This window comes from Corynebacterium sp. 122RC1, from assembly GCF_024580955.1.
In the GTDB taxonomy this organism is placed as follows: Bacteria; Actinomycetota; Actinomycetes; order Mycobacteriales; family Mycobacteriaceae; genus Corynebacterium; species Corynebacterium kozikiae.
This window is the reverse complement of sequence record NZ_JANIKD010000016.1, coordinates 1-56,267: the sequence shown is the minus strand read 5'-3', so window position 1 is coordinate 56,267 and position 56,267 is coordinate 1. Positions and strand designations below refer to the sequence as shown.

Annotated in this window: 51 protein-coding genes, 5 tRNA genes and 1 other RNA gene; 29 read left to right on the top strand and 28 right to left on the bottom strand. The window is 61.2% G+C overall.

Translation table 11 applies throughout. The features are described 5' to 3' along the window. On the top strand, positions 1-210 hold a 210-nt coding region (locus NQ050_RS08590), incomplete at its 5' end, for an LPXTG cell wall anchor domain-containing protein (protein ID WP_257038888.1). Between the two features lie 187 nt (positions 211-397). On the opposite strand, the gene hisC is transcribed toward NQ050_RS08590, so the two are convergent. Then, the gene (hisC, locus tag NQ050_RS08585; protein ID WP_257038887.1) at positions 398-1,456 is read right to left on the bottom strand and encodes a histidinol-phosphate transaminase; all 1,059 of its coding nucleotides are present in this window, start codon (positions 1,454-1,456) and stop codon (positions 398-400) included. 78 nt (positions 1,457-1,534) lie between these two features. On the opposite strand from hisC, the gene NQ050_RS08580 reads away from it, so the two are divergent. The 7 genes from NQ050_RS08580 to NQ050_RS08555 all read left to right on the top strand — a co-directional run bounded on the left by NQ050_RS08580 (position 1,535) and on the right by NQ050_RS08555 (position 6,202). Continuing rightward, positions 1,535-1,623, top strand: a tRNA-Ser gene (locus NQ050_RS08580). A gap of 45 nt (positions 1,624-1,668) precedes the next feature. After that, positions 1,669-1,744 (top strand) — tRNA-Arg (locus tag NQ050_RS08575). 268 nt (positions 1,745-2,012) lie between these two features. Further along, entirely contained in the window at positions 2,013-3,998 is a 1,986-nt protein-coding gene (locus NQ050_RS08570; RefSeq protein WP_257038886.1) for a hypothetical protein, read from the top strand. Between the two features lie 438 nt (positions 3,999-4,436). Then, positions 4,437-4,512 (top strand) — tRNA-Arg (locus NQ050_RS08565). A gap of 344 nt (positions 4,513-4,856) precedes the next feature. Continuing rightward, entirely contained in the window at positions 4,857-5,231 is a 375-nt protein-coding gene (locus NQ050_RS11265) for an EndoU domain-containing protein (protein ID WP_368734689.1), read from the top strand. After that, the gene (locus NQ050_RS08560; protein ID WP_257038884.1) at positions 5,221-5,472 is read left to right on the top strand and encodes a hypothetical protein; all 252 of its coding nucleotides are present in this window, start codon (positions 5,221-5,223) and stop codon (positions 5,470-5,472) included. Before NQ050_RS11265 ends, NQ050_RS08560 begins: the two co-directional genes overlap by 11 nt. Positions 5,473-5,842: 370 nt before the next feature. Further along, the gene (locus tag NQ050_RS08555; RefSeq protein ID WP_257038883.1) at positions 5,843-6,202 is read left to right on the top strand and encodes an LPXTG cell wall anchor domain-containing protein; all 360 of its coding nucleotides are present in this window, start codon (positions 5,843-5,845) and stop codon (positions 6,200-6,202) included. A 204-nt stretch (positions 6,203-6,406) separates the two neighbouring features. Here NQ050_RS08555 and pdxT read toward each other — a convergent pair whose 3' ends face one another. Both pdxT and pdxS read right to left on the bottom strand, forming a co-directional pair. After that, on the bottom strand, positions 6,407-6,988 hold the full coding sequence (gene pdxT / locus NQ050_RS08550; RefSeq protein ID WP_257038882.1) for a pyridoxal 5'-phosphate synthase glutaminase subunit PdxT: 582 nt from the start codon (positions 6,986-6,988) through the stop codon (positions 6,407-6,409). Then, a complete protein-coding gene (gene pdxS / locus NQ050_RS08545) occupies positions 6,988-7,890 on the bottom strand; it encodes a pyridoxal 5'-phosphate synthase lyase subunit PdxS (RefSeq protein WP_257038881.1) in 903 nt (300 codons plus the stop codon). Before pdxS ends, pdxT begins: the two co-directional genes overlap by 1 nt. Before the next feature lie 81 nt (positions 7,891-7,971). On the opposite strand from pdxS, the gene NQ050_RS08540 reads away from it, so the two are divergent. Beyond that, positions 7,972-9,429, top strand: a complete 1,458-nt coding sequence (locus NQ050_RS08540; RefSeq protein ID WP_257038880.1) for a PLP-dependent aminotransferase family protein — start codon at positions 7,972-7,974, stop codon at positions 9,427-9,429. Here the strand turns inward: NQ050_RS08540 and NQ050_RS08535 are convergent. Further along, positions 9,426-10,466: a prephenate dehydrogenase gene (locus tag NQ050_RS08535; RefSeq protein ID WP_257038878.1), complete on the bottom strand. Its 1,041-nt coding sequence runs from the start codon at positions 10,464-10,466 to the stop codon at positions 9,426-9,428. The two genes, NQ050_RS08540 and NQ050_RS08535, sit on opposite strands and share 4 nt — an antisense overlap. 39 nt (positions 10,467-10,505) lie before the next feature. On the opposite strand from NQ050_RS08535, the gene NQ050_RS08530 reads away from it, so the two are divergent. The 5 genes from NQ050_RS08530 to tgt all read left to right on the top strand — a co-directional run bounded on the left by NQ050_RS08530 (position 10,506) and on the right by tgt (position 15,664). After that, positions 10,506-10,955: a tRNA adenosine deaminase-associated protein gene (locus tag NQ050_RS08530; protein WP_257038877.1), complete on the top strand. Its 450-nt coding sequence runs from the start codon at positions 10,506-10,508 to the stop codon at positions 10,953-10,955. Between the two features lie 8 nt (positions 10,956-10,963). Continuing rightward, a complete protein-coding gene (locus NQ050_RS08525) occupies positions 10,964-11,467 on the top strand; it encodes a nucleoside deaminase (RefSeq protein WP_257038876.1) in 504 nt (167 codons plus the stop codon). 22 nt (positions 11,468-11,489) lie between these two features. Continuing rightward, a tRNA-Ser gene (locus NQ050_RS08520) sits at positions 11,490-11,577 on the top strand. Positions 11,578-11,999: 422 nt separating this feature from the next. Continuing rightward, a complete protein-coding gene (locus NQ050_RS08515; protein ID WP_257038875.1) occupies positions 12,000-14,393 on the top strand; it encodes an MMPL family transporter in 2,394 nt (797 codons plus the stop codon). Then, the gene (gene tgt, locus NQ050_RS08510; protein WP_257038874.1) at positions 14,390-15,664 is read left to right on the top strand and encodes a tRNA guanosine(34) transglycosylase Tgt; all 1,275 of its coding nucleotides are present in this window, start codon (positions 14,390-14,392) and stop codon (positions 15,662-15,664) included. The genes NQ050_RS08515 and tgt overlap by 4 nt, the downstream gene beginning before the upstream one ends. A gap of 277 nt (positions 15,665-15,941) precedes the next feature. On the opposite strand, the gene NQ050_RS08505 is transcribed toward tgt, so the two are convergent. Beyond that, positions 15,942-16,625, bottom strand: a complete 684-nt coding sequence (locus NQ050_RS08505; RefSeq protein ID WP_257038873.1) for a queuosine precursor transporter — start codon at positions 16,623-16,625, stop codon at positions 15,942-15,944. 55 nt (positions 16,626-16,680) lie between these two features. On the opposite strand from NQ050_RS08505, the gene gluQRS reads away from it, so the two are divergent. Beyond that, entirely contained in the window at positions 16,681-17,595 is a 915-nt protein-coding gene (gluQRS, locus tag NQ050_RS08500) for a tRNA glutamyl-Q(34) synthetase GluQRS (protein WP_373456451.1), read from the top strand. Between the two features lie 60 nt (positions 17,596-17,655). Here gluQRS and NQ050_RS08495 read toward each other — a convergent pair whose 3' ends face one another. The 4 genes from NQ050_RS08495 to NQ050_RS08480 form a co-directional block, all read right to left on the bottom strand. Beyond that, a complete protein-coding gene (locus NQ050_RS08495) occupies positions 17,656-19,377 on the bottom strand; it encodes a carbohydrate-binding domain-containing protein (protein WP_257038871.1) in 1,722 nt (573 codons plus the stop codon). A gap of 43 nt (positions 19,378-19,420) precedes the next feature. Further along, positions 19,421-20,200, bottom strand: a complete 780-nt coding sequence (locus tag NQ050_RS08490) for a polyphosphate polymerase domain-containing protein (protein WP_257038870.1) — start codon at positions 20,198-20,200, stop codon at positions 19,421-19,423. Continuing rightward, positions 20,193-20,771, bottom strand: coding sequence for a DUF4956 domain-containing protein (locus NQ050_RS08485; RefSeq protein ID WP_257038869.1), 579 nt, complete (start codon positions 20,769-20,771; stop codon positions 20,193-20,195). Before NQ050_RS08485 ends, NQ050_RS08490 begins: the two co-directional genes overlap by 8 nt. 638 nt (positions 20,772-21,409) lie before the next feature. Further along, positions 21,410-21,495 (bottom strand) — tRNA-Ser (locus NQ050_RS08480). Positions 21,496-21,628: 133 nt separating this feature from the next. On the opposite strand from NQ050_RS08480, the gene ffs reads away from it, so the two are divergent. The 5 genes from ffs to NQ050_RS08455 all read left to right on the top strand — a co-directional run bounded on the left by ffs (position 21,629) and on the right by NQ050_RS08455 (position 26,352). After that, an RNA gene (gene ffs / locus NQ050_RS08475) (signal recognition particle sRNA small type) lies at positions 21,629-21,725 on the top strand. 166 nt (positions 21,726-21,891) lie between these two features. After that, positions 21,892-23,139, top strand: a complete 1,248-nt coding sequence (locus NQ050_RS08470) for an aminotransferase class I/II-fold pyridoxal phosphate-dependent enzyme (protein WP_257038868.1) — start codon at positions 21,892-21,894, stop codon at positions 23,137-23,139. 10 nt (positions 23,140-23,149) lie between these two features. Next, on the top strand, positions 23,150-23,695 hold the full coding sequence (locus NQ050_RS08465; RefSeq protein WP_257038867.1) for a suppressor of fused domain protein: 546 nt from the start codon (positions 23,150-23,152) through the stop codon (positions 23,693-23,695). Positions 23,696-23,716: 21 nt separating this feature from the next. Then, entirely contained in the window at positions 23,717-25,987 is a 2,271-nt protein-coding gene (locus tag NQ050_RS08460; RefSeq protein WP_257038866.1) for a DNA polymerase III subunit gamma and tau, read from the top strand. 53 nt (positions 25,988-26,040) lie between these two features. Further along, positions 26,041-26,352: a YbaB/EbfC family nucleoid-associated protein gene (locus tag NQ050_RS08455; protein WP_257038865.1), complete on the top strand. Its 312-nt coding sequence runs from the start codon at positions 26,041-26,043 to the stop codon at positions 26,350-26,352. A 210-nt stretch (positions 26,353-26,562) separates the two neighbouring features. Here the strand turns inward: NQ050_RS08455 and NQ050_RS08450 are convergent, their stop codons facing one another. Together NQ050_RS08450 and NQ050_RS08445 are read right to left on the bottom strand one after the other, a co-directional pair. Next, on the bottom strand, positions 26,563-26,913 hold the full coding sequence (locus tag NQ050_RS08450; RefSeq protein ID WP_257038864.1) for a transcriptional regulator: 351 nt from the start codon (positions 26,911-26,913) through the stop codon (positions 26,563-26,565). After that, a complete protein-coding gene (locus NQ050_RS08445; RefSeq protein ID WP_257038863.1) occupies positions 26,910-27,296 on the bottom strand; it encodes a hypothetical protein in 387 nt (128 codons plus the stop codon). Before NQ050_RS08445 ends, NQ050_RS08450 begins: the two co-directional genes overlap by 4 nt. Positions 27,297-27,443: 147 nt before the next feature. On the opposite strand from NQ050_RS08445, the gene NQ050_RS08440 reads away from it, so the two are divergent. Continuing rightward, positions 27,444-28,100, top strand: coding sequence for a recombination mediator RecR (locus tag NQ050_RS08440; RefSeq protein ID WP_257038862.1), 657 nt, complete (start codon positions 27,444-27,446; stop codon positions 28,098-28,100). A gap of 32 nt (positions 28,101-28,132) precedes the next feature. Here the strand turns inward: NQ050_RS08440 and NQ050_RS08435 are convergent, their stop codons facing one another. The 4 genes from NQ050_RS08435 to leuA are packed head-to-tail and all read right to left on the bottom strand — an operon-like array spanning position 28,133 to position 33,218. Continuing rightward, on the bottom strand, positions 28,133-28,879 hold the full coding sequence (locus tag NQ050_RS08435; RefSeq protein ID WP_257038860.1) for a type 1 glutamine amidotransferase: 747 nt from the start codon (positions 28,877-28,879) through the stop codon (positions 28,133-28,135). Position 28,880: 1 nt separating this feature from the next. Continuing rightward, positions 28,881-30,203 carry a MurT ligase domain-containing protein gene (locus NQ050_RS08430; RefSeq protein ID WP_257038859.1) on the bottom strand — a complete coding sequence of 441 codons (1,323 nt, stop codon included), beginning with the start codon at positions 30,201-30,203 and terminating at the stop codon, positions 28,881-28,883. 28 nt (positions 30,204-30,231) lie between these two features. After that, complete coding sequence (locus tag NQ050_RS08425; protein WP_257038889.1) at positions 30,232-31,482, bottom strand: DNA polymerase III subunit epsilon; 1,251 nt, start codon at positions 31,480-31,482, stop codon at positions 30,232-30,234. Next, entirely contained in the window at positions 31,401-33,218 is a 1,818-nt protein-coding gene (gene leuA / locus NQ050_RS08420) for a 2-isopropylmalate synthase (protein WP_257038858.1), read from the bottom strand. The genes NQ050_RS08425 and leuA overlap by 82 nt, the downstream gene beginning before the upstream one ends. A 345-nt stretch (positions 33,219-33,563) precedes the next feature. Between leuA and NQ050_RS08415 the strand changes: the two genes are divergently transcribed. Next, complete coding sequence (locus NQ050_RS08415) at positions 33,564-34,805, top strand: hypothetical protein (RefSeq protein ID WP_257038857.1); 1,242 nt, start codon at positions 33,564-33,566, stop codon at positions 34,803-34,805. A gap of 51 nt (positions 34,806-34,856) precedes the next feature. Here the strand turns inward: NQ050_RS08415 and NQ050_RS08410 are convergent, their stop codons facing one another. From NQ050_RS08410 to NQ050_RS08385, 6 genes are all read right to left on the bottom strand, one after another. Then, the gene (locus NQ050_RS08410; protein ID WP_257038856.1) at positions 34,857-35,699 is read right to left on the bottom strand and encodes a DMT family transporter; all 843 of its coding nucleotides are present in this window, start codon (positions 35,697-35,699) and stop codon (positions 34,857-34,859) included. Between the two features lie 74 nt (positions 35,700-35,773). Then, positions 35,774-36,700 (bottom strand): nucleotidyl transferase AbiEii/AbiGii toxin family protein, encoded by a 927-nt coding sequence (locus NQ050_RS08405; protein ID WP_257038855.1) that lies wholly within the window; start codon positions 36,698-36,700, stop codon positions 35,774-35,776. Next, positions 36,654-37,625 carry a type IV toxin-antitoxin system AbiEi family antitoxin domain-containing protein gene (locus tag NQ050_RS08400; RefSeq protein ID WP_257038854.1) on the bottom strand — a complete coding sequence of 324 codons (972 nt, stop codon included), beginning with the start codon at positions 37,623-37,625 and terminating at the stop codon, positions 36,654-36,656. The genes NQ050_RS08405 and NQ050_RS08400 overlap by 47 nt, the downstream gene beginning before the upstream one ends. 418 nt (positions 37,626-38,043) lie before the next feature. Next, complete coding sequence (locus NQ050_RS08395; RefSeq protein WP_257038853.1) at positions 38,044-39,642, bottom strand: PTS ascorbate transporter subunit IIC; 1,599 nt, start codon at positions 39,640-39,642, stop codon at positions 38,044-38,046. Between the two features lie 58 nt (positions 39,643-39,700). After that, a complete protein-coding gene (locus NQ050_RS08390) occupies positions 39,701-40,519 on the bottom strand; it encodes a PTS sugar transporter subunit IIA (RefSeq protein ID WP_257038852.1) in 819 nt (272 codons plus the stop codon). A gap of 307 nt (positions 40,520-40,826) precedes the next feature. Then, positions 40,827-41,021 (bottom strand): hypothetical protein, encoded by a 195-nt coding sequence (locus NQ050_RS08385; protein ID WP_257038851.1) that lies wholly within the window; start codon positions 41,019-41,021, stop codon positions 40,827-40,829. Between NQ050_RS08385 and NQ050_RS08380 the strand changes: the two genes are divergently transcribed. From NQ050_RS08380 to NQ050_RS08370, 3 genes are all read left to right on the top strand, one after another. Continuing rightward, positions 41,020-41,157 (top strand): hypothetical protein, encoded by a 138-nt coding sequence (locus NQ050_RS08380; RefSeq protein WP_257038850.1) that lies wholly within the window; start codon positions 41,020-41,022, stop codon positions 41,155-41,157. The genes NQ050_RS08385 and NQ050_RS08380 overlap by 2 nt on opposite strands. 263 nt (positions 41,158-41,420) lie before the next feature. Continuing rightward, positions 41,421-42,686, top strand: coding sequence for an aspartate kinase (locus NQ050_RS08375; RefSeq protein WP_257038849.1), 1,266 nt, complete (start codon positions 41,421-41,423; stop codon positions 42,684-42,686). A 46-nt stretch (positions 42,687-42,732) separates the two neighbouring features. Next, complete coding sequence (locus NQ050_RS08370; RefSeq protein ID WP_257038848.1) at positions 42,733-43,764, top strand: aspartate-semialdehyde dehydrogenase; 1,032 nt, start codon at positions 42,733-42,735, stop codon at positions 43,762-43,764. 33 nt (positions 43,765-43,797) lie between these two features. Here the strand turns inward: NQ050_RS08370 and NQ050_RS08365 are convergent, their stop codons facing one another. Further along, a complete protein-coding gene (locus tag NQ050_RS08365) occupies positions 43,798-44,376 on the bottom strand; it encodes an RNA polymerase sigma factor (protein WP_257038847.1) in 579 nt (192 codons plus the stop codon). A gap of 151 nt (positions 44,377-44,527) precedes the next feature. Here NQ050_RS08365 and NQ050_RS08360 point away from each other — a divergent pair, with 151 nt between their 5' ends. Next, the gene (locus tag NQ050_RS08360; protein WP_257038846.1) at positions 44,528-46,063 is read left to right on the top strand and encodes a catalase; all 1,536 of its coding nucleotides are present in this window, start codon (positions 44,528-44,530) and stop codon (positions 46,061-46,063) included. A 176-nt stretch (positions 46,064-46,239) separates the two neighbouring features. Further along, on the top strand, positions 46,240-48,066 hold the full coding sequence (locus NQ050_RS08355) for a pyruvate kinase (RefSeq protein ID WP_257038845.1): 1,827 nt from the start codon (positions 46,240-46,242) through the stop codon (positions 48,064-48,066). Here NQ050_RS08355 and NQ050_RS08350 read toward each other — a convergent pair. The 6 genes from NQ050_RS08350 to NQ050_RS08325 are packed head-to-tail and all read right to left on the bottom strand — an operon-like array spanning position 48,063 to position 53,967. Next, positions 48,063-48,377, bottom strand: coding sequence for a Na+/H+ antiporter subunit G (locus tag NQ050_RS08350; protein WP_257038844.1), 315 nt, complete (start codon positions 48,375-48,377; stop codon positions 48,063-48,065). The genes NQ050_RS08355 and NQ050_RS08350 overlap by 4 nt on opposite strands. Continuing rightward, the gene (locus NQ050_RS08345) at positions 48,378-48,644 is read right to left on the bottom strand and encodes a cation:proton antiporter (RefSeq protein ID WP_257038843.1); all 267 of its coding nucleotides are present in this window, start codon (positions 48,642-48,644) and stop codon (positions 48,378-48,380) included. Continuing rightward, positions 48,645-49,052, bottom strand: coding sequence for a Na+/H+ antiporter subunit E (locus NQ050_RS08340; protein WP_257038842.1), 408 nt, complete (start codon positions 49,050-49,052; stop codon positions 48,645-48,647). Positions 49,053-49,055: 3 nt separating this feature from the next. Next, positions 49,056-50,573, bottom strand: coding sequence for a monovalent cation/H+ antiporter subunit D family protein (locus tag NQ050_RS08335; protein ID WP_257038841.1), 1,518 nt, complete (start codon positions 50,571-50,573; stop codon positions 49,056-49,058). Next, positions 50,573-50,986, bottom strand: coding sequence for a cation:proton antiporter subunit C (locus NQ050_RS08330; protein WP_257038840.1), 414 nt, complete (start codon positions 50,984-50,986; stop codon positions 50,573-50,575). The genes NQ050_RS08335 and NQ050_RS08330 overlap by 1 nt, the downstream gene beginning before the upstream one ends. Continuing rightward, a complete protein-coding gene (locus tag NQ050_RS08325) occupies positions 50,983-53,967 on the bottom strand; it encodes a DUF4040 family protein (protein ID WP_257038839.1) in 2,985 nt (994 codons plus the stop codon). Before NQ050_RS08325 ends, NQ050_RS08330 begins: the two co-directional genes overlap by 4 nt. Before the next feature lie 157 nt (positions 53,968-54,124). Between NQ050_RS08325 and NQ050_RS08320 the strand changes: the two genes are divergently transcribed. After that, positions 54,125-55,507 carry a hypothetical protein gene (locus NQ050_RS08320; RefSeq protein ID WP_257038837.1) on the top strand — a complete coding sequence of 461 codons (1,383 nt, stop codon included), beginning with the start codon at positions 54,125-54,127 and terminating at the stop codon, positions 55,505-55,507. Between the two features lie 90 nt (positions 55,508-55,597). Next, a complete protein-coding gene (locus tag NQ050_RS08315; RefSeq protein ID WP_257038836.1) occupies positions 55,598-56,230 on the top strand; it encodes an MBL fold metallo-hydrolase in 633 nt (210 codons plus the stop codon). Positions 56,231-56,267: the final 37 nt, after the last annotated feature.

Below are 56,267 nucleotides of genomic sequence, written 5' to 3'. Positions count from 1 at the left end.
ACCCCAACCCCAACCCCAACTCCGGCACCTAATCAGCCAGGCAAGGCAGTAAGCACGGCACCTAGCCAAGCAGCTGGCCCAGCAAAGGGAGTCTCCAGGACCCTCGCCAACACAGGCGTTCAGGTGACGGGCATCCTCGGAGCATCCGCTCTGCTGCTCGCTGCAGGCGCAGCCCTTGTGGTTCAGCGCAATCGCAAGCAAAATGGCTAACCCAACTAGGGTGAGTCAATAGCTCGCAATGGGCCCCTCGAGTGTGATCTCGAGGGGCCCATTTGCGTCAGGGGGAAGAAGTATGAGTAGGCCGGGAGGCAGAACGAAAATCCCGCTGCACCACACCAAGACAGACGGATGAACAGCGGCAAAGGGGCACAAAGCCCAAAAGAAACTTGCCTACCCCCTACGCCCCAACAACCTCCTGCCACGCAGCGATAAGCTGATCCGATTCTTCAGAAGTTGTCACGGTAATTCGTACCCCCTCGGGGAATGCCCGCACCAACACGCTGTGCGCCGCCAGGGCTTCAGCCAGTGCAAACGGCTCCAACCCACCAATTGCCTCGCAATCCGCGGGCACCCACACAAAGTTCGCCTGAGACTCCCCGCTGATCCCCTCCAGCCCGAGCGCTGCGGTTACCCGAACACGTTCCTGCGCCACTTCGTCGGTGCGTTCCATGAGGGCATCGGCCTGGGCGAGCGACTCCACCGCCGCCACCTGCGCCACCGCATTTACACCAAACGGCAGCGCCACTTTGTTGAGCGCGTCAATTACATCGGCCTGCCCAAAGGCGTAGCCCACCCGCAGCCCGGCCAGCCCATACGCCTTGGAGAAGGTCCGCAGGCCCACCAGGTTGGGGTAGCGGCTGATCAGCTCGGTGGTCAGCGGCGTGTCCTCGGTGCGCACGTATTCGGTGTAGGCCTCATCCAGTGCCACAATGACGTTCGCGGGCACGCGGTCCATGAAATCCAGAAATGCCTGTTCAGGGACCACGGTGCCGGTGGGGTTGTTGGGGTTGCACACAAAAATGAGGCGCGTGCGATCAGTGATCGCCTCCGCCATGGCATCGAGGTCATTGAAACCGTCCTCGGTCAGCGGCACCGGCCGCGGGGTAGCGCCCGTGACCTGGGTAAAGATCGGGTAGGCCTCAAAGCTGCGCCAGGGGAACACCACTTCGTCGCCAGGCCCCGCAGTGATTTGCACGAGCTGCTGGCACAACGCCGACGACCCGCACCCCACCGCCACCTGATCCATCCCAACCTGAAGCTGCTCGGCCAGGGCTTCGCGCAGGTCAAGTGCCCCCATGTCTGGGTACCTATTCACTGCCGACGCCGCCAAGACCATAGCCTCCCGCACGCTGGGCAGCGGCCCCTGCGTGACCTCGTTGGAGGAGAGCTTGAGGGCGTCAGGAAGGCGCTTACCGGGAACATAGGATGGGATGGAGGCGAGATCTTCACGGAACATGCAGCTCATCATAGCCGGTTTGGTGCTCTGCGCCTTGATGGGTAGTATTGAGCGAGATCTTTTCTTCAAAGGATCGCTGGAGACGTGCCAGAGCGGCCGAATGGGGCTCCCTGCTAAGGAGTTGACTTGTTTACGCAGGTCCGGAGGTTCAAATCCTCTCGTCTCCGCTCCTCCCACTTGTTGGGAGCGTTTCACCGGGCCTGGTGGAACTTGCGCCCGTAGCTCAACGGATAGAGCATCTGACTACGGATCAGAAGGTTGGGGGTTCGAATCCCTCCGGGCGCACCAACAAAAAATCCCTCGTGAAGATGTTGAACTGGCATCTTTGCTTGGGATTATTGTGTATTTCGTTAAGTCTGCGTTTCGCGTTGCATGCTCGAAAACAAATTGGCTAGATTTAACAGGAAACGAGGTTGGATAATTCCAACCTCGTTGGGTAGGATTCGCGGGTACTTTTAGTCTTTCATTACCTGCGTTTACTAAGGAAAGTATTTTCGCAGGTAACTGGGGATTTCGGGCTTAGGAAAGGGCCGAAGAGAATATGTCGAATAAGCGAGTGAAGCGTGTTTTTGGCGCTTTAGGCGCGGCAGCCGTTGCGGCCACAGGTGTCACTGTGGTCAATTTTGCGCAAGCACCTCTTGCAATGGCCGCTGAAGGGGCTGGCCAGCCGGGCGTTTTGCAGGACAAGACTGTCATTTTCTGGGAGGGCTTTGAAAACCGCACCGACCAAAATGCGCCGCTATCTCTCACCAATTACACCGGTGGTGCAGGTCAAAGTAATCAGGGCCTGAATAATGATGGCCAGAAGTACACCGCCGAAGGTGCATGGGCCCGGACGGATTTCTGCAACGGTCTGGTATTGGACTCCGATGATCCATGGGTAACTGACCCTGCTTTGTGCCCTAACGGCGCGCCAGGTAATGCTACCTACGAAAACTTCTACACCAACCTGAAAAAGGTTGTTGGCTCAGTTGGCCCATTCACCGAATCGCCAAGCGCAGTTGGCGCCTACACCTCGGGCACTCAGAACACCCGAACCACCGCCTACGGTGCGGCGATGTTGAATGCCACTGTCACCCCACAGGTTACCGCTGTGGTTAAGGATCGCTTCCTGACCTACGGCGTTGATGTGGCAAACATGAACTGCTACCGCGCAGACAGGAAGCACACCCATCCTGCGCTGGTGTTCACCTACCAGAATTTCGATGACTCGGGTAACGCTGAGTCTGAGAAGCTGCTCGTTGACCAAGTTGTGGTGAATAACGACATCGCGACCGTGGTGGACAACGCGGTCTCGTTTGAAGGCCCCTCCTACGATGGCGCTCAGGATCTCGTGTTGCCTGTTGGATATGAATTCGCGCCAGATAACAAGCACAACGATGGCCTGTGGATCTCCCAGGTATTCAACATGACCACCGAGCCAACAACTGGCGTGGAGGGCGTGGACTGGATCCGCAAGACCTCCACCACCACCAACGCTGATGGGTCTACCGTTGAGTACTTCACCAAGATTGCATCCCATGTGATCAATCCTTGTTCGGCCCCAGCTTCCGTGAGCACGACCATGCCTGATGCGGGCGGTACGAACGTAGACGTGTTCGCGGGTACCTACCTGGCAAGTGGTTCCTTCTTGACCAGCGGCAACAACGTGAAATACACCCTCCGTAACCTGAACCCAAGTGGTTCCGGTAACGACGGTGCCTTCGACAACGTTCGCATTTACGACGTCACCCCACAGCTCGACGTTCACTACGGCACGTGGAATGAGACGGATGCGAGTACTCACGAGGGCGTTGATCCGGCGGACCGTGATACGCTCCTGTACCCCGAAAAAACGACTATCACCTACACCATCACCAACACCGATGAGAACTCCTCCAAGTACGGTTGGCAGTTCGATAACGTGTTGCCAACCGGTCTGAAGTTTGCCGGTGACCCGAAGTTCGTGTGTAACGATGTAACTCAGACGACCACGAACAACACCGCCAAGATCACGATCAGCGAAGACAACACCGGGATTTCTGTCCGAGAAGGTTTTATGCCTGAAGGTGGCACGAGCTGCACGATCGAGATTCCTGTTGAGTCCACGGAATCTCCAACCGACAACCCCACCACTGGTGTGACGGACGCGAACGGCAACGTTCAGGAAGCTGAAACCCGTGCGAACCACCGCACGTACACCACCATGTCTGCGTCCTTCACTAACGTGCGCGGCCTGGATATGCCAAACCCCACCACGGTGAGCTTCTACACCGAAGCCACCACCACGGAGGCACCAACTCCGACTGCAGAACCTTCACAAATTGTGATCCCGCTGCCAGTGCCAATCGGTACTCAGCCACCTGCAACGAACACCCCACAGCAAGCCGTACAACCAACTGCAGCGAACACTTCACAGCAGCCGGCAAAGTCACAAGCTGCTCGGGAGAGGGGTGTGCTGGCTAACACTGGTGTAAGCGTGATGGGCATCGCGATCACAGGCATCCTCATCGTGACGGCTGCTGGCCTGTTGGTTATCAAGCGTCGTTGCCTCAATGACTAGTAATAAGCCTAGGAGTAATTCCATCTCCTCGCTTTAAAGTGATTTGCTACTGAGCTAGTGAAATGGCAAGTCCGTTCTCAAGGGTCTGCCCCAAAGACTGGGGTAGGCCCTTGAGCATTTTGTGGCATAAACGCGCAAGGCCCTTGCTGCAAGGACTGATGTTGAGGAGAGGGAACTTTCAGCACCGCCGATCAAGAAGGCTCTCGCACAGCTTTGACGTTGGTGGCTGAGATGGTGGCGTCGGTTCCCGTATCCTTGCGCTCGCTTGCCGACGCTCTGATAACCGCATTGCCCCGAGGACAACGTACCAGTGTCTTGGCTGCCAAATGCCAACTCGTGCTCAAGTTCAGTGAAACGCAAATTTTTTAGCTCTGGCCAGCAGATTTGTACTTTCCACTTGGGTTGGAGTAATGTTCTTTCTCGTTGCAAAGCCAACTTGCGCCCGTAGCTCAACGGATAGAGCATCTGACTACGGATCAGAAGGTTGGGGGTTCGAATCCCTCCGGGCGCACCAAACAAAACCCCAGCTAGAAAGCCATGAGTGGCGGACCGGCTTGGGGTTTTTTGTGTTTGACCTGTCGGAAAAGTAGTCCCATGTTTGCCGAGGTGGCTCAAGGTGGGTACGAACGTGAAACGAACAAACTGCGAACGGATTGCGAACGAATTAAACCAGTGGAACGGAGAAGGAACAAAAGAAAGAAGCGAATTGACTGACCAATCACCTTCAACCGCGCGCGCCGCCAGCAGGCTGGACAAAACATTGAGTGGCCACGCCTTTCGTACTGTCGCATCCCCCGCTACGAGGGGAACGGCATCTCGACAGTGTTTCCGGGGGAGAAAGTCCCGCCGCTGGGCAAGATGCCGGGGCATGTGCTGCATGAGTGGCGTGACTTGCGCGAAGGTGACCGTAAGCGGTTGTCCGATGGAGTAAGCGTCCGAGGGTGGCCGCATGACGAGAGTCTGGCGGACGGACATCGGTGGGACTCCAAACGCGAGGGTGCATCCAAGTTTCCGAAGGACTGGACAGACCAGAAGATTGTCGACGCGGTTCGTAGTGCCTTGGAGAATCCGGAATTCTATTCGGCCAAACCAGTCAAGAGGATTGTTTGGAAGGAAATCGACGGGGTATTCGTGCAGGCGAGGTACAACGTGCGGCCAGACGGTAAGCTGAGCTTTGATACAGCGTTCCCCGAGCACACTATTCCGAAGGAGGCGAAAAGAGTTGCAGGATGACGTAAATGTATACAAGAGTTTGGACCTCATGCTGCCGGCGCAAGTGCCGCGAGAACTCTCGGAATCTGCGCTAAGAGCGGGAGAACCCGAGTCTGCTATTTCCGGCCTTTTGGATGAGGCCTTTGGAGTAGGAGCTCTAACGCAAGAGGTCATTGACTTCGTCGAGAGCGTTTACTCCGACGGTCCGGTCATTGAGATGCTGGAAGCGCTGAAACAGCTCCAGCGAGATAGCGCCGCCTAGCCGGTAGGTTCGCGCCGGGTTCGAGTCCCGGTCGGCGCACAGTAGAACCCCAGCTCAGAGTATGTTTGAGCTGGGGTTTTCTTTACCGTGGGTCCGGGGCGGGGGCTTTAGGGAAATCAGGTCTGACATAGGGATTCATTCACCAATTTCAGTTGGCTTATGCTGCTCCACTCTGGATTCGAGGCGGCCTCTGCGCGGCAGCGGCTTCTTTAGATCGTTGTCCGGGGCTACCACTAATGAATATTCAAGTCACGATACTAATAAACGGCAAAGGGTTCGAAGTTTAAGAGGCGTGAGCCCTTAGATGGTGACCTACGAAGTCAAAAGGATGTGCTCGGTGTGCCCACCCCAAGAAGTGGGCTGCAAATCTGTGAAGATTTGTAATCTTGAGATTGATAAGGTTACGAGCTCGAAGGATTCTGCAAACAACACGCCTTCTACCCCTGGTGATGGTGGTTCCTCTAACTGTGGCGGTTCGTGGTTGCCGTGGATTATCGGTGGTGCGATCATCGGTGGTTTGGCTAATGGTTCCTCGAATGGTTCCAGCAATGGTTCTGCTGGTGCAAACCAGAGCAACCAGGGTGAGCAGGGTCAGCAGCCTGCTAAGGGTGTGCGTGGTGCGTTGGCGAACACCGGTGTGTCCGGTGTGGTAGCTGCTCTTGCCGCTGCACTGCTTGCTTCTGCTGCAGGTGCACTGCTGCTGGTGACCCGCCGCCGCAAGGAAAGCTAAACCCCCACAAAGGGAAAGTGACTTCACCCGCCCAATCCAACCAACCGCTGTTGAGTTGAATTGGGCGGGTGGCAAAAGCCACGGCCCTTCGTTGTGGGTAGCTTCGATTAGGGCCGTGAGTCCTGCCCGCTCCGGCTGGGCGGGACAGTAACACCGAGTGATGTTGTGATTTGGGGACAAGCCACAACATTGCTCGGTGTTTTTCTATCCCCTAACCCCCACAAACTCCTCCAACCACCACTGGTGCACACGCACATCAGGGGTGGATTCTGGGTGAAAACTCAACCCCAACAGGTTGCCGGAGCGCACGCCAACGATGGTGGCGTCGGGAAGCGTGGCAACCACAGCAACCTCACCGCCGATCCCGAGCACCTTCGGGGCGCGGATAAACACGGCGGGGAAGTCTTTCACCGGCCCCACATCTAGGGAGGTTTCAAAGGAGTCCTGCTGGTTGCCAAAGCTGTTGCGTGCCACGGTGATGTCCAGCGCGCCCAGCGTTTGCTGCCCGGGTGCCAGGCCGTGAACCTCCTTGGCCAGGTAGATCAGCCCGGCGCAGGTGCCCATCACGGGCAAGCCGGCGGCGATGGCGTTCATGAGGGGGTTGGCAAGGCCAAATGTTCGGGCCAGGCGGTCCATTACGGAGGATTCGCCGCCGGGGATCACCACGCCGTCCAGCCCTTCGAGCTCATGAGGGCGGCGCACTCGCACCACGTCCGCATCAAGGCGTTCCAGCATCGCCTGGTGTTCTTCCACGCCGCCCTGGAGGGCCAGGATGCCGATGCGCATTACCAGCCTCGTTCGGCCAGGCGGTGGGGTGCGGGGACGTCGGCAACATTGATGCCCACCATGGCCTCGCCGAGGTTGCGGGAGAGGCGGGCCAGGGCGGTGGGGTCGTCGAACAAGGTGGTTGCCTCCACGATGGCCTTCGCGCGGGCGGCGGGGTTGCCGGACTTGAAAATGCCGGAGCCCACGAACACGCCCTCGGCGCCCATTTGGCGGACCAGGGCGGCGTCGGCGGGAGTGGCCACACCGCCGGCAACGAACGTCACCACGGGCAGCTTGCCGGTTGCCGCCACCTCCGCAACCAGGTCATACGGAGCCTGCAGCTCCTTGGCTGCCACATAGAGTTCGTCCTTGTCCAAGGTGCGAAGGTGATTGATCTCGCCGCGGATGGTACGCAGGTGCCGCACCGCCTCGGAGACGTCGCCAGTGCCGGCCTCACCCTTGGAACGAATCATCGCCGCACCCTCAGTGATGCGCCGCAGTGCTTCGCCCAGGTTGGTGGCGCCGCACACGAACGGCACCTTGAAATCCCACTTGTTGATGTGGTGCGTGTAATCGGCGGGGGAGAGCACCTCGGACTCATCAATGAAATCCACCCCCAGCGCTTCCAGGATCTGCGCCTCCACAAAGTGCCCAATGCGGGCCTTCGCCATCACCGGGATGTCCACAGCGTTCACGATCCCCTCAATGAGGTCTGGGTCAGACATCCGGGCAACGCCGCCCTGGGCACGGATGTCTGCGGGCACGCGCTCCAGCGCCATGACTGCCGACGCCCCCGCGTCCTCCGCAATCCGTGCCTGCTCCGGCGTGACCACATCCATGATCACGCCGCCCTTGAGCATGTCCGCCAAGCCGCGCTTCACTTTGGTTGTTGCAATGTTGGTTTCAGTGTTGGTTTCAGTCATGGGGGATATTCTGCGGCCCCAAAATGGTCTATCACAATATCCAAATAGAGCGTGTTGTATTGGTCCACTATGCTGGTTGGGGTGCGTTCAGAAACAGTGGTTCAGCTCCCAGATCTTCCCACGTTTTCTTCGGGCCCATTGCCGGTGCAGATCGCGGAATGGCTGCGCGGGCACATTGCTTGTGCAAACCTCCGCCCGGGCGATCACCTGCCCTCCACCCGCAGCCTGGCCCGCACGCTGGGGGTGTCCCGCGGGACGGTAGTAGCGGCGTATGAGCAGCTCGCCGCAGAAGGCTACGTGGAGGGTGCACAAGGCGCGGGCACCCGGATCAATCCCGCGCTCGCGCAGGTGCACCCTTTACCTGCGCCCAAGCCGAAGGCCAAGCCAGCCACCCCTTCTGTGACCGTGCTGCGCCCTGGAGCCCCGGATGCTGCGGCGCTGGCAACGTCGTCCTGGCGCGCCGCATGGCGCCAAGCCGTGGCAGCCCCCTTGCAGGAACTGGAACCCCTGGGAAGTTGGGAGCTTCGAGTCCAGATTGCTGAGCACCTGCGGCATATGCGCGGCGTTGCTGCAGACCCCAGCCACATTCTGATCAGCGCAGGCGCACGTGAAGGCCTGGGCATGGTGCTGCGCGCCCTCGATGTGGAAACGGTGGCAGTGGAGCAACCGGGATTCCCAGGGCTGCGCCGCGTGTTTGGGCACCACGGTTGCAAGCTAGTAGACGCCCCCATGGACGCCCACGGCATCCTGCCCGCGCAAGTGCCCCAGGCCGAGGCGCTGCTGGTTACCCCAAGCCACCAGTATCCATACGGCGGAGCGCTCGGTGCGCAGCGGCGCCACGAGCTGGTCCAATGGGCGCGCAGCAATGATGCCTGGCTGATTGAGGATGACCACGACTCCGAACTGCGCTACACCGGCCAGCCCCTGCCCGCACTCCACGCCTTGGACCCTACCCGCACTATCCTGCTGGGCACCTTCTCCGCGCTGCTCACCCCCGCGCTCGCGGTGGGCTATGTGGTGCTGCCGGCGGCATTGGTGGACAAGGTGACGCAGACACGCCGCGAGCTGGGCTCCCCGGTGGGTGCGATCCCGCAGCTCGCGCTGGCGGCCTACCTGGAAAGCGGGGCGCTGCGCAGGCACACGCAATCCAGGAGGCGCGTGTACCGGCGGCGCCGGGACATGGTGCAGGCCGCGCTCGGGGACCTTAGCGGTGACGGCGGTGGTGTTGGCGCCGTTGGTGGCGTGGAGCTCATGCCCATCAGTGGCGGCCTGCACGCCGTATTGCTGTGCGAGCGGCCCAGCGCAGAGGTAGTGGAGGCGTGCGCGCAGGGCGGGTACGGCGTGGTGCCGCTGGAGGGGTACTGGGGTGGCTCGGGAGAAGGCGTTGCCGCGGGCCGTGCGGGGCACGAGGGCCGTGACGGCCGTGAGGGCCGAGAGGGCCAGCTCAACGGCGTGGTGTTTGGCTTTGGAAGCTGCAGCGACGCCGTACTGGCAGACGCCCTCGAGGTAATCCGCGGGGCGCTGCTGGGGAGCCGCTAGAACACGTCCACGCGGGCCCCAAGGTTTTCTGCCTGGATGAGCTGGCTGATCCAGCCGGGATTGGTGGGGTCAGGATGGACGCGGAACACGGGCCTGCTGGAAACAGCGCCGCCTACCGCGCGGGCCTCGTAGCGAACGCGGGAGCGATAACCAGCGTCAGCCAGTTCTTGCAGGTTGGGTGGGGTTTCCACTAAGTGTGCGCGGGCGTCGGTGAGCAGTGAGAGCGCTTCGTCGAGGGCGTCCACCAGGGCGTCGCGGTTGGTTTCGCACATGGCGCGCACCAGGGAAGGGGCGGTGCCGGCCACGCGGGTGCCATCGCGGAAACTACCCGCAGCCAGGGAGAGAGCCAGGGCACCGCCGTTGTCGCCAACAATCGCCAGCGCCTCAGCCAGCAGGTGCGGCAGGTGGGAAATGCGAGCTACGGCGGCGTCGTGGTGCGTCACCCGGCTTGGGATCACTTCAGCGCCCACGAGGTTCGCCATGTTCGCCACGTCAATCCAAAGCTGCACCCATTCAGCCCTGATTTCCGCGCTGGGAGCCTGCGTTGCTGGGGTGCTGGCGGCGTCGTACATGCTCGCTGCGTAGTCAAACGTGACCACCCACGCTGCGCCTTTGAAGAGGTCAATTTGTGAGGCGGTCCAGCCGGAGTCGGCGGTGCCGGCCATGGGATGCCCACCCACGTAACGCTCCTGCATGCCGTGCGCACAGATGAGCTCGTAGACTTGGGCTTTCACACTCACCACGTCCGTGATGCCGCAGCTCGGCGCGTGCTCGGCGATGGCGGTGAGGAGGGAGTCGATGGCGGGCATGGGGGTGGCCAGCACAATCAAGGCGCCCTCGCGTTCGGCGCGCTGCAGCGTCTCGGTGAGGTCCGCGGAGACATCAAAGCCTTCCTTCTCTGCGGCGCGCACGCCAGAAGGGGAGCGGTTGTAGCCAAACGCAGGCACCGCTTCCGCGTGGAGGGCGCGCAAGAGGGAGCCGCCAATCAGGCCGAGGCCCAGGATGCATACGGGGCGGGAAATTTGATGGATACTCACCCTGACAAGCATGGCACAAGCGCAGTAGTGTTGAGCGGTATGAAGCAAGATTTCGCAGTAACAGTGGCACGGGTTGAAGGCGCATGGCAGGTGCGCCCCTTTGAAGACGACTTCACGAACGTGCGCACCTCCGTGAACGCGGTGCGGAACCTACGCTCCGAAGGTGCAGCATTCGCCCTGCTCTGCGTAGACAACGACTATTTTGTGATCGTGCGGCCCACACCTACCCGCGTCCAATTCTTGCTTTCCGACGCCACCGCCGCGGCCGAAGACGACTTTGCCGCCGATATCCTCGACGAGCTGGACGTAGACATCCCAGACGCCGATGAAGAGCCATACGCCGAAGGTGACTTTGACATCCTCGCCGACCTTGGCGTGAGTGAACAAGTGATGCAAGTGATCACCGACGAAATCGACTGGTGGGCATCCGAACAGCTCCTACGCATCGCGGAAGAGCTGGGCTTTGAAGACGAGCTCGCTGACCTCTAGTGAGTCCTGTGCTGCCCACTCCGGCTGGCCAAGCCCAAGCCGAAACCTGGATGCGGGAGGCCATCGCGCACGCGCGCACCACACCCCCTGCCGACGTCCCCTGCGCCGCCCTCATCTACGGCCCCGAAGGAAACGTACTGGCGCGGGCTACCAACCGCAGGGAAACCGACCATGACCCCACCGCCCACGCCGAGGTCCTTGCGATCCGGCAGGCCGTGCGGGCGTTGGGCGCAGGTTGGCGCCTTGAGGACTGCACGCTAGTAGTCACTTTGGAGCCCTGCACGATGTGCGCGGGCGCCCTTGTTGGCGCCCGCGTAGGCGCACTCGTATTCGGCGCCTTTGAACCCAAAACGGGTGCCGTGGGATCCGTGTTCGACGTCATCCGCGACCCCATGGCCCTCCATCACATGAACGTCCGAGGCGGCGTGCTGGAACACGAATGCGCCCAACTCCTCAGGGACTTCTTCGCCGAAGTGCGTGGCGGTGCTGGTGGTGATTTGCCGCCTTTGTAGGCACTCCGTTAGGCTGATCGGCGGTGGCGTGTCCGAGCGGCCGAAGGTGCTCGCCTCGAAAGCGAGTGTTGGGTAACCCCCAACCGCGGGTTCAAATCCCGCCGCCACCGCGTTTATTTTCAAACCCCAGGGCACCGTGAACAAAACGGTGCCCTGGGGCTTCCTCGTACGGGGTTCGGCTGGGGTTTGGCTGGCGGGATATGATTCTTTGGCAGTTCTGGGCTAAAAGTCGATGGCTTAAAGTCGATAGCCCGTGGCGTTGGTCGATAGGGCGGCGATTTTCGGGGAAATTTGGGTGGTATCGACCTTAAGGTATCGACCTACGCGCCCTATCGACCAACGCGCCAACCCCCGCAACCCCCACCCGGCCCCGCCAACCCCAGCAAAATGCCATTTTCCCTAGCCGTAGTAGGCTGGCTACTTGGAACAACGCGCGCCACTTGGGACCCGCCCGGTAACACAACACACAGCCGGTGCACACCGGCGCGCGAATTGATTGTGAATAAGTGTGAATAAGGGAGCCTAGGGAGTAGTGGCTGATTTTCTTTACCGCCTTGGAAGGTGGTCGTTTCGCGCGAAGTGGTTGGTGATTACTGCGTGGGCGGTGTTGCTGGCGGCTGTGGGCGGCTCGGCACTCGCGTTCCAGCAGGGGTATAACGACGTCTTTGAGATCAACGACACCCCCGGCGCCCGCGCGTTTGAGCTGTATGCGGAAAACTTCCCGGATGCGGATAACCCCATGACCGCTGCCGGCGTGACGGTGGTGTTTGCCGCCCCGGAGGGGCAGCGCCTGGACGACCCACAGAATGAGCAGGCCGTGCAGGACGTGGTGGATAGCCTCGAGGCGAACGTAGACGGCCTTGTGCCTGGTCAGCGCTTCGGTAATCCGCTTACGCTTAGCCCACAGCTTGAGCAGATGGTGGTGGAGCAGAGCACTGCGTCCGGCCTACCGGAGGAGTTGGCCCTGGCGGATGCCGCGAACCTCAGCTTGGTTAGTGCAGATGGCCGGATCGCCTACACCGCATTTGACCTGGACGTCGCGCTTCCTGCGGACGTCACCCAGGAACAGCGCGATGCCATTACCGCCGCCATGGATGTGGGCCGCGCCGAGGGCCTGCAGGTGGAGGCCGGTGGGGCGGGTTTTGGTGACCCGATTGTGATTGAGTCCACCTCGGAAATCATCGGCATTGGCGTGGCAGCCGTGATCCTGGTGGTCACGTTCGGTTCCTTTGTTGCCGCAGGCCTGCCGCTGATCACCGCGATTGTGGGCGTGGGCCTGGGGTCGCTGCTGGTTACGTTGATGACGGCGTGGGTTTCCCTGAACAACGTCACCCCGGTGTTGGCAGTGATGTTGGGTTTGGCGGTAGGCATCGACTATGCCCTGTTCATCCTCTTCCGCTTCCGCCGCGAGCGCCACGATAAACCCCTTGAGGAAGCCGCCGGCATTGCCACTGGTACGGCTGGCTCCGCGGTGGTGTTCGCTGGCCTCACGGTGATCATTGCGCTGGTGGCGCTCGGGTTGGCGCAGATTCCATTCCTCACCTACATGGGTATCGCCGCCGCCGTCACGGTGGCGCTGGCCGTGATGGTGTCTCTCACCCTGGTCCCGGCTCTGCTCGGTGTGCTGGGTGAGCGCACGTTTGCACTGCGTATCCGCAAGGGTCGCACCCCCTCAACTGATCCAACGAACCCCACCAAAACCATGGGCCGGGCTTGGGCGAACTTTGTGCAGAAGCATCCGGGTGCGGTCCTCACTGCCTGCGTGATTGGCCTGGGAGCGCTTTCTTTGCCAATCGCCCAGCTCCAGCTCTCCTTGCCCTCCGATACTCAGGCTGACCGCGGGACCACCCAGCGAGCGTCGGCAGAGCTTTTGGCGGAAGGCTTCGGCCCCGGTATTAACTCACCGTTCCTGGTGATTGTGGATGGGCATGAAGCGCGTGCCGACGCCCCCGCGTTGGAGCCGTTGGTGCGCGCCCAGCGGGAGGGCGCTGAGGCAGCGGGGCAGGAGTTTGATCCACAGGTTGCCGCAGCGCAGAGCACGTTTTCTTATGTCGTGCAGAAATTCTCCACGGTGCAGGGTGTGAAGCATGTGCAGATCGTGGGCCAAAGTGAGGATGGGCTGGCGGCGCAGCTTCTGCTCACCCCGGAAAGCGCGCCGGAGGACCCGGCAACCAATGAGCTCATCTCCGCATTGCGCCTGCAAGAGCCGCAAATCCAGGAGGCCACCGGCGCGGAAACTGGCATCACGGGTTTGGTGCCGGTGCAGCAAGACATCACCAACCGCCTCGCGGAAGTGATGCCGCAATATCTGGGGATCGTGGTGGGCTTGGCGGTGTTGCTGCTCATGATCGTGTTCCGCAGCTTCTGGGTGCCGATTGTGGCGGGTGCCGGATTCCTGCTGTCCGTGGGTGCCGCCTTTGGCGTGACCGTGGCGTTCTGGCAGGAGGGCCTGTGGGGGCTGGTGCCAACGCCTGGGCCGATCATCGCGTTCATGCCGATCTTCCTTATTGGCGTGTGCTTTGGTTTGGCAATGGATTATCAAGTGTTCTTGGTTTCTGCCATGCGTGAGCACTTCTCCAGCAATGATGGGGACGCTATCCGCCCAGGCACGCTGCTGAACGCCACTGAGGAGTCTGTGGTGGAGGGCTTCGCCAAGTCGGCGCGGGTAGTCACCGCCGCTGCACTCATCATGATTGCGGTGTTCGTTGCGTTCATTGGCCAGCCAATCCCGTTCATCAAAATCTTCGGCTTTGCACTGGGCGCGGGCGTGCTCTTTGACGCCTTTGTGATCCGCATGGCCTTTGTGCCAGCCGCGATGTTCCTCATGGGGCACCGCACCTGGCATATGCCAAAGTGGCTGGATAAGATCCTGCCGCACCTTGACGTTGAAGGCCACAAGCTACAAAAGGAGCACAGCCGCGCATGACCAATCAAGATACTTCCTTTACGCTCGGAACTGAGCTTCACGCAGACGGGCAGCCGGGGTCCGGGCGCCACGGCCGCACCGGGATCATCCACACCCCTCATGGAGACATCCACACCCCTGCGTTTATCCCGGTTGCCACCAAGGCCACGGTGAAAACGCTCACCCCAGAGCAGGTGCGCCAAACCGGCGCGCAGGCCATCCTCTCCAACGCGTACCACCTGTACTTGCAGCCGGGCCCAGACATTGTGGATGAGGCCGGCGGCGTTGCCGCATTTGAGCACTGGGACGGCCCAACCTACACCGATTCCGGCGGCTTCCAGGTGATGAGCCTCGGCGTGGGCTTCAAAAAGGTGCTGGCAATGGACACCAAGGGCTTGGATCAAAGCGACATCGTGGCGCAGCGATCCAAGCGCATGGCAGTGGTGGATGAGGATGGCGTGGATTTCCGCAGCGTCATTGACGGCTCCAAGCACCGCTTCACCCCAGAGGTAAGCATGCAGATCCAACACCAACTTGGCGCAGACATCATGTTCGCCTTCGACGAACTCACCACCCTCGTAGACACCCGCTCCTACCAGGAAAGTTCCGTAGAACGCACCCACCGTTGGGCGCGGCGCTGCCTCATCGAACATGACCGCCTCACCCGCGAACGCACCGGCAAACCCCTCCAATCCCTCTGGGGCGTGGTGCAGGGCGCGCAGTACGAGGACCTCCGCAGGCAAGCCGTGCGTGGACTGCTGGAGCTAGATAAGGAAGCTACCGACGCAGGCAGGCGTGGCTTCGGGGGGTTCGGCATCGGCGGCGCCCTGGAAAAGGAGAACCTGGGAACCATTGTGGGTTGGGTCTGCGATGAGCTGCCCAAGGACAAGCCCCGCCACCTGCTGGGCATTTCCGAGCCGGATGACCTTTTTGTTGCCGTGGAGGCCGGGGCAGACACTTTTGATTGTGTGGCCCCAACCCGCCTTGGCCGCCGCGGAGGCGTGTACACCCTGGATGGCCGCATGAACCTCACCGCCGCCCGTTTCAAGCGCGACTTCCGCGGTGTAGACGAGGAATTTGGCGGCTACGTTTCTGAAAACTACTCCCGCGCCTACATCCACCACCTGCTCAAAGCCAAGGAGTTCCTCGCCGGTACGCTGTGCACCATGCACAACCTGCAGTTCATGATCACCCTGGTGGACAACATCCGGGAAAGCATCAACGGCGGCTACTACGAGGACTACAAGCGCGAGTTCATGGGGCGCTACTATGCCTCCAAGCGAGGCAGCTAGCTCTGGTGAAATTCGCGCACATAAGCGCCAAAACCTGGGGCAGTGAAACTGAGCTTGCCCCAGTGCTCTATCCCGGTGGGAGGTCCTATACGAACCTATACATTGCCCAATGTATAGGAAAGTATCGGATGGCCACCTGGGAAAATGGTGAAAATGGCCAAAAAATCAGACCTATACATTGCCCAATGTATAGGAATGTATAGGTCGGTAACAGTACCCCTGAACCCCCATGGAGCCATGCCTTTGGGCGTGCGGGAGGGGAGCGTCGGAACGCGCTTTACAGCACTTGCCCTTCCTGCCTCGCTTCAAGGTAGGGCTCGCGGCGCTTCACCCACCCGATCACCTGGTAGGTCACTGGCATGACGAGCACCTCGATGAGGGTTTTCCACACGAAGCCCACCACAACGTAATTCACCAGGTCGCTGGCGGTGGCGATGCCGATCACGGGGGCGGCGATGAGGCAGAACACCAGGGTGTCACCGAACTCGCCCACGATTGTGGAGCCGATCAGCCGCCGCCACAGGCCACGTTCACCGCTGCGCTGTTTCATACGGGTGAGCACCCAAGCGTTGAGGAGCTGGCCCAGCGCATAGCCCGCCAGCGAGGCCACCACGATCTGCGGCACCAGGCCTAACGTTGCGGCAAAGGCCTCCTGCCCTTCGTAGAAGTCTGCGGCGGGCAGCCAAATAGCTACATAAAATGCCGCGACCGCCAGTAGCGTCACCCCGAAACCTGTCCAGATGGCGCGCCGGGCTGCGCGGAAGCCAAAGCATTCGCTGAGGACGTCGCCTAGCACATAGGCGGCGGGGAAGAGGAAGAAGGCGCCGTCGGTGACCAGCGGCCCAATTGTCACGCCTTTGGTGGCGGTGATGTTGGAGATGAGGAAAATGCTCACAAACAGCGTGACCAGCACGGGGTACACACTGTGTTGGACGGGGATGTAGCGGGGTTGTTGAGTCACCCGTACATAGTGGCACACCAGTTGGCCTGAAGGAGACTGTGCACTTCGGGTTACACTGGCCCACATGACTGGAGCAGGTAGATACGCGCCCTCACCCAGCGGCGACCTCCACTTTGGCAACCTCCGCACCGCCGTCCTGGCGTGGCTGTGGGCCCGCAGCACCGGCCGCGCATTCCTCATGCGCGTGGAGGACGTGGACACACAGCGCAGCTCCATGGACTCCGCCGAACGCCAACTAGAAGACCTTGCCACCCTCGGCCTGGACTGGGACAGCGTCTCCTACCAGCATGAACGCCACGAGCTGTACCAGGGGGCGCTGGCCAGACTGCCGCACTATGAATGCTTCTGCTCCCGCAAAGACATCCAGGAAGCCTCCCGCGCGCCGCACGCCATCCCCGGCTCTTACCCCGGCACATGCAGGGAGCTTTCCGACGTCGCCAAGGCCCGCAAGCGCGCCGAGCTCGCAGCGCAAGGCAGGGTCCCAGCTCTTCGGCTCCGCGCCGAAGTGACCGAATGGACAGTGCACGATGAATTGGTGGGGGAGTACCGCGGCGAGGTAGATGACATGATCCTGCGCCGAGGAGGCCACACCCCCGACTGGGCCTACAACCTGGCCGTTGTGGTGGACGATTCCGCCCAGGGCATCGACCAAATAGTCCGCGGCGACGACCTCCTCCCCTCCACCCCGCGCCAGGCGTACCTCCTCCACCTCCTGGGCCAACCCACGCCCACCTACGCCCATGTGCCCCTGGTGCTCAACGAGCAGGGAAAACGCCTGGCTAAGCGCGATGGTGCGGTGACCCTGCGTGAAATGCTCTCCCCTCATGAACAAACCAGCGTTGGTGTTGCTGCTGTGGTGCGGCTGATGTGTGAAAGCCTCGACATGCCGCAGGTGGACACGGTGCCTGAAATGCTGGAGCATTTTTCACCTGCGGACCTGCCGCGCGAGCCATATGTGTGGCGCGCATAAACAAAACCCGCCTCGCGTGTGATGCGGGGCGGGCAGGCGGGGCGGGCGGAAACGCGACAATTAGGCGTTGCTGTTGGTATTGGTTGGTGGGACCACACCCATTTCTGCATTTGGGCGCATACCACCCATGCCGCGGCCATCCATTCCTGTACCCGTTCCGGCAGCAGCCTGGCCGGCGGTAACGTTGGTGCCATTCACGGAGTAGGATTCGCCGGTGGTGATTTCAGGTGAGGAGTACTGCACCATTTGGAAGTTCTTGATTGCCTCAACTTCCGCCAGTACCGCGCCGGCACTATCAGTGATGGTGATTGTGTCACCGGCGCTTCCCTGCACGCCAGCGGAAAGCCATCCTTGCCCACCGGTGTTGGGGTTCACGGCCATACCTGCGGAGCCAATGGTGATGAGCTCACCACCGGTAATGGAGTAGGTTCCGTTCACATCTATGCTGCCATTGCCGGAATTTTCAGGGCCGTGCACCACGGTGGTGCCGCCAGTGATGGTGAGGTCACCGTTCGAATCCAGGCCGTCGCCACCGGCATTGATAGTCACCTCGCCGCCAGAGATCGTGACCTGCTCACCGGAGGACTGATCCATGCCGCCCATGCCGCCCATGCTGCTAGGGGAGTTCGTGTTTGCGGTCGCGCTGGCTGCGTCGGTAGTGCCAGATGCGAGTGCCTCGGCGGAGGTGTAGCCGGAGCCATTGATGGCGTCGTCGGTGGAGGCGAGGTTGATGGTGCCTGCACTGATGGTGATGAGGCCGCCTTCCAGCGCTTCGTTGGATTTGGTGACGTCAACGTTGGCGCCGTCGAGCACGGCGGCAACCTCCGCGTGGATGCCGTCATCATCGCTGGCTAGGGTGAATGTGCCACCACTGAGGCGCAACGCACCGTTAGAATGAAGGGCGTCATCGGTGGAGGTGACTTCCACGGTGCCGCCGGAGGTGAGCAGATAGGTGCCGGCCTTGATGCCTTTGGAGGAGACGTCTTGGCTGGTGTCGCCGTTCGTGGTGATTGTGCTGTTGCCGCCGGTGAGGACGGCGTCCGTGGAGGCGTCAATGCCGTCGCCGCTGGCCGTGAGTGTGATATCGCCCCCGGAGATGTGGACGTAGCCCTGCGTGAGGTCATCGGTTTGGTCGGACTTCAGGGCGTCACCGCCGCTGGTTACGTTGATGGTGCCGCCGCTGATGGTTAGGGAATCGTTGCCCTCCAAGCCATCGTCGCCGGCTTTGACGGTGACCGTGCCGCCGAGAATTACCAGGTCGTCGGCGCTCTTGATGCCGTCTTCAGCGGCGTCTAGCTCAAGGGAGCCGCTGCCGGTGACCGTGAGGTCGGACTCCGCCTGGATGGTGCCCTTCACGGTGCTGCTGCCCTCAAGGACGATCGCAACGTCATCCGCCGCAGTGACCGTGATGTCCCCGGTAACATTTGCATTGTCCACAATCAAAGTGACTTGTTGGTCTGCTGCATTGATTTCCACGCCGGTGCTATCACCGCTGATGCGGTAGGTGCCGCCGGAGGTGATCGTGCCGCTGACCTCTTGTGCACCCGAGGTGCTGCCCTCATATACGCTGGCCTGCGCGTTTTCCGAAAGCGCTTCAGCAGCAGTTGGGGGATTTCCGACGCCCCACGCGCCGCTCGTGGCCACCGCCTGCGTGGTACTTGTGGCGAGTGCGCTGGTTTCTGAGGTTTGGGTGGTGTTCGGTGCAGCGGTGCACGCCGACAGTGCGATGGTGGCTGCGAAAGCGGTGCTGAGTAGGGAAGTGTGGATTGGGAGGCGTTTCATTGTGTGCAATTCTTTCTGTGATTTGGTGGGTGAGTTACTTGAGTTATTTGAATGACTGCTCGATGATGCGGTGCCAGCGATTCCGCGGCAGGGTGGGATCTAAAGCCGCCATCCCGGTGCCGAACTTGGAAATCTTTTGTGGGCGGTGGCCGTATGCCCATAACAGGCGATCCAACTGCGAGGGGCTGGCACCGGACTTGGTTTCAAAGATCGCCATGTCCGGGCAATCCAGGTAGGCGCCCTGGTGATTGGCCCAGTCCAGTTCCGTATCAATGGTGGCTCGGCCTACTCCGTCCGCCATGAGCAGGGTGCTGCGGTTGTAGCTGCCCCAAAGCACTGGATGCAAGTCCCAGGCGGTGTTGGCGTCCATGCCCGCCAGCTCCAGCTTGCTGCCGAGCCAGGGAATGACGTCCGGGAGGAGTTCGTCGGACATTGCTGCCTCAAAGTTGTACGGGATGCGCTCTTTGACCGTCACCCCCCTGGGGCCTGTGCCCTTGACCTCAAGGAATGCGATCTTGGAATCCACGTAGCTGCGGGTGCGAACTTTGAACTTTCGCCGCCGAGGCCTGGCCGCCATGTAGAAACTAGTGAGCCCTGGGGTGTCAAAGTAAGTTGAGCGATACGCCTGTGGCGCCTTTTGGTTGTGCACAAGGGTTTTGGTGTTTGGGTCCAGTCCTTGGATGATCCGCTGTACCTCGCCGCGTGGTAGGACGTACTTGCGGTCCACCCTGGTGAGCATCGCTGCCTGGCTGATGAGCTCCTCGAGGCTGATGGGTTGGAGTTCGGAGAAATCGAGGGCGGTGGAGTGGGCTGTACTAAGCATTGGTCAACTCCGGGTGAGCTGGAAGGGTTTGCTTGCGATCAGTAACAACCTCGACGAGGGTGATGTCATTGACCAGGTCCAGGCGAAGCACATTGGCATGCTTGACCTTCTGCCCGAGCACGCGCTCCAGCTCCTGAACGAGCTCGGTGTGGTCCGTGATCGCGTGGTCCAGATTCACCTCCTGGCGCTGGCCTCCAAAGGAGGCGACCATTCGTGTATCCGCCACGGCCAGCACAAGCACGATGAGTGCGATCATTGCTATTGCCAGTATGGACGCGGCTTGCGTGAGGCCGCAGATGAGGCCGATCGCCAGGGCTGCAAAGTAGTACGCCACCTCGCGCTGGCTGATTTCTGAGCTACGCAAGCGGATGATCGAAAGTACACCGAACAACCCGAGGCCCAAACCTGCGCCTACCGAAGAAGTAGCAAGCACCTGCGACACCGCAAGCACACCCACGTTCACACCCAGGAAGGCGACCACGAGGTCTGCACGGCGGTGACGTGGGAAATAAATGGCGAACACGAGGGTGGAGATTGCAAGGAGGTCGATGAGAATCATGATGGGGGACATCGTGATTGGCCTTTCTAAAACCATGCGGAGGATTTCCGCGGATCAAATGCAGCGGATGCTGTCTGTCTCTGGGAATGAGTTTGGCTTTGCTTGCTTAGGGGACCCTGGGTTTGGGTACAAAAAACCGTGGTGGGTGACCGGACGTTTTATCGTCGCAGGTGAGGGTATGTTTTTGTGGTGGGAGAGTGGGGTGGAGGGTATCTGTATGGGCGTGATTGTGTGTTTGTTTGCGTCCGTTTAGTTGGGTTTCTGGGAGTCGGCTGGGAGCGTTAAGGGATTTTCTAGATGTTTGGAGGGGGCGGTTCGCCGTGAGAGGCGGTTAGAAGTGTTTGCAACTGCCTTTTGCTCAAAGTTCTCACCGTCTTGGTTCAGTTTCGGTATGAACGTGAAGCGAAATGGGCCGAGTCTGAGCGTTGGTCGAAGGCTAAAAGTCGTTAGCTCGTGGCGTTGGTCGAAAGGGCGGGCGATTTTGGGGATTTTCGGGTGGTATCGACTTTAAGCTCTCGACCTACGGGTCCTATCGACCTCCACCCCGAGCGCCCCTCAGCGCGCCAACACTCTCCACCCCACACTCTCAACGAGGTGATGAATAGCAAAACCCGGCTCCCTTATTTCAAGGGAGCCGGGCGGCAAATGTGCGGAGGATGTGGGATTTGAACCCACGAGGGTCGTGAAACCCGCACGCGTTCCAGGCGTGTGACATAGGCCGCTAGTCGAATCCTCCAGCGTTCACAGAAGTCACTTCCGTGTACTGGAAAGACAATACACAACCTGGCCATTGCTACACAAATCACCAGTATTACCGGAGGAAACGGAGGGAAAGTTGAGGGGTTCCGTCGGTTTCCGCTAGGGTGAGTGGCAGGACTTCGCATGGCGTGTATCCCATGAACTCCCCCAGGGCAGGAATGCAGCAAGGGTCAGTGGGCTCTGGCGGGTGTGCGGAGTCCCCTTTTTTATGCGTGGCCGCTACCCGCCCTCAAACCTCACCGATCCGGCTGACTAATTCCCCTACGCAGTCTAGAGTTGGAGAGAAAAGCTCGATCCGGGTTGCTCGGCGTCAAGGGCCCAAAAACGGCCCATTGATGAAGAGGGCCCGGAAGGACCGGAAGGACTCACAATTATGGCAGTCGCTGATTTGAATCTTGATGACCTCCGCGCGGAATATGAGCAGCTCAAGGCTAAGAACTTGAAGCTGGATCTCACCCGCGGCAAGCCATCAAGTGAGCAGTTGGATTTTTCCAATGCGCTGTTAAGCCTTCCGGGGGAGAACTTCAAGGCCAAGGATGGCACTGATTGCCGCAACTACGGAGGCTTGGTTGGCATCCCGGATATTCGGGAGATGTGGGCACAGGCTTTGGGTTTGCCGGCGGAGAACGTGATCGCTGGAGATGCCTCGAGCCTCAACATCATGTTTGACATGATTAGCTGGGCATACATCTTTGGCACCAACGATTCGCAGCAGCCGTGGTCCAAGGAGGAAACCGTGAAGTGGATCTGCCCGGTGCCAGGCTACGACCGCCACTTCACCATCACCGAGCACTTTGGCTTTGAGATGATCACGGTGCCTCTCAACGACGAGGGCCCGGACCTGGACGCCGTGCGCGAACTGGTGAAGGATCCCCAGGTCAAGGGTATGTGGTGCGTGCCAGTGTTTGGCAATCCGACCGGCATCACTTTCTCTGAGGCCACCTGCCGCGCCCTTGCGGAGATGGAAACTGCCGCACCGGATTTCCGCATCGTGTGGGACAACGCCTACGCGCTGCATACCCTCACGGACGAGTTCCCCATCAACCACAATGTGCTGGAGTTCGCAGCTCAGGCGGGCAATCCAAACCGATTCTGGTTCATGAGCTCCACCTCCAAGATCACGCACGCGGGTGCGGGTGTGTCCTTCCTGGCAACGAGCACGGACAACCTGAAGTGGTACGAGTCCCATGCGAGCGTGCGCGGCATTGGCCCAAACAAGATCAACCAGCTCGCTCACGCCCAGTTCTTTGGCAACGTGGACGGCATCAAGGCTGTTATGCAGAAGCATGCCGGCAGCCTTGCGCCGAAGTTCGCGCGCGTCCTGGAGATCCTGGAGCACCGCTTGGGCGGCAAGGATGTGGCCACCTGGTCCAATCCAACCGGCGGCTACTTCATTTCTGTGGACGTGGTTGATGGCACCGCTTCCCGCGTGGTGGAGCTGGCCAAGGAGGCCGGCATCGCGCTGACGGGCGCCGGTTCCTCTTTCCCGCTGAAGCAGGACCCGCGGAACCGCAACATTCGCCTCGCGCCTTCGCTGCCTCCGGTTGAGGAGCTCGAGGTGGCCATGGACGGCTTTGCTACCTGCGTGCTGTTGGCTGCGGCCGAAAAGGCGCAGGCGTAGGGCGCGCAGCATGGATGTAGCGGCCAGCTTGGAGTGGCAACAGGGCTTCTTCCCCGGCGAGCTTGAGCAGGTGGAAGAGGCTCCCTTCGCCCTGGCGTCCACGCGTATCGACGACACCACGTTGGTCACCACCCTGGATTTCCAACATGTGGACTCCGGGCTGGAAGCAATGGGGTTGGATGTGCGCGCGGAGGTCTTCGCCCTTTCCACTGAGCCGCTGCCGCCGGTTGCCGCCGTGGTGCGTGAGGCATGTGAGCTCGTGGCCGCGTCGAACTTTGCAATTTCCGCGCAGCCCGGAACGATCTTGCCCGCGCTGGCCGATTTTGCGCGCCTGCCGGGGGAGATCACAGCCCGCCACGGCCTGTTTATTGCGCCCTCTACCTGGGAGGAAGGCGTGCCGCAGGTGGTGGAGGAAGGTCGGATGGTGCTGATGTTGCAGCTCATCATGCTCACGCAGGCGGAGTTTGAGTTTGCGCTCACGCACAGCGCGCAGGAGCTGTTGGCAAAAATTGCCTCTGAGCAGGTGCCGGTGCTGGATTGGCGCAGAAGTCCATAGGGTTCAGTAGGCTTTACAAGCGTGGCACTGTATCGCAAGTATCGTCCGGGTTCTTTCGCTGAGGTTGTGGGCCAGGAGCAGGTGACTCGGCCGCTGTCCGTGGCGTTGGATAGTGGCAGGATCAACCATGCGTACCTGTTCTCCGGGCCGCGTGGCTGCGGCAAGACTTCCTCCGCGCGCATTTTGGCGCGTTCGTTGAACTGCGAGCAGGGGCCTACGTCCACGCCTTGTGGCGTGTGTAATTCTTGTGTGTCGCTGGCGCCGAACGGCCCCGGCAATTTGGACGTGACGGAGCTCGACGCCGCCAGTAACAACGGCGTGGAAGACATGCGTGAGCTGCGCGATCGTGCGGTGTATGCCCCGGCGGAGTCGCGCTACCGCATCTTCATCATCGACGAAGCCCACATGATCACCACCTCCGGCGCCAACGCGCTGCTCAAGATCGTGGAGGAACCCCCAGAGCACCTGATCTTCATCTTTGCCACCACCGAACCCGAAAAGGTGATTGGCACCATCCGCTCGCGCACCCACCACTACCCATTCCGCCTGCTCACCCCGCAGGCGATGCGCGGGCTGATCGAGCGCACCGTGGCCGGCGAGGGCGCCCAGGTGGAAGACTCCGTATTTCCGCTGGTGATCCGCGCAGGTGGCGGCTCCCCGCGTGACACCCTCTCCGTCCTCGACCAACTCCTGGCCGGCTCCGGCCCCGAGGGACTTACCTACGAGCATGCCCGAATGCTGCTGGGTGCTACCGATGAAACGCTTCTCGACGCGGCCACCGAAGCACTTTCCTCAGGCGATCACGCGGGCTTGTTCACCACGGTGGACAAGGTGATTGAGGCAGGTCTCGACCCCCGCCGCTTCGCCTCTGACCTGCTGGACCGCTTCCGTGACCTCATGGTGCTCCAGGCGGTGCCCGACGCCTTCACCCTTGGCCTGGTGGATGCCCCCACAGACCGCGCGGACATCCTGCGCGCCCAAGCGGAGGCCTTTGCCCCTGGCGAAACCGCCCGCCTAGCCGCCATCGTGAACGACGGCCTCTCCGACCTCCGAGGCGCCACCTCCCCGAGGCTGCTGCTGGAAATCCTGTGCGCCAAGATGTTGCTGCCCACCACGGGAGTGGTTGGTGTTGGTGCTGTTGGTGTTGCGGGTGCTGCAGGTGCTGGTGCTGCGGGCGTTGGTTCGGGGACTGTTGGTGGCATGGATCCGGCGAAAGCCCAGGCAGCGGCCAAGTATGACCGCGCCGCCATGCGCAAAGCCCGCGAGGAAGCGCAGCAGGCGAAAGCGCAAGATGCTGAGGCGCCGAAGGTTGAGGCGCGAGCACCGGAGCCACAGCCCGTGCCTGCGCCGCAGCCGCAACCGCAGCCGCAACCGGAAACGGCACCGCAACCGGAAAGGGCACCGGCACCGCAACCTCAGGCGGATTTGGCACCCGAACCGAAATCAGTGCCCGCACCAGAACCAGCACCGGCACCAGCGCCCGCGGCAGCACCGGCGCCAGAGCAAGCCCCCACCTCCCAGCCAGCGGACCTGGACAAGGATATTCGCGCCAAGTGGGCCGACGTGCGGGCTACCGCATTCAAGCTGAACTCCGTGACCGGAATTATGCTCACGGAAGCCAAGGTGATTGGGTTTCGTGAGGATACGTTGGTGATCGGCCACAACACGGGTGCGCTTGCGCAGCGCCTCAACGACCCCGCAAACAATGAGGTGATTGTGCGCGCAATCGAGCAGGAGCTCGGCGCGAAGATGCAGGTGGAATGCGTGGTTGGCACCAATCCTGAGCAGGTAGAAGGGGTTAAGGCAACCGCGCCGCAGAAAGTCTGGAATCCCGAGCCGAAACCGGAACCGGAACCCACACCCGCACCCACACCTACACCCGTAACCGAGCAGCGAGCGGAAGGGCAGGGGCCTGGGGACGTCGGAAATGCTGATGATTCCTGGGGAGAGCCCGCATCGCTGGGAAAAGATGAGGTTCCGCTGCCGCCTGAACCACCTGAGTTCGAGGCGCCGCCGGAACCCTACGGATATGCCGCCGATGAGGGGATGCCTCAGCCTACACCGGTGCGAACGGGCGGCAGGGTGGATTTAGGGGCTGCGCGGGAGCAGTTCCGCAAGCGTCAGGCGGAGGCGGAGGCCGCGCCGCAGGAGGCGGCCCAGGATGATCGGGAGGCCCAGGAACAGGAGATGGCTGAGCAGGCCGCCACTGAGCTGGGTGAACGCGACGCCCGCGACGCCCTCACCGTGGCCATGGACTTGGTGACCGAGGAGCTTGGCGCGCGCCGAATCTAGGTGTGTGGGTAAGCTCAAAGGCACTTGATGATCAAATAAGTGAAAGGTACTTCATGACTCAGCCGGACATGTCCCAGATCCTCGCCCAGGCGCAGCAGATGCAGGCGCAGCTTGAGGCAGCTCAGCAGGAAATCCTGGCAACCGTGGTGAGCGGTTCCGCAGGCAACAACCTCGTCTCCGTGGAGTTGCAGGGTAACGGCCAGGTGGTTGCAGTGCGAATTGACCCCCAGGTAGTGGACCCACAGGACGTGGAAACTTTGCAGGACCTCGTGATCGGCGCCTTCAATGACGCCCACGCCAACCTCGCGCAGCTCGCTGAGCAGAAGATGGGTCCGCTTTCCCAGGGCTTTGACGGCCTGATCTAGCGTTTTCGCCCGCCTGTGGACCTGCGTGGGTGCTTTCGGGGCGGGCTTTTAGGGGGTGATTGGGCGTTGGTCGAGGGCTTAAAGTCGATAGGCCGTTGCGTTGGTCGATAGGACGCCCGTTTTTGGGGAAATTGGCGTGGTATCGACCTTTAGCTATCGACCAACGCCTCCTTTCGACCAACGTGATCGCCCCCACAGCCCCAATAACACTCAATCAGCCCCGGAGCCGGGTCCGGGCCGTTCCACGAGCTCACGCAGGGCGGCCCAATGGGATTGGAAGGCGGCGCTGCCTGCGGCGGTGAGCATCACCCACACGGTGTCTTTCGCGCGAGTGGAGCCGTATTCACGGAAACGGGTGATGTAGCCGACTTGCTCCAAGGCGCCGAGGTGTTTGGAGAGGGAGGCGTTCGAAAGCTCGGTGGCGTCACGCAGCTTGGCAAACTTCATCTCTTTGCTCGGCGCGCCGCCTTGTGGATCACTCTCTACGGCGCTGAAGGCATTGAGGGCGGCGCAAATCTTGAAGCGCGCAAGGGGTGTGAGCGTTGGGTCCAGGGAACTCACTGCCTGGCCTCAGCTCGCGCCAGCCACAAGGCAGCGGCAAAGGTTCCGACGGCTACCGCCACCCGCACCGGCCACGTTGCTTCTACTGAGAGCTGCATGGCGGCAACCAACGCCAGGATGACTGCGGCACCGAACCAGGAGAGTTTGGGCCCATTCCCAACCGGTTGTCTTGCGGCATTGCGTACACCACGGGTCCGTGCGTAACCAAAATAGAAAATCAGGGCAACCGCCAGCAAGGCCCACGTGAGCCAAGGGGTGTAGAAGGGCAGCATGTACACCGCCAGCGCAAATAATGCGGCGAAGACCACGGAGGGCCACCAGCGCGGGGTGGCTTGTTGTTCAACGGTGCTGGCAAAAGCTAAGGCTTCTTGTTGTTCGCGCATTCGCATCCCCTCATGAACAGATTGCTTGTTTTCCTATATGGAAACTGTAGCGAGTCTATGGAGAGCTCACAAGGATTTGTGCATATAGTGGGGTGTTGTTTGGTTCACCGGTGACCACCATATACACGGGGAAGGAATGCATAGGCAGTGTTTGAAGGCCCAGTTCAGGATCTGATTGACGAGTTTTCTCGGCTGCCCGGCATCGGCCCTAAATCCGCACAGCGCATCGCCTTCTACCTGCTACATGTAGAACCCGCAGACATCACTCGCCTCCAGGACGCCCTGGGTGCGGTGCGTGACGGGGTGGCATTCTGCCGCATCTGCTGCAATATCTCCCGCGAGCAAGTGTGCCGCATCTGTGCGGACTCCTCCCGTGACCGCAGCACCATCTGCGTGGTGGAAGAACCCAAGGATATCCAGGTGATCGAGCGGACAGGGGAGTACAACGGGCGCTACCACGTACTCGGCGGCGCGCTGGATCCCTTGGCCAACATCGGCCCGCGGGAACTCAACATCGCGCAACTTTTGCAGCGCATCGGTGGCGCCCTGCCCGACCGCGAGCTCGCCGATTCCACCCCCGAGGCACCACTCTATGACACCGCCCCCGAGATCCACGAGGTCATCCTTGCCACTGACCCCAATACGGAAGGCGAGGCCACCGCAAGTTACCTGGCCCGCCTCCTGCGTGACTTCCCAGACCTCGTGATCTCCCGTCTGGCGTCCGGGATGCCGCTGGGCGGAGACCTGGAGTTCGTAGACGAGCTCACCCTCTCCCGCGCGCTCAGCGGCCGCTTGAAGCTCTAGCCAAGCTCACCAAGCTCACCAAACTAGCCCAATTAGGCCAGGCGCTCCCGGCGCAGCTTCTCCACAACCTCAAGATCCAGCGGGGCAAGTTCCATGAGGGGGATGCCCATGGCTCTGGCCAAAAGCAGGTCCGCGAGCTGCGGGTTGCGCGCCAGCGCGGGGCCGTGCATGTAGGTGCACACCACGCTTCCCTGCACCACGCCCTCGGCGCTGAGTTGGGAGCGATCCGCCGCTACCTCGTCTGCTCCGTACACATCCGTGTTGCCCACGCCGCGGGTCACGCGGCCAAGGGGTTGGGCATCGGGCCCCAAGATGGTTGCGCCCATATGGTTTTCAAAGCCGGTGAGCGGCTCGGTGAGCTCGGCGGTGATGCCCGCGCCGGTGGGGGTGGACTGCACTTCGCCGATGGCGCGTTTTTCCAGGGCAATGGTGGTGGCATCGATCAGACCCACGCCATCAACCACCCGGCCGCCGGCGCGGAACGACCATCCGAGTACCTGCAGGCCTGCGCAAATGCCCAACACTGGGGTGCCTTTGGCGGCTGCGCGCTGGAGTCCGCCGTCGGAAAGCAAGTGTTCCGCAGCGAGGATTTGTGCGGTGTCTTCGCCGCCGCCGAGGCAGTAGAGGTCCAGGGAGTCGGGGACGGGTTCGCCGAGGTGAATTTTGTGGATTTCGGCGTCGATGCCGCGCATGCGGGCGCGTTGGCGCAGGACGAGCGCGTTGCCGTCGTCGCCGTAGGTGCCCAAGACGTCTGGGAGGATGAGTCCAATACTGAGCATGTTAAGCCTCCTTTGCCGCCTGGAGCAGCGCCTTCTTCAGATCGCGGAACGCAGTGTAATTTGCCAAAACCTCCACCCGGCCGGGCGGGCAGGCACGGATGGCGGCAAGTGGATCAGCGATCAGCTCATGCTCCACCTCCGCGTACGTGAGCCGCACCGCCAGGTCCGTGGAGCGCTCACCGGCAGCCTTCACCGCCAACGAGCTGAGATCCTCAAACTTCACGTCCCACAGCCAGGAAAGATCCTCACCGTCAGCAACCTGGCCATTCACGGCAACCACAAGGCCCTCCGCGCTGCGATCCACCATGGACAGCGCCTCTTGCCAACCGGCGGGGTTCTTTGCGAGCAGCAGATGTACCTGGTGCTCGCCAAGCTGGATCGTGGAGTAGCGCCCGGCCACGTCATCCACCTGCTCCACCGCGCGAACAGCTTGTTCAAGAGGTATGTCAAAGCCGGCCACCGCCGCCGCGACAGCCTGCGTGGCGTTGCCACGGTTCGCGTTGCCGGGCAGCTTCAGGTTGAGTGGGATTGGCATTGCCGACGCCACCTCGTCAGACGTCTTCCCATGAGGGGAGAGGATTCCATCTGAGGTGATCACCCAATCCGGTGTGGGCCGCTCAAAACGCTCACCGGTGGGGAGGGGCTTGGCGGCGTACCAGTGCTCCCCCTCATGGACAATGTGGCCGCCGGTGCGGGGGCAGGAGACGGAGTCGCCTAACCAGCCGCCGCCTGCAGCTACCCAGATGACGTTTTTGGCGGAATAGGCAACGGAGGTGATGAGGACGTCGTCGCAGTTTGCCACCACGGTCATCTCCGGGTGCTTGCGCACGCATTCGCGCAGGGTGCGCTCGATTTTGTTGATTTCGCCCACGCGGTCTAGTTGGTCGCGGGAGAGGTTGAGCAGTACGAGGACCTTGGGGTTGAGGCGGTCTGCCACTGCCGGGACGTGTAGCTCGTCCACCTCTAGGACCACGTGGGTGGCGTTGGCGCCGGCCATCAGCGCGGAGATGATGCCCGCGTCCATGTTGTCGCCGCCCTCGTTGGTGGCCACGCGGTGCTGGGTGCGCACGGCGGAGGCGAGCATGCGCGTGGTGGTGGACTTGCCGTTGGTGCCGGTGACCAGTGCAACGGGGCGCCCGCCGCTCAAGTTTGCCATGATGTTCGGGTCGATTTTTTCTGCAACAAGCCCGCCGATCATGCCGCCGGAGCCGCGCCCAGAAATCTGCGAGGCCTTTGTTGCAAGCGTTGCCGCACCCACAGCGAGGTGCGTGCGGAGGTGGTTCAGCGGCCCGGCGCCAAAGCCGGTACGGGGAGCAAACTTCATGAGGGGAAGTCTACTCACGCACGCTGCCCTAGGTGGTAGGCGCCGGTGTCCCTTGGGCTACATTTTTCACGGCTTCCATGAAGGCGGTGTCGCTCAGCAGGGGGATCCCTTTGCGCTGCCCGTGCATGGCCTTGCCCAGCAGGTGCTCAGTTTTGTTGCACACCACCACGGAGGTCTTGCGGGTGAGCTTCTCCGAATAGGCCAGGCCCTCTCGCATGATCGCCTCAATGAGATCGTCGGGGTCCATGGTGACCTCCGGGGCGATCACCACCTCCATGCCCTGCACAAGGCCAAGCTCAGGGGTGTAAATACCGGGGTTTTCAAAGTGGCGCGGCGCATCCAGTGCGGCCACACGAATCTCGCTGCGTTGCAGGTGGAAGCGGTCACCGCGCAGCTCCTCCGGCGAAATTTCGCTGAGTGGCCCGCGCTCGCGCTGCGCCAAGAACAGGTCCCGGATCAGGAGGGTCTCCTCCCGCGAGGTCTTGGCTTCCGGCACAGAGGCGCGCGCCACCGAGGCCTGTGCTGGGGGAGCATCGAGGCCAAACGACGCCGCCAGCGCCCGCACGCGCGTATCTTCAAAGGGCACTGACTGCCGGCGCGCAGACGCGAGGGTATCCACGATCATCGAAGGGGTGGGTACGCGGCCCACCCGCTGCCGACGCCGAGGCCGGTTTCGGTTCCGGCTCCGGTTTTGGCGTGCGGCGTTGCTCATGGCGCGCCGGGACTCAGCCACCACAAACCCCCAGGCCCGAGGCGCGTTGTGGACAATCAGTGTGCGATCGTCCAGGGCCTTGCCTACGGTGCGCAGAATCTGGCTGAACTGCTTGCCCTTTGCTATCTGCTCTGGCTGTAGCCCGTGCAGGTGAAATGGCCCAGGGTTGGTGCCGGGGTTGAGCACCTGGTGGTAGGTATCCACCACCTCTCCGGCCTCGGTGAAGGTCACAATATCGATGGACACCATCCGTGAGGTGGAGGGGTGGATGCCCGTGGACTGCACGCTCAGCGCTGCGTAGGGCGCGGTTTCAACGTCCGCGAAACGACGCTCCCGCGTAGGCGCCTGGCCGCCTTGCTCCGTTGGGGCGCTGGCGGCGTCGGTACGCGACGGTGAAGGGGCAGCGCTTTGGGAGGGGCGGCGATGCCTGCGGCGGTTGTTGCGCTGCTTGTTGGTCATGGTGCAAGTGTAACCGGCGCTCTTGCTTAGGCCAGTGCCCGGTTCACTGCGGAGGTGATGGCCTTCAAGGAGGCGTAGGTGATGGAGCTTGCGATACCCACGCCCCAGACCTTCTCTCCGTTCACATCGGCGTAGATGTAGCAGGCGGATTCGGCGTCGTCACCGGCGGTGCGGGCGTGCTGGACGTACTCCTGCACCTCAACGTCGATACCGAGGGACTCCAGGGCCTTGGCATATGCGGCGATCGGACCGTTGGAGGTACCGGTGATCTCTCGTTCCTCGCCGTTGTAGCCCACGATAGCGGTGATGGAAACGGGATCGCCTTCCTTCTGTGCGGCGTCAATCACTACATTGACCTGCTCCAATGGGGAGGCCTTGTCCAGGTACTCCAGTGCAAAGATGTCCCACATGTTCTTGGAGTCCACCTCGCCGCCCTCGGAGTCAGTGACGGCCTGCACCACGCTGGAGAACTCCACCTGCATTGGGCGTGGCAGTGCCAGACCGTGGTCGGTCTTCATGATGTAAGCCACGCCGCCCTTGCCGGACTGGGAGTTCACGCGAATCACGGCCTCGTAGGTACGGCCAACGTCCTTGGGGTCGATGGGCAGGTACGGCACCTCCCACACCTCATCGCGCAGCTCCTCCCACTTCACGTCGGTGTGGGTGGCACCTGGCTTCACGCGGGCGGCCATTGCATCCAGGCCCTTGTTCACAGCATCCTGGTGCGAACCGGAGAAGGCGGTGAACACCAGGTCGCCGCCGTAGGGGTGGCGCTCTGGAACTCGCAGCTGGTTGCAGTACTCCACCGTGCGGCGAATCTGCTCAATGTCAGAGAAGTCAATCTGTGGGTCCACGCCCTGGGTGAGCATGTTCAGGCCCAAGGTGACCAGACAGACGTTGCCGGTGCGCTCACCGTTGCCGAACAGGCAGCCCTCAATGCGGTCCGCGCCCGCGAGATAGCCCAGCTCAGCGGCGGCCACGCCGGTGCCACGGTCATTGTGTGGGTGCAGGGACAGGATGATGGAATCGCGTCGGTTCAGGTTGCGGTGCATCCACTCAATGGAATCCGCGTACACGTTCGGGGTAATCATCTCCACAGTGGAAGGCAGGTTGATGATGATTGGGTTTTCTGGGGTGGGGTCCATGACCTCCACCACGGCGTCACACACTTCCTTGGCGTAAGCAACCTCGGTGCCGGTGTAGGACTCAGGGGAGTACTCCCAACGCCAGTTGGTTTCTGGGTAGTCCTGTGCGATCTCCTTGATCAGCTCCGCGGCGTCGGTGGCCAGCTTCTTGATGGCCTCCTTATCCTTCCGGAACACCACCTTGCGCTGCAGGATGGAGGTGGAGTTGTAGAAGTGCACGATCACGTTCTTTGCGCCCTCGCAGGCCTCAAAGGTACGGCGGATCAGGTGCTCGCGAGCCTGCACCAATACCTGGATGGTGACGTCATCCGGGATCATGTCCTTTTCAATGATCTCGCGAACAAAGTCAAAGTCAGTCTGGGAAGCAGAGGGGAAGCCCACCTCAATTTCCTTGTAGCCCATCTTCACCAACAGGTTGAACATGCGGCGCTTGCGCTCTGGGCTCATGGGGTCAATGAGGGCCTGGTTGCCGTCACGCAGATCCACCGCACACCACTGTGGGGCGTGGGTGATCTTCTTGTCTGGCCAGGTGCGGTCCGGCAGGGTGATGTCTTCAACCTCAACCGCAAACGGTTGGTAGCGGTCTACTGGCATTTCAGAGTTGCGCTGCTTATTCCAAGGGGCTTGGTGCTCACCGCGCGGACCGGAAGGGGTAGTGATTTCAGAAGGGGCGGTGATGAACGCATCAGTGGGGGTCATGGGAGTGGGGTTCCTTAAGTCAATGTGAGTGAAAATTCTCGACATGTGTGCCCCACCAGCGCATTTGGCCTGCTTGTATGACGCATACAAGTCGAGTCCGGCCGGCATACTTACACCCGCGACGGGGTGCCGGCCGAAAAACTAGGCCAAAGACCCGCCGCGGCGAAGAAGGAGAAGGTTCGCACGCTGCATGTGCAACAACATACACCGAAAACTGTGCGGGTGCACACAAATGTGTCAGTTTTCGGCGTAGGCCATCCCCCGGTGGTGCCCCTGCGGCGCGAGTTTGCGGAGTGCGTGTGCACTTCGGGTGGAGATGTCCGCCCGTGCAGTTACAGTAAACACATGCTTGATCACACCCCCACCGCTCCCTTCTCCCCAAAAACCTTGCAGGGCCGTGCTCCCTGGGTGGGGGAGACGCTGGCGGCGTCGGCAATTGTTGGCACCACCATGCTGGTGCAACTGCTCATGATGCACTGGCTCGGCGAGGGGCCGCTGGGCAACGCGCTGGCCTCCTGGGACGGAGAACACTATCTAGCGATTGCACGCGAAGGATATTTTGCCGGCGGCAACGAGGCCACGCGCCTGGCGTTCTTCCCCGGTTTTCCCGCGCTGCTGGCGCTGGCGGAGCTTCTGGGGGTGCCTGCGATTGCGGCGGCCCATGTGATCAACACACTTGCCTGCGTGGCGCTAGCTGTGGGGATCATGCGGCTGGTGCGGGTAGGCCTGACGGGGTTGGCTGATGGGGGAGCGGCGGCGGTGGGCATCGCCGCGGGAAGTGCTGCGGTGTTTGTGCTGGGTGCGCCGATGGCACTGACCTTTCACATGGTGTACACCGAGGCGCTGTTTCTCAGCCTGTCTGTGTGGGCGCTGCTTGCGATGATGCAACGCGCGTGGGGCCGTGCGGCGCTGATGGTGTTCCTGGCTGGTTTCATCCGGCTTACCGCTATTGACCTCTGGGCTGTATTTGTACTGTGCATGCTCGTGGGGGTGCTGGGGTGCGGGGGTTTGCGCTGGCTGCGCCTGGTGGGGCTCGCGGTGGTTTCCGCGCTGCCGCTGGTTGGGTACCTGAGCTGGGCAAGCTGGCACACCCGCGAGCTGGGTGGATACTTTGGCATTCAACGCGCCGGGTGGAACAGCTCCTTTGACTTCGGCGCCGCGACATTGCGCTGGATTGTTAGCAGAGCAAGTTCCGACGAACCCGGCTACCTCATTTCCTCAGCCGCAATCATCGGCGCACTGGTGATCGTGGTGATGGGTGTTGGGGGCTTTGGGTTTGGTGCTGGTGCTGGTGTTGGCTTGCGGGGCGGCGGCTTGCAGGGCGCGGTGAGGGCGTTTTTCGAGTGGCGTTGGTGGCCGGTGTGGCTGTTCGCGGCAGCGGTTGCGGCCAACGTATTGCTTTCCGACGGCATCATGCACTCCCGCCCCCGGCTCCTTCTGCCCGTGTTCCTCGCGGCCATCCCGGCGGTGGTGTGGCTAGCTGGGCATATCGCCAGGTGGCGGCTGGTTTTGCTCGGTGGATTGTGGGTTGTGTTCGGCGCATGGATTTCCGCGTACATGGTGGGCCCGTTTACTTGGGCTATTTAGCGGCTAGTTCGGTCAGGCCGGCACCCCGCATTCCGTCTCGCCTTTTGGCAGCTACGCCGCGCCGATTTCCCTGCGTGACAGCGCAAACGTGCCGGCCACCATGAGCACCAACGCCACCGCCATGTAAGCCCAGTTCCAACCGGAAACTTGGAATTGCTCACCGAGCACGATGTACCCCAGAGCAAAAGCCACGATGGGCTCGGCGACCGTCATCGCTGGCAGCGAGTTCTTCAACGCTCCAGCATTAAACGCGTACTGCTGAATTACCGTGCCCAGCACCGCGCCCACCACCAGCAAGTACCCCTCCCAACTCCTCAGCAGGCCGGGGACGCCAAAGTGCACAAAAATATCCACGGTGGCCTTGGAAAGCACCGCAACATAGCCATACAACGCACCCGTTGCGATCCCCAACATCAATGCAGACGTGTTGGTACGGCGGTTCTTCGCCCAAAAGAACGTTGCGCTAATCAGCACACTTCCGACGCCCAACGCCGGCAGCCACCGCGAAAGGTCCGGCTGGGGGTCACCGGCGGTGGGGTTGCCTAACACCACCAGCACACCCACCGCGACGGTGAGCACGATAGACCAGAAGATCTCATCATTGTGCATCCGGCGGTGTGCGAGCTTCGCCGCAAGCGGCAACGTAAACATCAGGGAAAGCACCAAAATTGGCTGCACTACCAGCAGCGTTCCAAACGCCAGCGCGGCCACCTGCAAGGCGTAACCCACCATCGCTGTGGCCGAACCGAACCACCACTGTGGGCGCTTGATGGCGGACCTCATCACATGTCCGGCGCCTGCGTGCTCAGCAATTGCATGGCGGATCACCGTTCCCCACGCGATGGTCAGTGCTGAGGCGAGGGCAAGCACGACCGCCAAGAAATTGCTATCCATCACCTGCTCAGTCTAACGGCGGAGTGCGTGCCGGGGGTGGGATCTGGGCTGGGGGTGGTTAAGGGACGTGGGCATTACTTCCAAAGTAGCGATTCGCAATCCCATGTCCGGTTGGCTTCCCGCATCTCTCCATTCAAGATCGGGTCCAAGAGGAGTCCAGCGACCCTCAGTGCTTCGTCTAATACATCTAAACCCCAGCGTTTATCTCCGAAATTCTTTGCCTTTTTGGGGTACTGAATTGTCCAGGAAGCGTCGGGGAGAATGAGCTTCTGTGGCAAAGTCATCCTGCGAACTTGGCGTTGTTCATGAAGTGCTGTGTGGAGGCTGGACGCAGTAACGGTCAGCTCCCGTGCAATAAGTGCCACATCGTAGAGGTCATGATATCGGGTAGATGCGTTGCCAGGAGGGATGTTGCCGTGGCGCTCGTACATCGCGCAGACCTTGTCCGCGATCTGATTGGCTACGGGATACGAATACACCCGAAATTTTGGAGGCAATAGTTCACTCGAGATGGAATAGCTCGCGGCTACAACCAAAGGTTCCACACTATCGGTTACCTCGAGGTCTCCACTGACATCTACTTTGAAAGAGGTTAAGCGGCTACCTACACCGTGAATGATCGTAACGTTAATTCTTTCACTTTCGATGGTGCCTACTGGCCCGACCTGTTCAGCTCGGGTGACGTGGAAAGTATAGGGACCGACTTTGTGGCCCTGCATGGATCTGACGAGAGAATCGGCAGCTTCTGATGAAGAGGTTGGATCATCCTGTCGATAAAGATCTAAGTCTTTCGTCTGTCGAGCGCCGGGGATGCGACAGTAGATATTGGATCCTCCCTTCAAGACCCATCCCTTGTGGTGCTCCATTAATGCATGGAGAAAGACCTCCCGGAAAAACTGGTTATATACATCATTGGTATTCTTCCCTAGTTTCTTCGCTTCCTTCTTTAGTGCGCTAGTTACCTGACCGTGTGTCTTCTGGATTTTGGGGGTCTGTTGCATTGTGAGTGTCTGAATTCTCTCGTAATCTTTGGGGAGGGACTGAAAGTCGAGATGTAGGCCTAGGTCCTGGTGAATGAAAAGTGGTCCGGGCAATTCCTGAGTTGTTCAAGAAACTTGTCTTTTGTACTAAGTGGCGGTTGAGCTGGCTCGATACATCCTGGGGCCAACTGTGGGTTGCCATAATTGAATTCATTAGTTGGCTCACCTGCTCCTGAATTGGACGCAATGCTTCATCTATGAGCAGCCTCGTTTGTCGAATGGTCTTGGCCTCAAGTGAGTATTTGCTCAATAGTTCATTGAGCCCGCTTTGGTCTCCTCTTTTGAGACCAAAAGCATCTTCACGGCCAGCGAAATAGCCGAGGAGCTCTTGTTCATCTAGTAATGACTTGCTCCCTGCATCAGCTACCAAACTCAAAAGGTGCTCTGGTTCGTAGCCAGATTGAGCGAGGTCGAAGATGGTGCGTGACACAGTAGTGATTGGGAGGCCAGCCGCCGGGTGAATTATCCACTCGGAAAGTGTGAGATCGCTGCGGTGAAACTGGACGCCGGCTTGTCTGCTCCGCCGTCGCCGTTGAACGGTGAAATGGGCACCGTCGGGCCAAAGATCGCCGATTTCCCAGAATTCAGCCGCAGTTGTGTGTGAGATTACTGCTTCTCCAGCCAGGGAAGGGGTGCTCATTCGCTCCGCGGCCATCAGGTGAGGTTTGAGAGCAAGCCATTCAGCCTTGAGTTCCAATTCGGCAGACATTGTGACCGCTGAACTTGCGTAAACACCATGTCGGACGCGGATAAGGTTGCCTTGTTTTTCCAATCGGCGTAGAGATGGCAGGTCGACTCCGCTGCTCCGGGCCTGGGCGGAGGTGACCAATCCCCATTGTTGGGAAGCGATTTCACCGAGAATTCCTGTCGCTTCAGAACTTTTCATGCTTCAAAAAATACCATATAAGTACTTTTTGAAGCACGAATGAGACAATTGGTGCTCCAAAAAGTACTGCTTGACTCTCCTTCGAGGGGTAGTGCATGGACACCTTCGCATTTATGTCCTGTGGTTGGGGAGTCAGCTTGGAATCACGCAGCGCGGTTCGATGGAAGGTTGCACTGCGTCTGGACTTCAACAGGAGTGATTCCGTGGTGTGAATCATTCACCCGGGGCTTAGCTAGGGTGGAATCCTGCATGGACTTCTCCTTCGGTTCCCCGGAGATGCCGGGTATTGGAGAAAACGGCCACGCAAACACAGCCACCAACCACAAGAAAATCCCCCATGATCCTCCGGCCAATTCTCGGCTGGCTGAGCTCATGGGGGACTCTTCAGAAACGCTAGAAGAGGTGCTTCACCAATTGGTTACGCCACTGGCTTCGGTGGCACCGGTGCGCCCGCAGGTGGACGGACTTTGGGGTACTTCTTGGAGGCAGCCGTGGCGCCGGCGGCCAACGGGGTGACGTCGGAAGTTGCAGCTGCATCAGCGCCTGGCTTGGGGCGCTGCGGGGTGGGGTCCCAGTTGCCCGCCACGAGCTTGGTTTGGGAGAACCAGCCCAATGCCAGCACCGCGAGGCCGAGGATGGCCATGAGGACCAGGCCAAATGCGCCGCCGGCCTGTGAGGACCAGCCGAGGAGGAGGCCGAACCAACCGAAGTCGGCGTCACCGAAGGTGGTGTTCGCGGAGCCGAAGGAGCCCAATACGCCCAGGAGGAATGCTGGGAGGAAGGTGATCAGCAGGCCATTGGTGAATGCGCCGAGGATCGCGCCGCGACGGCCACCGGTAGCGTTGCCGTACACACCAGCCGCGCCGCCGGTGAAGAAGTGAGGCACGAGGCCCGGCAGGATGAGTGCCACGCCGAATGCTGGGTTGAGCCATGCAGAAAGGACGGCGAGGCCAGCGAGGCCACCAACGAAGGAAGAGATGAAGCCCACGAGCACGGCGTTCTGGGCGTAGGGGAACACAATCGGGCAGTCCAGCGCGGGGATTGCACCTGGCACAACCTTTGCGGCGATGCCTTGGAAGGCCGGCACGAGTTCACCCAGGATGGTGCGCACACCGAAGAGGATTACCGCCACGGCCACACCAAACTGGAGGCCTTGGGTGAAGGATTGCATGAGGTAGTTGCCTACGTTGGTGGCGCCGCCCTCGAATGCTTGGAAGGCTTCTTCGGTACCAGCGCGTGCGATGAACAGCACGGCAAGCACCATGTACATCAGGGCCATGGAAAGGGCGGTGGCCACCATGGAGTCACGGAGGAAACGCAGGCCCTCGGGGAGCTTGAGTTCTTCGGTGGATGGGGAAATCTTGCCGCCCTTGCCGCCACTGCCGCCCTTATCGCCTTTACCGCCAACGAGCTTGCCCACTGCGCCAGCGGCCACGTAGCCGGCGGTGCCGAAGTGTCCGATGGCAATGGAGTCGTCGCCGGTGATGCGGCGAGTCCAGGGGTGTGCGATCGCAGGCAGCGAGACCATCAAGATGCCCAGCAGGGCGGCACCAAACACCACCACAACCCAGGAGGCGTAGCCCGCAGGTGCCAGCACCATGGTGAGCAGGGTTGCCATGAACAGCACGTGGTGGCCGGTGAGGAACACGTAGCTCATGGGGGTGAAGCGGGCCAGGATCAGGGAAACCACGTAGCCCAGGATCATGATCCAGGCAACTTGGCTACCAAATTGTTCCTGAGCAATACCCACGATTGCTTCATTGGTAGGCACCACGCCTTGGGCGCCGGTGGCTCCGGTGATCATTGCGCCGAGTGGTTCCAGCGAGGCCACCACGAGGCCTGCGCCGGCGCCGATGAGCAGGAAGCCGAGGGTTGCCTTGATGGCGCTCCCCAACACCTGGCCGGTGGAGCGGCCCAAAGCGGCCAAACCCACGGCGGTAATGATGCCGATGAGGAACGCCGGCACGGAAAGGATTTCATTGACGAGGAAGTTCGCCAGAGAAAGTAGAAAATCCATGATGAGTCTTTCAGTCTGTATTTAATGGGGTTTTTGCTTAGGCAGCGTTGAGGCGCAGCTACACGTCGTAGAGTTCGCGCAGCGCATGGTCTACCTCTGAAAGCGAGGTGAAGTCCTCAACCACGTGCACCGGTACTCCAACGTCACCCAAAGTCGCCGCAATTTCACCGGAAGTCAGCAGGAAGTCTGCCTCCTTTGCGCGTCCCTTGGCGGAAATGGTGTCCGTGGCTTCCACCGTGAGGTACTTGCTCCAACCCCAGGCATAGAGCACCTGGTCAACAGTGTTTTTCAAGAACAGGGAGGTGCCCAACCCGTTGCCGCACACCGTGTAAATCTTGCCCTTTGACTCCACTGAGTCAGCAGCGTAGGAATGGCCGCTGTTCGCCTGAGTGGCTGCGGATTGTTCTGCGGCAGCAGGCGTTCCGACGCCCCCACGCGCGAGCACCTCCCGCAGCTCATCCTCGGTGCTTACGGCGTCAAGCTGGGTCCTGACATGCGCATTGCCTAGCAGGGAAGCCAGCTCCTTCATCGCCTCCAGATGGGTGGAGGAATCAGTGGCCGCGAGGGCCACCACCAGTGTGACTGGATCATTTGTCTTGTGCCCGAACTCCACTGGAGTCTCAAGGCGCACCCAACTGATCTGGGTGCGGTGCACCGCCTGGCTTGGGCGCGCGTGTGCAAAAGCGAAGCCCGGAGCCACCACGATGTATGGGCCGTTCTCCACCACAGAAGCGACCATGGCTTCGGTGTATTCGGAGGTGGTGGCGTCGGCTTGCTCTAGGAGTTTGCCGGCGAGGCGTATAGCTTCTTCCCAAGTGGCTGCGTTGCCGCGCAGGTTTACTGCGCCGGGTGCAAGCAGTTGGTTCAACGTGGACATGTGTACTCCTCATGAGGAAATGAAAACGATTGCATAGATGGGTAAATATGTGAACGGAAATGTTTCGCCTGCTTGTAACCTATCGCAGGTGTAGGGGGTTTGCTAACGCCTTGTTTTTGGATGCCAGGGTTAGTGACGTCTTGTTTGGTGCGTGACTCGGTGGGGACGGTTACCGTTGAGGCTAGAGTCATTTCGAACCATGGAGGTTCTGTGGTGTGAGGGAACAGCCTTGGGAGCATATTCCCGCCAAGGGGGGCGTTTTCGAATATTTCGAATAAAGCTACTGTGGTGCCATGGTCGTCACTGGTCAAAACCAGAGGGAGGTAATTCCTCCGACGGAGCCACCAACCACACCACCAACAACTCCTCCGACCACCCCGCCGGCGAGCACCACCCCGGAGGAACCAGTGCCACCGATCCCCAGGATTCCGGTGCCTGTTCCGGTGCCATCGCCTTCGGAGCCAAGGCCTTCGGAGTCGGTGAACACGCCGAATGAAACCATGCCGCAAACTGAGCAGCCGCGTTCTGCAAAGCAGCCCAGCAACGCTGGTGCAAATGTGCTGTTGCTGGCATTACTTGCCGCCTGCCTCCTGGCGGCCAGCGTGTGGGTGAGGTTCCGCTCAACGCCGAGTAACTAACCCCCAACGCCTTTTGCTCATGAGGGGCGAGCACAGGGAGTGCACGCCCAACCGCAACGCACCGGCGGCGGTTGGGGGTGCGGCGCTTGGGTGCGTCGTGAAGCGTGTTTGTGCCGGTGAATGTGACTCGTTTGGCAGAGTCTCGCCTTTTACCGGTTGGGCAACAGAATGCTATGGTTATTGGGCGAAATAACGGATGTAATTGAGAGGGTGAAGCCGCGCGTGTAGGTACGGCGGTTGAGGTCTCGGAAAGGGCGTTGCCCGTGGCACTTGTCGTACAGAAGTATGGCGGATCCTCGCTTGAGAGCGCGGAGCGTATTCGTCGCGTTGCTGAGCGGATTGTGGCTACCAAGAAGCAAGGCAACGATGTTGTTGTGGTGTGCTCCGCGATGGGTGACACCACCGATGAGTTGTTGGACCTTGCAGCGCAGGTCAACCCCGTGCCGCCGGCGCGTGAGATGGACATGCTGCTGACTGCCGGCGAACGCATCTCCAACGCACTCGTTGCAATGGCCATTGAGTCTTTTGGCGCGAAGGCGCAGTCCTTCACCGGTTCGCAGGCTGGCGTGATCACCACGGAGCGCCACGGTAATGCGCGCATCGTGGACGTCACCCCAGGGCGCGTCCGTGAGGCGCTGGACGAAGGCAAGATCTGCCTGGTGGCCGGGTTCCAGGGCGTGAACCGCGAATCCAAGGACGTGACCACTTTGGGCCGTGGCGGCTCTGACACCACCGCGGTTGCCCTTGCGGCAGCGCTGAACGCTGATGTGTGCGAGATTTATTCAGACGTTGATGGCGTGTACACCGCGGACCCACGCATCGTCCCCAATGCGCAGAAGTTGGAAAAGCTTTCCTTTGAGGAGATGCTGGAACTTGCTGCCGTCGGCTCCAAGATTCTGGTGTTGCGCAGCGTTGAGTACGCCCGTGCATTTGGCGTGCCGCTTCGTGTTCGTTCGTCGTATAGCAATGACCCCGGCACCCTGGTTGCCGGCTCTATGGAGGATATTCCTGTGGAAGAAGCAGTATTGACCGGTGTTGCCACGGACAACTCCGAGGCCAAGATCACCGTTTTGGGCATCCCTGATTCCCCCGGCGCTGCCGCAACCGTGTTCCGCGCGCTTGCCGACGCCGAAATCAACATCGACATGGTGTTGCAGAACATCTCCTCCCTGGAGGACAACCGCACTGACATCACCTTCACCTGCCCGCGTACCGACGGCCCCCGCGCCATGGAACTCCTGCGCAACCTGCAGGCGCAGCATGAGTGGGAAAATGTGCTCTATGACGACCAGGTGGGCAAGGTCTCCCTGGTGGGCGCAGGTATGAAGTCCCACCCTGGTGTGACCGCAGTGTTCTGCGAGGCTCTGCGCGACAAGGGAATCAACATTGAGCTGATTTCCACCTCAGAGATCCGCATCTCCGTCCTCATCCGCGAGTCCAACCTCGACGAAGCCGCCCGCGCGCTGCACGAGGCATTCGAGCTTGGCGGAGACACCGAAGCCACCGTGTACGCAGGCACGGGCCGTTAATAGCGGCCTGGCTCAAGAACCCTCAATTGAAAGGAAACCCCCTTCCATGACCACCGTTGCCGTAGTTGGCGCCACAGGACAAGTTGGCCGCGTAATGCGCGATATTTTGGCGGAGCGAAAGTTCCCGTTGGACAAGCTGCGCCTGTTCGCCTCCGCACGTTCCGCAGGCCAGAAGGTGGAGTTTGAGGGCACCGAAATTGAGATTGAGGATCTGGCCCTCCAGAACGAGGAAACGCTTGCTGGCATTGACATCGCCCTGTTCTCCGCAGGTGGTAGCACCTCCAAGCAGTGGGCTCCTGTGTTCGCCGCTGCGGGTGCAACGGTTGTGGATAACTCCTCTGCGTGGCGCAAGGATGATGAAGTTCCGCTCATCGTCTCTGAGGTAAATCCTGCAGATAAGGACAATCTGCCCAAGGGCATCATCGCCAACCCGAACTGCACCACCATGGCAATCATGCCTGTGGCAAAGGTGTTGCATGACGCCGCTGGCCTGGTCAAGATGCACGTTTCCAGCTACCAAGCCGTCTCCGGTTCCGGTCTTGCCGGCGTGGAGACCCTGGCGAAGCAGGTTGCTGAAATCGGTGACCGCAACGTGGAGCTCGTTCACGACGGCTCCGTGCTGGCCCCCGAGGACCTGGGGCCATACGTTGCGCCTATTGGTTTCAACGCACTTCCTTTTGCCGGCAATCTGGTTGAGGACGGCACCGGTGAGACTGATGAGGAGCAGAAGCTGCGCAACGAGTCCCGCAAGATCCTGGGCATTCCAGACCTCAAGGTTGCCGGTACCTGCGTGCGCGTGCCAGTGTTCACCGGCCACACCATGACCGTCCACGCCGAGTTCGAGCGCCCAATCACCCCTGAGCAGGCGCGCGAGTTGCTGGAGAAGGCTCCGGGTGTAGAGGTTGTTGAGGTGCCAACTCCACTTGCCGCCGCAGGCAAGGACGACTCCCTAGTAGGTCGCATCCGCCAGGATCAGACGGTGGATGACAACAAGGGCCTGGTGTTCGTGGTTTCCGGTGACAACCTGCGCAAGGGTGCGGCGCTGAACACCATTCAGATCGCTGAACTGCTGGTTTAAACCTGACTAATTTGCCAACTAGCGGCGCTGCCTTTAGGCGGTGCCGCTTTGGCGTTCATTGCCCGGCTGTTCCTGATTCGCGGCCTGCGTTGCCGCGATGATATCCGCACGCGCGCGGGCTACCCTTGAGCGGATGGTGCCCAGGCGCACGTCGGCAATTTTTGCAGCCTCCTCATAGGAATACCCCAGCACCTGCGTGAGGATCAGGGCTTCGCGGCGTTCCTCGGGCAGGGCGTCGATGAGCATGCGCACGTCAACCCATTCACTCCAGGAGCTCGGTGCCGTGCGGGGCTCAAAATCCTCAATTTCCGCCGCCGATTTCCGCGGGCGGGCCATGTCGTGGCGGATGTTGTCCACCCACACGCGCCGAGCAAGCGAAAGCAGCCAGGTGCGTGCCGACGAACGCGCGGCGAAGCGGGGGAGTGCGCTGATCACGCGGAGATAGGTTTCCTGGGTGAGGTCGTCCGCAATTTCTTGACCTCCTAAATGGGCGAGCAGACGCCACACGTCCGACTGCGTTTCCCGAATAAAATTGTGGAGTGCTGCGCGGTCACCCCTGCCCGCTGCGAGTGCGAGTTGGGTGACGTAGGCGTCATGCTCCACACGGTTCATACTGCAAGACTGTATCAAAGGGAGTCTCAGGCGTAGCAAGGGAACAGAGAGGGGAATTGATTAGGTCTGCCTAATAGTTCGGAATCTATTGCAAGGCTTATCTTCTAGGTGTAGGTTGGATAGAGAATTGCAACCCATAGGAGAATCCTTCATGAACGCTGTAGATCCAATCTTGAGCAACGGCCAGCGCCCAGAACCAAAGGGCAACAGCACCCGCCTTGGTGGCCAGCCCGTTGCATCTGAGAACATTTCCATCACCGCGGGCCCACAGGGCCCAAACGTGCTCAATGACCTCCAGCTCATTGAGAAGCTGGCGCACTTCAACCGCGAGCGCGTGCCAGAGCGCAACCCACACGCAAAGGGTCACGGCGCATTCGGTGAGTTCCACGTCACCGAGGATGTTTCCAAGTACACCAAGGCCGCGTTGTTCCAGCCAGGCAAGGTCACTCCAATGGCCGTCCGTTTCTCCACTGTTGCCGGTGAGCAGGGCTCCCCAGATACTTGGCGTGACGTCCACGGCTTCGCACTGCGCTTCTGGACTGAAGAAGGCAACTTGGACATTGTTGGTAACAACACCCCAACCTTCTTCCTGCGTGACGGCATCAAGTTCCCAGACTTCATCCACTCCCAGAAGCGCGTTGGCCCATCCGGCCTGCGTGACGCGGATGCTCAGTGGGATTTCTGGACCCGCACCCCTGAGTCCATCCACCAGGTGACCTACCTCATGGGTGACCGCGGCACCCCGAAGACCTCCCGCCACCAGGACGGCTTTGGTTCCCACACCTTCCAGTGGGTCAATGAGGCCGGCGAGGCTTTCTGGGTGAAGTACCACTTTAAGACCCAGCAGGGCTGGGAAACCTTCACCGGCGCTGAGGCTGAGGAAATGGCTGGTAAGGACGCTGACTACCAACGCCGTGACCTTTTTGAGGCCATCGAGCGCGGTGACTTCCCACGCTGGGACGTCAAGGTACAGATCATGCCTTTCGATGAGGCTGAGAGCTACCGCTTCAACCCATTCGACCTCACCAAGGTGTGGTCCCAGAAGGACTACCCACTGATCCCGGTTGGCTACTTCGAGCTCAACCGCAACCCAGTGAACTTCCACGCGCAGATCGAGCAGATCGCCCTGGACCCATCCAACATCGTTCCCGGCACCGGCCTTTCCCCAGACCGCATGCTCATGGCTCGTGCATTCGCATACGCGGATGCGCAGCGCTACCGCATCGGTGCGAACTACCGCCACCTGCCAATCAACCGCCCAGTTTCTGAGGTGAACACCTACTCGCACCAGGGCTCCATGGCGGTGGAGTTCAATGATGCCGGCGCACCTGTGTACAGTCCGAACCGCTTTGAAAAGGGCGCAGGCTTCCTGGATGACGGTCAGACTTCCTCCTCTGGCGTGACCTACGGCCAGGCTGGCGATCTGTACGTCAACCCAGACCCACACGGCACCGACCTCGTTCGTGCGGCATACGTGAAGCACGCTGAGGACGATGACTTCGTGCAGGCACGCACCCTCTACCTGGAGGTGTTCGACGATGCCGCTCGCGAGCGCTTCATCGACAACGTGACCAACGCCATGGTTGGCGTCTCCGAGCAGGTTGAGGAGCAGGTGTACGAGTACTGGGGCAAGCTGGACCAGGACCTCGCAGCGAAGCTCCGTGAAGTGTTTGCTACCAAGAAGTAGCAGTCACTCCCTTGAGAAGGCGGCAGACCCAAGAGGCTGCCGCCTTTTGCATGCGCTGAGCTGATCTGCGGCGTCAATATGCGGCCCTACTCTGCAGGATCGGTGAGAAGCAGGCACAATATCACCAGCACACTTTGACGTGATGGTGAATCGCGATGGTGAAAAGGAAAAATCACATGGGCGTAGAACGGCAGGCGGCCACGGCACTGGCGGCGGAAATTGACGCACTGTTGGGGCACCTCGACGCAGAGCACACCAGATTTAGCGCGCAATTGGCTGCCGTGGCACCTGAACACAGCTTCGGGGCGCACAACCTGGTGGACTATGCCTACCTGCGCTCCCTCGATCTCTCCGAACTGCAAGATCGCCTTGGGGATCTTGGCGCCACCCGCCTTTCCACCACCGAACCGGATGTGCGTGCACGGTTGAAGGCCGCCCGCAATGTGCTTGGTGCCATCGCCGGCGAGGGATTTAGGTACCCCCAGGCTGAGGTGGCGGGTGCGTTTGCGGCCTCAGACCAGATACTGGAGCAACACACTACGCAGCTTTTGGGCCCGGCTCGCCCGGATGCACACTCGCGGATCATGGTCACGCTGCCGGCGGAGGCCGCAGATGACATTGCCATTGTGCGCGGCTTCATTGCCGACGGCATGCAACTGGCACGCATCAACTGCGCCCATGACGATGAATCGGTCTGGTTGCGCATGATCCACAACGTGCGAGCTGCCGCCAAAGAGGCCGGCGTGGAGATCCGTGTAAGCATGGATCTTGCCGGCCCGAAGCTGCGCACAGGAGATATTCTCCCCGGACCCCAGGTTGGACGCGCGCGCGTGCTGCGCGATGCCAGCGGTAGGGTGCTGGCGCCGTCGAAACTCTGGCTCTACCCTCAGGGGACGCAGCCGCCGATCCCAGAGGGGCTGCCTGGGCGCCCCGCGCTGCCGGTTGCCGTGGACCCGGAGTGGTTCGCAGACCTGAAAGAAGGCAGTGAGGTACGGCTGGTGGACAACCGCGGTGCGCGGAGGAAATTCATTGTCACCCAGGTTGCTGAGGGTGCGCTTGCGGAAGGCCAACGCAACGCCTACATCGCAGAGGGCACGCTGCTGGAGCATGACTACATGCGTACCCGCGCCGCAGGCATCACACCGATTGAGCGCAAACTGCGCATCTTCCCAGGGCAGGAGCTCATCCTCGACGCACACTCCACCGCCACCGATCCCGAAGTGCAAGGCCCCCTGCGCATCCCGTTCAGCCTGCCGGAGGTCCTAGGCGCGATCAAGGTGGGGGAGCAGGTGCTCTTTGACGACGGCAGGGTGGCCGCCGAAGTCACCGACGTCAGCGCCAGCGAGGTCCGCCTGCGCGTGACCCACGCGGCCCCCAACGGCACCACCTTGGCCGCCAACAAAGGAATCAACTTGCCCAATTCCGAGTTGCCGCTGCCCTCCCTGACCGAGGCCGACCTGCGGCACCTTGAGTTCGTCAAGCAGCACGCGGACATCGTTGCGGTTTCCTTCATCCGCAACGCCCAGGACGTCGCCGCGGTGATCAACGCCCTCGGGCCCAAAGCCACAGTGGGCCTGGTGCTCAAAATCGAGACGATTCCCGCATACAACAACCTGCGCGAAGTGCTCCTGGAAGGCATGCGCTACCAAAAGCTCGGACTCATGATCGCCCGCGGCGACCTCGCAGTGGAGCTGGGTTTCCGCCGCATGGCAGAAGTGCCCCGGTTTATCTCCGCGGCGGCAGAAGCCGCACACGTGCCCACGATCCTGGCAACCCAGGTCCTGGAGACGATGGCGAAAACAGGCCAGCCCTCCCGCGCAGAAATTACCGACGCCACCTATGCGCTGCGTGCCGAATGCGTGATGCTCAACAAAGGGCCCTACATCGGCGAGGCCATCAAGGTGCTCAGCTACCTCAACACCAAACTGGGGAACTCACAACGCAAAAACCGGATCCTGCTGCGCAAGATCCGGAGTTGGGCACCCCCTCATGAACAAAATTAGTGGGATTGCTCTTTCGCGGTCTGGTAGAGCGAGCGGCCCATCACAAAGGAGCCGATGGCAAGCACCACGAGCAGTGCGGTGATGGTGAGGAACACCCGCAGCAGGTTCCACCAGGTGAAGGTGCCTGCGCCGATATCGTTGATCAGGCTGGCCACGAGGATCATCGGCAGCGCGATGCTCGTGGTCAGGCCCAACAGGTTGGCGCGGGTGAGCGCGTCTGGTGCGCGCACGATGCCAATGAGCGTGAGCACCATCAGTGCCGCCGCGAGCAACACCATGAGGCTAGCTACGATGCTGAAAACAGTGGACATTTAGCGCCTCCCCTTAGAGATGATTCGGGCCAAGCTCATGGTGGGCAGCACGCCGCCCACTAGGCCCGCGAGCAGGGCAACCTCGTAGTTAATCTGTGAGTCGTTGAGCATGCACCACACCACATAGAAGCCGATCATCGGGTAGAAGGTGAGGTCCGCTACCACGGCGCGGGTGAACTGGTCTTGCTCCTTGAGGATCATGACGATGGTGCCCAAAATGGTGGCGGCGATCAACCCGAGTGCTACGTACAGCACGATTTCAAACATTTACCTCGCCTCCTTCTTTGGGTGTTGCTGCACATTTGTTGATGAGGGGGCGGGGGCTGGATCCTCCACGAACCACTGCTTCGGATGCGCCTTCCCACGCACTGAGGGCGCGAGGGTTTCCTCCATCTTGGCGATGTCTTGGAACAGCCCCTCATGGTCTTTGCCGAACACCGCGTGGACTAACAGCATGCCGTCTTTGAGGCCCAGGGATAGGGTGGCTGGGGTGACGGTGATGGAGGCCGCGAGGGCGGTGACCAGGAAGTTGGTTTCCACCCGCAGTGGGTAGTGCAGGATGACGGGGTGGGAGTCTTTGGATCCGGTGAGCGTGGCTTTTGCTACAGCCCAACCAGCGAGCCCCACTTGGTAGGTGAGCCACGCAAAGTAGCGCAGTACGTGAATGATCACCATGGTTTAGTGGCCTCCTTCTACGGCGCCGGCTGAGGGGTTGTGCAGAACTGCCTCCTGGTAGGAGTTGCCATCCACCAGGCCTTCTGCTGCGGTGCGAACGGTGTCCAGCAGGGGCCCGGCGAGTATGAACATTGCAAAGCTCATGAGGACCATTACTGCGCCGGGGGCGATGCGCCACCAGGGCACCCGCATGCTGCTCGGGATGCGTTGGGGGTTCATCCCCGGACCCCAGAATACTTCGCGCCACAGGCGCATCATTGCCAGGAAGGCGCCGAAGCTGGCGAGCACCACAACGGTGATCACGAGCCACGCCTGCCAGGTGCCGGCCTGGGCGATGCCCAGGACCACGAACACCTTGCCCCACATGCCGGAGAATGGCGGGAAGCCCACCACGGAGAATGCGCCTGCGGCGAAGACGGCGGCCACCCAGCGGTCACGCTTGGCGATCCCGGAGAGTTTGGAAAGGAGGTCAGTCCCGTAGGTTTCCTCGATCGCGCCGGTGGTGAGGATCAGTGCTCCCAGGGTGATCATGTGGTGCAGCATGTAGAGGATTCCTGCGGCCAGAGCTGCCACCTCGTTGCCGCTGCTAAAGGCCAGCATTACCAGGATGAATGGCATGCCTCCCACCATTTGGTAGGCCAGTACGCGGCGCATGGAGTTTTCCCCAAGTCCCGCGAACGCACCCACGATCATCGTGACCAAAGAAATGGTGATGATGAGCCAGGCCCAGCGTGGGTCGAGGTCAAAGACCACCGCATAAATGCGGAAGATCATGTAAATGGCAACCTTGGTGTGCAGGCCGGAGAACAGGGCCATCACGCTTGCAGAGGTGGAGGGGTAGGTGCGCGGCAGCCAGGTGTGCACGGGGAACAGACCGGCTTTCACTGCGAGCGCCACCAGCACGATGCCCAGAGCGATCTGCGTGGGGCGGCCACCCGTAACGCCAGCGCCCGTCAGTGCGCCGAGGTTCACCGCGCCGAAGGTTCCGTAGAGCACGGCTACGCCGATGAGGAGCAGTGTCGACGTCGCCAGGTTCACAAGCACAAACGTCCTGCCTGCGGAAAGACGCGCCCAGGTGCCGGTCATTGCGAGCAGGCCGTAGCTCGGCAGGAGCATGACCTCGATGAACACGAAGAAGTTGAAGAGGTCGCCGGTGAGGAGGGCACCCATCACGCCGGTCAGCAGCATGAGGGAGAGCGCGGAGTAGAAGCGTGCCCGCGTTTCCCCGGCCACAATGGCAAACCAGTTGGCGCAGAACGCCACGATGGAAGTGGCCACAATCATGACCGCGGAGAAGGCATCCGCCACAAAGGGGATTGCCACCGCTCCCTCATACAGGCCCACCGCATGGGCGATGGTGCCGTGGGTGGCAACGTGTTGGAACAGGAACACGCCAGCGATCGCGGTGCCAATGGGGGTGAGCAATGCCAGGGCGTCGCGCACACTGCGCCACGGCACCATCGCGGCGATGGCAACAACGGTCAGCGGGACGCCGACGAACAAGGGAAGCATCACGTCCATTACTTTGCCTCCTCTTGTTCAGAATCTTGGTGGTCGCGTTCCGCGGAAAGCTCCGCGTTGGTGGTGGAACGCCCCAGGGTTTGCAGTGGCGAGTCTTCGTCGGCCACCTCTTCCGCCACGGTGTCATCACTTCGGCCTAGACCAGACAGTGTGAGCATGTATGTGGTGGTAGCCATTGCGATCACGATTGCCGTGAGCACAAACGCCTGCGGGAGTGGGTCTGCGGCCGCGCTGAGGTCGGTGATGCTGGGGAATGGATCCCCGCGCCAGGCCGGCACACCGGCGGCCAAGATGATGAGGTTGGCGGCATGGCTGATGAGCGTCATGCCGATCACGATGCGCAGCATGCCGCGCTGCAGCACCAAATACACGCCGCTGCCTGCAAGTAGTGCGATTGTCAGTGCCAGAATCATGAGTTCTGTGCCTCCTCTGTTGCCGCGGCAGTGCCTTGGGCCGCTGGCGCCTTGGCTGCGTCGGCAGTATGCGGTGCGCGCAGCGGCAGGTCATCGGTGTCGGTGTCAGCGGGCGCGGATTCCTGCTTGACCGGCTTCGGGGAGGGCAGGGGGGAGTCCTCGCGGGTGAAGGTGAGGTCGGCGTAATCCATGCCGGGGCGCAGGTAGGAGCCCAGGGTATTGATCGCCATGCTCAGCATGCCCAGCACCGCGAGGTAGACGCCGATGTCGAAGATCATCGACGTTGTCCAGTGCGAACCCGCGAAGCTGCCGTGGATCGCGTAGAGGAAGGACCCCTTGAGCAAGCCGATGAAGCCTGCCGCAACCGCGAAGAGGATACCCACACCGGTGAGGTAAATCGGGGTAGTGATGGTGAAAATGCGCTGGTCGCGGCCATGGGAAAGATAGCTCAGCATGAGGGCGCCGCCGGCGATCAGGGCGGCGATGAAGCCACCACCCGGCTGGTTGTGCCCCCTCATGAACACCAGGAAACTCAAAATGCCCAGGATTGGGATGAGGAAACGCAGCAGCTCCCGCATCGGGATGGCATTGAGCTGGGACTTTCCAAAAGGCTTGGGGTGCGTGCCCTCCGCGAATGGGTAGCGCGGCATGGAGGTGACCACTGCGGCGATTACCACGGCCGCCATACCCAGCACCGAAAGCTCGCCCAAGGTATCGAAGGCGCGGAACTCCACCAGGATGGTGTTCACCACGTTGTCACCGCTAGTGATCCCCGGCGCCTCCTGCAAGTACCACAGTGCGAGGTCGGGGCGTTCCCGGCGGCCCAACACGAAGTAGACCAGCGCGAACGTGAGCACGCCGACGCCCGCAGCCAAGACCGCAGCAATCCGCTTGCGGTACGCGGCGGTGTGGTGGAAGAACTCCGGCTGCTGGCGAATCACCATCATCATGATCACCACAACCAGCGCCTCCACCATGAACTGCGTGAGCGCCACGTCCGGGGCACCCAGCATGAGCACCTGCAGCGTCACACCCACGCCCACCACGCCGATAAGCACCGTGGCACTCAGACGGCGGTTGGTGCGCACGAGGGCATGCAAAGCAATAGCGACGATGGCAAGAGGCAGCAGGTCCGCAATGCGGTCCGTGCCCGGCACCCGCGGCGCAAGCTCTGCGCCCGTGAGGCGCCCCTGGGCGATCACAGCCACCGCAAAGGCGATGAGCAGAGCAAACATGGCCGCCAGGTGGCGCGTTGGGCTCAGCGAATCCGCCAGCTTGCCAAAGCGCTTGCCCATACGGGTGAGCGCGGAGACCAGTGCGTGCAGGGCTGCGTTGCCGCTGCCGGGGAACATGGTGGCGTCGGTAGTCCTTGCCCAAATCTGGGTGCGGATGAAGATACCCGCCACACCGAGGGCCAGCACGATCGCGGAAATAATCAGCGGCGTATTAATACCGTGCCACAGGGCGAGGTGCAGGTGGGGGTCCTCGGTGATGGTTGCCACGGCCTGGGAGATGGGGGAGTCCAGCGTGCCGAGGAAAAATACGAGAGGCAGGGAGAATAGCCCCGGCAGGGCCGCCGGCAACCACAGAGAGACGGGAGCTTCTTTGACGTCGGACATGTCTCGATCGCCATCGATGAAGCCGTCAAACACAATGCGCGCGGAATAGGTGAAGGTGCACAGGGCACCGATTGCTGCCGCGATGAGCAGCACAACAACACCGACGTTCCCGAGTGGCGCCTGCGTGAATGCCTCCAGCATGCCCTCCTTGGACACAAAGCCCATCAGCGGCGGCACTGAAGCCATGGATGCCGCGGCAATCACCACGGAGCCGAAGGTGAACGGCAACTGCCGCCACGAGGAACCCAGGCGCGCGGAATCGCGCGTACCCGTTTGGTGATCCACCACGCCGATCAGCATGAACAGTGAAGACTTGAACAGAGCGTGCGCCAGAGTGTGCACCAGGGCCGCGGCCAAGGCGAAAGGCGTGCCCACGCCGATGGTTGCCACGATCCAACCTAGGTGGGAGACGGTGGAGTAGGCCGTGAGCTTCTTCAAGTCCGTCTTCTGGATTGCGAACACACTGGCCATCACGGCGGTACTCATACCCACAACGATGAGCAGAATGTTCCACACGGCAACGCTGTGGAAAATGGTGCTAAACCGCAGCAGCAGGTAGATGCCCGCCTTCACCACGGCCGCCGCGTGCAGGAATGCAGAAACCGGCGTGGCCGCGGCCATCGCCTCCGGCAGCCAGAAGTGGAAGGGGAACTGCGCGGACTTGGTAAACGCACTCAGTGCTACCAGCACCGCCACCACCGCCGTCAGAGTGGGGCGCTGTTCCCATACGGGGGATGCGAGGATCTCACTGATTTGCAGTGAACCCGTCTGGCTTGCCGCCAGCATCAGCGCCACCAGCAGCGTGAGCCCGCCGATGAAGGTGAGGATCAGCGTGCGTTGCGAGCCCTGCTCGCCACCCTTGCCGCCGGAGCGAGCGATCAGCATGAAAGACGCCAGGCTCACCAACTCCCAGGCCACGAAGAGCGTGATCACGTCATTGGCCAGCACCAGAAGCAGGATGGAAGCGGTGAAGGCCGTCATGAGCGTGTAAAAGCTCGTTGCCCCCTTGCGCTTGGGCAGGTATGCCGCAGAATAGATGAATACAATTGCGCCGATCACCAGTGCCAGCAACGCAAAGAACATGGCGAGCGGGTCCGCGTTGAGGCTCAGCTCGGCGTGCGCGCCGGGACCGAGGAAGTCACGCACCCACACTGTGCTGTATGTGGTGTAGGAGCTGTAGGAATCTTCGGACAACGCGCTGGAGCCTGAGCTGGCTTGTTGCTGGAGGCGGAGCAAAAGCGCGGCTGCTGCCAGCAGGATGGCTGCTAACGGCCAACCCGCCTTTCTCCCAAGAAGCCGCACTGCTACCGGGGCGACGGCAACGGCGAGTGCCACCAGCGCCAGGATGGTTAGTAGTGTCACGGTTTTTCACACCCATCGTGATCGGGACAAATAGTTCTGAAATCGGGCTATCAAACTTTCACAACTTTACCAGTAGTCACATTTCTCCTGCATTGACGCGGTGTTTTTGCGGTGTGCCGCAACCCCCTTGAGCAGCCAAGGCGCTAGGTTGAAACGCATGAGCTCAACCCCGCGTCGCGTCTTAGCCGCAATCCTTTTGGCCGCCCCACTGGCTGTGGGCACAGCGTTGCACCCCAGCATCGCGAGCACCTGGCATTCTGCGGAGGAGGTCACGGGCGCGCCGTCGGCAAGCATCGATCCCGCGATGTTCAATGAGATTCGCCAGGCTACGGGCGAAGCGGTGGGGCAGGCGGCCATGCTGAAATCCGGCATCGACCGCGTAGCTACCGGCACCGAAGGCATCACTGAGGAGGCGCAGAGGCTTATCGACGGAGCCAAGGCCGCACAGGAAGGGTCCGCAGCGCTGGCTGAGGGGATGAAGGAACTGCAGGCCGGGACCGGGCAGTTGGGCGACGGCGCAACCGAGATTGCCAACGGCATTGAGGCGGCGCTGAGCCAGCTCGACGGCATTGAAAAGGTGCGCGTGGACATCCTCGGGGCGATCACCGAGGTGGAAAACCAGCTCCGAACCAGCCCAGATCCACGCTCGGCGCAGATGCTTCAAGAGCTCGCAGGATTCCGCGGCCAGGTGGAGGGCTTTGCCATTGACCCCGCAACAACCGAGAACCTCCAGCGGCTGCGCCAAGGCTCGCGCGACCTGGCCAACCAACTCGATGTGCCAGGCTACGGCTATCACGATGGCATCTACTCGGCCACCAAGGGAGCTGAGGAACTGGCCGCTGGCCTGCAAGAATTGGGCAGCGGTGTAGACCAGGCTGTGGGCGGGGTCACCCAGTTGGAGAACGGGGCTGCGCAGTTGGCCAAGATGGCCGAGCAAAACCAATCCAACATCACCGACGTAGCCAAGCTCATCCCCGCCGCCGAGGTAGGCACCCCCGAGGCAGAGGAAGCAGGTGTGCTGAGCTCCCTACCACCGATGTACGCCTTCCTCCTGGCGGCTGCGGCGTTGGCTGCGGCCTTGGGTTTGGGCCGCTCGCGGCACACCGCCGTGGTGGCCGTGGGAGCTGTGGCACTGGTGGCGCTAGTGGGTGTGCTGACCGCAACGCTCGGTGTGGGCGTGAGCGCCACGGCTGCCATTGGGGCTGCGTTGGTGGCATTGGGTGTTGTGGTGGCCTCCGCGGCGAGCGCCGCACTGCTGGTGCGCATATTTGGGCAGGTCACGGGCCCAGTCTTGGCCATCGCCGGGGCGGCGCTGCAAGTGGGCGTTGTGGGTTGGGTGTGGAGCCGCGCAGTAGCCGGCACCGCGAGCACCGCCCAAGAAGTGGTGGCGCACCTCATGCCGCTGCAATATCCGACGGCCGCCCTCAGCGCACTCGGCAATGGCGTGAGTGGGCAGGCGCTGTGGCTGGGCGTGGCGGTGACCGCAGCGCTGGCACTGATCAGCGCAGGGGCGTTGGGGGCCGCGCGGCGCGGGGAGTGATGTTTGGGGTGCCTGATGGTGGCGTCGGAATTGCTCGCGAGACCCGGCCGGCGCCCCATGCCACCGTTCGAGCTTAGGCTTGGAGAAGTGATGGAAGCACAACTAGAAATCACAAGTTTTGGCCATGCTGCAGTGGGGCTGCGCCTCGGCGGGGTTACTATGATCGTGGATCCCGGCGAGTTTTCTCAGTTTCCTGCCCTTGATAGCTTTGACGCCGTCTTGGTGACCCATGACCACTTTGACCATGTGGATCTCTCTGCTTTGGGCAAGGCGCAGCAGAAGAAACCTGAGCTTCGGGTGTTTTCTCCCGTGGCTTTAGAAGGGGTGAACGCTGAGCTCGTGGCCGATGGAGACGTACTTGCTGTGGGGGATTTACAGGTCAACGTGGTGGGTGAGGAGCAGGCGATTGCGAGCATTTACGATCCACCAATCCCCAACGTGGGATACCTTTTCGCGGGGCAGGCCCTGCACCCAGGCGATGCCTACCAAGAGATCCAAGATGTGGACACCTTGTTCTTGCCCATGGATGGCCCATGGGTGAAACGCGCCGACCAAGAACGCCACCTCAGCCAGTTCCCGCCCAAGCGGATCATTCCAATCCACGACGTACTCTTCACCACCACAGGCAGGGATTTTGCCCGCCACACCGCAGAGGAAATGGCCGCCCGCGTTGGCGCTGATTGCCTGGTGCTCCATGAGGGGCAGTGGGTTGGGTTGGATTGAGTGGGGGGTTGTTGGCCCTGTCTCTTATACACAACTG

Excerpts from the sequence above, each read along its gene's own strand:
- NQ050_RS08385 (WP_257038851.1), bottom strand. The coding sequence starts at position 41,021 with ATGGTTTCATTCGGCGTGTTCACCGACTCCGAAGGCCTTGGCTCCGAA.
- leuA (WP_257038858.1), bottom strand. The coding sequence starts at position 33,218 with ATGACCCCCACTGATGCGTTCATCACCGCCCCTTCTGAAATCACTACC.
- NQ050_RS08490 (WP_257038870.1), bottom strand. The coding sequence starts at position 20,200 with ATGCTTAGTACAGCCCACTCCACCGCCCTCGATTTCTCCGAACTCCAA.
- pdxS (WP_257038881.1), bottom strand. The coding sequence starts at position 7,890 with ATGACTGAAACCAACACTGAAACCAACATTGCAACAACCAAAGTGAAG.
- NQ050_RS08405 (WP_257038855.1), bottom strand. The coding sequence starts at position 36,700 with ATGCAACAGACCCCCAAAATCCAGAAGACACACGGTCAGGTAACTAGC.
- NQ050_RS08435 (WP_257038860.1), bottom strand. The coding sequence starts at position 28,879 with ATGCTCAGTATTGGACTCATCCTCCCAGACGTCTTGGGCACCTACGGC.
- NQ050_RS08455 (WP_257038865.1), top strand. The coding sequence starts at position 26,041 with ATGACTCAGCCGGACATGTCCCAGATCCTCGCCCAGGCGCAGCAGATG.
- NQ050_RS08315 (WP_257038836.1), top strand. The coding sequence starts at position 55,598 with ATGGAAGCACAACTAGAAATCACAAGTTTTGGCCATGCTGCAGTGGGG.
- NQ050_RS08340 (WP_257038842.1), bottom strand. The coding sequence starts at position 49,052 with ATGGTGATCATTCACGTACTGCGCTACTTTGCGTGGCTCACCTACCAA.
- NQ050_RS08495 (WP_257038871.1), bottom strand. The coding sequence starts at position 19,377 with ATGAAACGCCTCCCAATCCACACTTCCCTACTCAGCACCGCTTTCGCA.
- NQ050_RS08410 (WP_257038856.1), bottom strand. The coding sequence starts at position 35,699 with ATGGATAGCAATTTCTTGGCGGTCGTGCTTGCCCTCGCCTCAGCACTG.
- NQ050_RS08465 (WP_257038867.1), top strand. The coding sequence starts at position 23,150 with ATGGATGTAGCGGCCAGCTTGGAGTGGCAACAGGGCTTCTTCCCCGGC.
- NQ050_RS08370 (WP_257038848.1), top strand. The coding sequence starts at position 42,733 with ATGACCACCGTTGCCGTAGTTGGCGCCACAGGACAAGTTGGCCGCGTA.
- NQ050_RS08330 (WP_257038840.1), bottom strand. The coding sequence starts at position 50,986 with ATGATTCTGGCACTGACAATCGCACTACTTGCAGGCAGCGGCGTGTAT.
- NQ050_RS08350 (WP_257038844.1), bottom strand. The coding sequence starts at position 48,377 with ATGTCCACTGTTTTCAGCATCGTAGCTAGCCTCATGGTGTTGCTCGCG.
- pdxT (WP_257038882.1), bottom strand. The coding sequence starts at position 6,988 with ATGCGCATCGGCATCCTGGCCCTCCAGGGCGGCGTGGAAGAACACCAG.
- NQ050_RS08445 (WP_257038863.1), bottom strand. The coding sequence starts at position 27,296 with ATGCGCGAACAACAAGAAGCCTTAGCTTTTGCCAGCACCGTTGAACAA.
- NQ050_RS08430 (WP_257038859.1), bottom strand. The coding sequence starts at position 30,203 with ATGAAGTTTGCTCCCCGTACCGGCTTTGGCGCCGGGCCGCTGAACCAC.
- NQ050_RS08390 (WP_257038852.1), bottom strand. The coding sequence starts at position 40,519 with ATGTCCACGTTGAACCAACTGCTTGCACCCGGCGCAGTAAACCTGCGC.
- NQ050_RS08470 (WP_257038868.1), top strand. The coding sequence starts at position 21,892 with ATGGCAGTCGCTGATTTGAATCTTGATGACCTCCGCGCGGAATATGAG.
- NQ050_RS08530 (WP_257038877.1), top strand. The coding sequence starts at position 10,506 with ATGAAGCAAGATTTCGCAGTAACAGTGGCACGGGTTGAAGGCGCATGG.
- NQ050_RS08380 (WP_257038850.1), top strand. The coding sequence starts at position 41,020 with ATGCCGCAAACTGAGCAGCCGCGTTCTGCAAAGCAGCCCAGCAACGCT.
- NQ050_RS11265 (WP_368734689.1), top strand. The coding sequence starts at position 4,857 with ATGCCGGGGCATGTGCTGCATGAGTGGCGTGACTTGCGCGAAGGTGAC.
- NQ050_RS08415 (WP_257038857.1), top strand. The coding sequence starts at position 33,564 with ATGCTTGATCACACCCCCACCGCTCCCTTCTCCCCAAAAACCTTGCAG.
- NQ050_RS08355 (WP_257038845.1), top strand. The coding sequence starts at position 46,240 with ATGGGCGTAGAACGGCAGGCGGCCACGGCACTGGCGGCGGAAATTGAC.
- NQ050_RS08365 (WP_257038847.1), bottom strand. The coding sequence starts at position 44,376 with ATGAACCGTGTGGAGCATGACGCCTACGTCACCCAACTCGCACTCGCA.
- NQ050_RS08320 (WP_257038837.1), top strand. The coding sequence starts at position 54,125 with ATGAGCTCAACCCCGCGTCGCGTCTTAGCCGCAATCCTTTTGGCCGCC.
- NQ050_RS08360 (WP_257038846.1), top strand. The coding sequence starts at position 44,528 with ATGAACGCTGTAGATCCAATCTTGAGCAACGGCCAGCGCCCAGAACCA.
- NQ050_RS08335 (WP_257038841.1), bottom strand. The coding sequence starts at position 50,573 with ATGGACGTGATGCTTCCCTTGTTCGTCGGCGTCCCGCTGACCGTTGTT.
- NQ050_RS08400 (WP_257038854.1), bottom strand. The coding sequence starts at position 37,625 with ATGAAAAGTTCTGAAGCGACAGGAATTCTCGGTGAAATCGCTTCCCAA.
- hisC (WP_257038887.1), bottom strand. The coding sequence starts at position 1,456 with ATGTTCCGTGAAGATCTCGCCTCCATCCCATCCTATGTTCCCGGTAAG.
- NQ050_RS08345 (WP_257038843.1), bottom strand. The coding sequence starts at position 48,644 with ATGTTTGAAATCGTGCTGTACGTAGCACTCGGGTTGATCGCCGCCACC.
- NQ050_RS08395 (WP_257038853.1), bottom strand. The coding sequence starts at position 39,642 with ATGGATTTTCTACTTTCTCTGGCGAACTTCCTCGTCAATGAAATCCTT.
- tgt (WP_257038874.1), top strand. The coding sequence starts at position 14,390 with ATGACCAATCAAGATACTTCCTTTACGCTCGGAACTGAGCTTCACGCA.
- NQ050_RS08485 (WP_257038869.1), bottom strand. The coding sequence starts at position 20,771 with ATGTCCCCCATCATGATTCTCATCGACCTCCTTGCAATCTCCACCCTC.